The sequence below is a fragment of the Anaeromyxobacter sp. genome, assembly GCA_016718565.1.
GTDB lineage: Bacteria > Myxococcota > Myxococcia > Myxococcales > Anaeromyxobacteraceae > JADKCZ01.
Genome location: JADKCZ010000002.1, coordinates 566,888 through 624,558, shown reverse-complemented (window position 1 = coordinate 624,558; position 57,671 = coordinate 566,888). Strand labels below are relative to the sequence as shown.

The 57,671-nt window shown below is 76.6% G+C and carries 42 protein-coding genes (2 of these 42 running past the window's edge); 28 read left to right on the top strand and 14 right to left on the bottom strand.

What is annotated here, in order from left to right:
* The 4 genes in view from IPO09_09570 to IPO09_09555 are tightly spaced (each overlapping or abutting the next) and all read left to right on the top strand, a layout consistent with a single transcriptional unit that may run on beyond the window.
* Positions 1-1,262: the 3' portion of a hypothetical protein gene (locus IPO09_09570; protein MBK9517585.1), read on the top strand. The gene continues 433 nt to the left of window position 1, outside the view; 1,262 of the gene's 1,695 nt are visible here — the last part of the coding sequence; its start codon lies off the left edge, out of view; it ends in the stop codon at positions 1,260-1,262.
* The gene (locus tag IPO09_09565) at positions 1,259-1,771 is read left to right on the top strand and encodes an RNA polymerase sigma factor (protein MBK9517584.1); all 513 of its coding nucleotides are present in this window, start codon (positions 1,259-1,261) and stop codon (positions 1,769-1,771) included. The genes IPO09_09570 and IPO09_09565 overlap by 4 nt, the downstream gene beginning before the upstream one ends.
* A complete protein-coding gene (locus IPO09_09560; protein ID MBK9517583.1) occupies positions 1,752-2,564 on the top strand; it encodes a hypothetical protein in 813 nt (270 codons plus the stop codon). Before IPO09_09565 ends, IPO09_09560 begins: the two co-directional genes overlap by 20 nt.
* Positions 2,561-4,123, top strand: coding sequence for a hypothetical protein (locus IPO09_09555; protein MBK9517582.1), 1,563 nt, complete (start codon positions 2,561-2,563; stop codon positions 4,121-4,123). The genes IPO09_09560 and IPO09_09555 overlap by 4 nt, the downstream gene beginning before the upstream one ends.
* 43 nt (positions 4,124-4,166) lie before the next feature.
* Here the strand turns inward: IPO09_09555 and IPO09_09550 are convergent, their stop codons facing one another.
* The 6 genes from IPO09_09550 to IPO09_09525 all read right to left on the bottom strand — a co-directional run bounded on the left by IPO09_09550 (position 4,167) and on the right by IPO09_09525 (position 13,033).
* On the bottom strand, positions 4,167-6,317 hold the full coding sequence (locus IPO09_09550; protein ID MBK9517581.1) for a hypothetical protein: 2,151 nt from the start codon (positions 6,315-6,317) through the stop codon (positions 4,167-4,169).
* A 55-nt stretch (positions 6,318-6,372) separates the two neighbouring features.
* Positions 6,373-8,532, bottom strand: a complete 2,160-nt coding sequence (locus IPO09_09545; protein MBK9517580.1) for a hypothetical protein — start codon at positions 8,530-8,532, stop codon at positions 6,373-6,375.
* A gap of 15 nt (positions 8,533-8,547) precedes the next feature.
* Positions 8,548-9,498, bottom strand: a complete 951-nt coding sequence (locus IPO09_09540; protein MBK9517579.1) for a hypothetical protein — start codon at positions 9,496-9,498, stop codon at positions 8,548-8,550.
* 269 nt (positions 9,499-9,767) lie between these two features.
* On the bottom strand, positions 9,768-10,739 hold the full coding sequence (locus tag IPO09_09535; GenBank protein MBK9517578.1) for a hypothetical protein: 972 nt from the start codon (positions 10,737-10,739) through the stop codon (positions 9,768-9,770).
* A 258-nt stretch (positions 10,740-10,997) separates the two neighbouring features.
* Entirely contained in the window at positions 10,998-11,924 is a 927-nt protein-coding gene (locus IPO09_09530) for a PilZ domain-containing protein (GenBank protein ID MBK9517577.1), read from the bottom strand.
* Positions 11,921-13,033, bottom strand: a complete 1,113-nt coding sequence (locus IPO09_09525) for a PilT/PilU family type 4a pilus ATPase (GenBank protein MBK9517576.1) — start codon at positions 13,031-13,033, stop codon at positions 11,921-11,923. The genes IPO09_09530 and IPO09_09525 overlap by 4 nt, the downstream gene beginning before the upstream one ends.
* Positions 13,034-13,493: 460 nt before the next feature.
* On the opposite strand from IPO09_09525, the gene IPO09_09520 reads away from it, so the two are divergent.
* A complete protein-coding gene (locus IPO09_09520; protein MBK9517575.1) occupies positions 13,494-14,399 on the top strand; it encodes a MoxR family ATPase in 906 nt (301 codons plus the stop codon).
* Between the two features lie 12 nt (positions 14,400-14,411).
* Positions 14,412-15,839, top strand: a complete 1,428-nt coding sequence (locus IPO09_09515; GenBank protein ID MBK9517574.1) for a hypothetical protein — start codon at positions 14,412-14,414, stop codon at positions 15,837-15,839.
* Positions 15,840-15,887: 48 nt separating this feature from the next.
* Here IPO09_09515 and IPO09_09510 read toward each other — a convergent pair whose 3' ends face one another.
* On the bottom strand, positions 15,888-17,360 hold the full coding sequence (locus tag IPO09_09510; protein MBK9517573.1) for a diguanylate cyclase: 1,473 nt from the start codon (positions 17,358-17,360) through the stop codon (positions 15,888-15,890).
* Positions 17,361-17,421: 61 nt separating this feature from the next.
* Between IPO09_09510 and pgeF the strand changes: the two genes are divergently transcribed.
* The 3 genes from pgeF to IPO09_09495 are packed head-to-tail and all read left to right on the top strand — an operon-like array spanning position 17,422 to position 20,277.
* Positions 17,422-18,177 carry a peptidoglycan editing factor PgeF gene (gene pgeF, locus IPO09_09505; protein MBK9517572.1) on the top strand — a complete coding sequence of 252 codons (756 nt, stop codon included), beginning with the start codon at positions 17,422-17,424 and terminating at the stop codon, positions 18,175-18,177.
* A gap of 22 nt (positions 18,178-18,199) precedes the next feature.
* Positions 18,200-19,093 (top strand): tetratricopeptide repeat protein, encoded by an 894-nt coding sequence (locus IPO09_09500; GenBank protein MBK9517571.1) that lies wholly within the window; start codon positions 18,200-18,202, stop codon positions 19,091-19,093.
* Complete coding sequence (locus tag IPO09_09495) at positions 19,090-20,277, top strand: LysM peptidoglycan-binding domain-containing protein (GenBank protein ID MBK9517570.1); 1,188 nt, start codon at positions 19,090-19,092, stop codon at positions 20,275-20,277. Before IPO09_09500 ends, IPO09_09495 begins: the two co-directional genes overlap by 4 nt.
* Here the strand turns inward: IPO09_09495 and IPO09_09490 are convergent.
* Complete coding sequence (locus tag IPO09_09490; GenBank protein ID MBK9517569.1) at positions 20,274-21,449, bottom strand: hypothetical protein; 1,176 nt, start codon at positions 21,447-21,449, stop codon at positions 20,274-20,276. The two genes, IPO09_09495 and IPO09_09490, sit on opposite strands and share 4 nt — an antisense overlap.
* A gap of 36 nt (positions 21,450-21,485) precedes the next feature.
* Positions 21,486-22,202 (bottom strand): hypothetical protein, encoded by a 717-nt coding sequence (locus IPO09_09485; protein MBK9517568.1) that lies wholly within the window; start codon positions 22,200-22,202, stop codon positions 21,486-21,488.
* Positions 22,203-22,427: 225 nt separating this feature from the next.
* On the opposite strand from IPO09_09485, the gene IPO09_09480 reads away from it, so the two are divergent.
* The 6 genes from IPO09_09480 to IPO09_09455 all read left to right on the top strand — a co-directional run bounded on the left by IPO09_09480 (position 22,428) and on the right by IPO09_09455 (position 30,433).
* Positions 22,428-23,108 carry an ABC transporter ATP-binding protein gene (locus tag IPO09_09480; GenBank protein MBK9517567.1) on the top strand — a complete coding sequence of 227 codons (681 nt, stop codon included), beginning with the start codon at positions 22,428-22,430 and terminating at the stop codon, positions 23,106-23,108.
* On the top strand, positions 23,105-25,627 hold the full coding sequence (locus IPO09_09475; GenBank protein MBK9517566.1) for an FtsX-like permease family protein: 2,523 nt from the start codon (positions 23,105-23,107) through the stop codon (positions 25,625-25,627). Before IPO09_09480 ends, IPO09_09475 begins: the two co-directional genes overlap by 4 nt.
* Entirely contained in the window at positions 25,617-27,002 is a 1,386-nt protein-coding gene (locus IPO09_09470) for a carotenoid 1,2-hydratase (GenBank protein ID MBK9517565.1), read from the top strand. Before IPO09_09475 ends, IPO09_09470 begins: the two co-directional genes overlap by 11 nt.
* 200 nt (positions 27,003-27,202) lie before the next feature.
* Complete coding sequence (locus tag IPO09_09465; protein MBK9517564.1) at positions 27,203-28,408, top strand: HDOD domain-containing protein; 1,206 nt, start codon at positions 27,203-27,205, stop codon at positions 28,406-28,408.
* A 117-nt stretch (positions 28,409-28,525) separates the two neighbouring features.
* Positions 28,526-29,602 carry an HDOD domain-containing protein gene (locus tag IPO09_09460; protein ID MBK9517563.1) on the top strand — a complete coding sequence of 359 codons (1,077 nt, stop codon included), beginning with the start codon at positions 28,526-28,528 and terminating at the stop codon, positions 29,600-29,602.
* 3 nt (positions 29,603-29,605) lie between these two features.
* Positions 29,606-30,433 (top strand): formate dehydrogenase accessory protein FdhE, encoded by an 828-nt coding sequence (locus IPO09_09455; GenBank protein ID MBK9517562.1) that lies wholly within the window; start codon positions 29,606-29,608, stop codon positions 30,431-30,433.
* 155 nt (positions 30,434-30,588) lie between these two features.
* Here the strand turns inward: IPO09_09455 and IPO09_09450 are convergent, their stop codons facing one another.
* Positions 30,589-31,314, bottom strand: a complete 726-nt coding sequence (locus IPO09_09450; GenBank protein MBK9517561.1) for a hypothetical protein — start codon at positions 31,312-31,314, stop codon at positions 30,589-30,591.
* A complete protein-coding gene (locus tag IPO09_09445; GenBank protein ID MBK9517560.1) occupies positions 31,315-32,103 on the bottom strand; it encodes a DUF1295 domain-containing protein in 789 nt (262 codons plus the stop codon). It abuts the gene before it with no gap.
* Between the two features lie 153 nt (positions 32,104-32,256).
* Between IPO09_09445 and IPO09_09440 the strand changes: the two genes are divergently transcribed.
* From IPO09_09440 to IPO09_09405, 8 genes are all read left to right on the top strand, one after another.
* Positions 32,257-32,736: a DUF2062 domain-containing protein gene (locus IPO09_09440; protein MBK9517559.1), complete on the top strand. Its 480-nt coding sequence runs from the start codon at positions 32,257-32,259 to the stop codon at positions 32,734-32,736.
* A 4-nt stretch (positions 32,737-32,740) separates the two neighbouring features.
* A complete protein-coding gene (locus tag IPO09_09435; GenBank protein MBK9517558.1) occupies positions 32,741-33,790 on the top strand; it encodes a class I SAM-dependent methyltransferase in 1,050 nt (349 codons plus the stop codon).
* A gap of 29 nt (positions 33,791-33,819) precedes the next feature.
* Positions 33,820-34,368 carry a chalcone isomerase family protein gene (locus IPO09_09430; protein ID MBK9517557.1) on the top strand — a complete coding sequence of 183 codons (549 nt, stop codon included), beginning with the start codon at positions 33,820-33,822 and terminating at the stop codon, positions 34,366-34,368.
* A 99-nt stretch (positions 34,369-34,467) separates the two neighbouring features.
* Positions 34,468-36,414 (top strand): PAS domain S-box protein, encoded by a 1,947-nt coding sequence (locus IPO09_09425; protein MBK9517556.1) that lies wholly within the window; start codon positions 34,468-34,470, stop codon positions 36,412-36,414.
* A gap of 101 nt (positions 36,415-36,515) precedes the next feature.
* Entirely contained in the window at positions 36,516-38,567 is a 2,052-nt protein-coding gene (locus tag IPO09_09420) for a PAS domain S-box protein (protein MBK9517555.1), read from the top strand.
* A 169-nt stretch (positions 38,568-38,736) separates the two neighbouring features.
* A complete protein-coding gene (locus tag IPO09_09415; protein MBK9517554.1) occupies positions 38,737-44,664 on the top strand; it encodes an Ig-like domain-containing protein in 5,928 nt (1,975 codons plus the stop codon).
* Positions 44,661-46,967 (top strand): transglycosylase domain-containing protein, encoded by a 2,307-nt coding sequence (locus IPO09_09410; GenBank protein MBK9517553.1) that lies wholly within the window; start codon positions 44,661-44,663, stop codon positions 46,965-46,967. Before IPO09_09415 ends, IPO09_09410 begins: the two co-directional genes overlap by 4 nt.
* 813 nt (positions 46,968-47,780) lie before the next feature.
* Entirely contained in the window at positions 47,781-50,336 is a 2,556-nt protein-coding gene (locus tag IPO09_09405; GenBank protein ID MBK9517552.1) for a chemotaxis protein, read from the top strand.
* Between the two features lie 28 nt (positions 50,337-50,364).
* Here the strand turns inward: IPO09_09405 and IPO09_09400 are convergent, their stop codons facing one another.
* Complete coding sequence (locus tag IPO09_09400; protein ID MBK9517551.1) at positions 50,365-51,156, bottom strand: phosphodiester glycosidase family protein; 792 nt, start codon at positions 51,154-51,156, stop codon at positions 50,365-50,367.
* 116 nt (positions 51,157-51,272) lie between these two features.
* Here IPO09_09400 and IPO09_09395 point away from each other — a divergent pair, with 116 nt between their 5' ends.
* Genes IPO09_09395 through IPO09_09385 form a run of 3 tightly spaced genes read left to right on the top strand, consistent with a single transcriptional unit; the run spans position 51,273 to position 54,570 of the window.
* Entirely contained in the window at positions 51,273-52,916 is a 1,644-nt protein-coding gene (locus IPO09_09395) for an alpha-D-glucose phosphate-specific phosphoglucomutase (protein ID MBK9517550.1), read from the top strand.
* A gap of 3 nt (positions 52,917-52,919) precedes the next feature.
* Positions 52,920-53,711 carry an aldo/keto reductase gene (locus IPO09_09390; GenBank protein ID MBK9517549.1) on the top strand — a complete coding sequence of 264 codons (792 nt, stop codon included), beginning with the start codon at positions 52,920-52,922 and terminating at the stop codon, positions 53,709-53,711.
* The gene (locus IPO09_09385) at positions 53,704-54,570 is read left to right on the top strand and encodes an NAD-dependent epimerase/dehydratase family protein (GenBank protein ID MBK9517548.1); all 867 of its coding nucleotides are present in this window, start codon (positions 53,704-53,706) and stop codon (positions 54,568-54,570) included. The genes IPO09_09390 and IPO09_09385 overlap by 8 nt, the downstream gene beginning before the upstream one ends.
* Before the next feature lie 22 nt (positions 54,571-54,592).
* Here IPO09_09385 and IPO09_09380 read toward each other — a convergent pair whose 3' ends face one another.
* Positions 54,593-55,033 (bottom strand): HIT family protein, encoded by a 441-nt coding sequence (locus IPO09_09380; protein ID MBK9517547.1) that lies wholly within the window; start codon positions 55,031-55,033, stop codon positions 54,593-54,595.
* Between the two features lie 169 nt (positions 55,034-55,202).
* On the opposite strand from IPO09_09380, the gene IPO09_09375 reads away from it, so the two are divergent.
* Positions 55,203-55,427, top strand: coding sequence for a hypothetical protein (locus IPO09_09375; GenBank protein ID MBK9517546.1), 225 nt, complete (start codon positions 55,203-55,205; stop codon positions 55,425-55,427).
* A gap of 97 nt (positions 55,428-55,524) precedes the next feature.
* Complete coding sequence (locus IPO09_09370; protein MBK9517545.1) at positions 55,525-57,378, top strand: M2 family metallopeptidase; 1,854 nt, start codon at positions 55,525-55,527, stop codon at positions 57,376-57,378.
* A 2-nt stretch (positions 57,379-57,380) separates the two neighbouring features.
* On the opposite strand, the gene IPO09_09365 is transcribed toward IPO09_09370, so the two are convergent.
* Positions 57,381-57,671 carry the final stretch of a hypothetical protein gene (locus IPO09_09365; protein MBK9517544.1) on the bottom strand. The gene runs 690 nt beyond the window's last position, so the window shows 291 of its 981 coding nt (coding positions 691-981); its start codon lies beyond the right edge, outside the window; its stop codon occupies positions 57,381-57,383.

Here is a 57,671-nt window from a genome sequence, read left to right as displayed (position 1 = left end):
GCGAGAGCGGCGGCGGCTCCTGGTGCCAGGAGGTCGAGAACCGGCAGGACTGGGCCGAGGCCTCGCGGCTCCCCGTCACCGACTGGAGCCGCTGCGTCACCACCGCCGAGGTGCTCGCCTGCGACCGGCTCCAGCGCACGGCCACCTGCCAGCGGTACGTCGAGCGCTTCGAGGCGGCCACCTCCTGCCGGCCGGCTCCCTCCTCGGCCTGCGGCCCCGTGGCGGGCCCCGCGCCGACCTCCTCCCCGTTCGCCACCGCCCACCGCCTCGCCTCCGGCAGCCTGCTGGCGGCGCCGGTCTCGACCCGCTCCTGGTTCCTCGACCTGGTCTCCGGCGTCTGGCTGCCCACCGGGGGGCTGACCTTCCCGAGGTCCGCCGACGCCGCCAGCGTCCTGCTCCCCTCGGGCCAGCTCCTGGTGACCGGTGGCTCCTCCGACGACGGGGCCTCGCGGAGCGCCGAGCTCCTCGACCCTGCCACCGGCGGTTGGACCCTCACCGGCTCGATGGCGGCGCCGAGGAGCGGCCACACTGCGACCGTGCTCTCCTCGGGGCAGGTCCTCGTGATCGGTGGCCGGAGCGGCCTCTCTCCAGCGGGGACCTGGAGCGCCGAGCTCTACGATCCGGCGGAGCGGAGCTGGGCCACATTCGATCTCCAGGTGAGCGGTCCGCCGCTCGCCGGCCACACGGCGCTGGCGCTCCCAGGGCCAGGCGCCCCGGTCCTCGTGGTGAGCGGGAGCGGGCCGGAGGCCTTCCTCTGCTCCCCGGCGACGGGGTGCCGCCCGACGGCGCCGATGGGCGCGCCGCATCCGGAGGGGACCTTCACGCTGCTCGACTCGGGGAAGGTGCTGGCCCTGGGAGGCCGGTACGGCGACCGGTGCGGCGCGGAGCTGTTCGATCCGGCGCTGGAGACCTGGACCACCAGGGACCCCATGCCGCAGGGCCGGGCCGACCACGCGGCGGTGGTGCTGCCGGGCGGCGACGTGCTCGTCGCCGGCGGCGCGGCGCAGGTGGGTGGGGTCGAGGCCTGGCTCTCCACCGCGGATCGCTACGACCCCGCGCAGGATCGCTGGAGCGCCGGCGGCGGGCTCGGCACCGCGCGGACCGCCTTCACGCTGCTCCCGGAGCCCGGCGGCTCCGTGCTCGTCCTCGGCGGGCGCGACGCCGCGGGTGACGCGGCGCCGGCCGAGCGGCTCTGCCCACCCGCCGCGGGCCCGGCGTCGCCGCCCACCGCGGCGTCGCGGGCTCGGCGGTCGCCGCCATGACCACCGAGGAGGTCAGCGCGCTCTACGAGCGCTTCGGCTACTCCGTCTACCGCCGGTGCCTGCGGATCCTGCGCGAGCCGGCGAGGGCGGAGGACGCCTTGCAGGACGTCTTCGTGCGGGTGCTCCGGTACGGGAGCGGGTACCGCGGGGGCTCGGTGCTCTCCTGGCTCCTGCGCATCGCCGACCGCGCCGCCCTGGATCGACTCCACCGGGACGGAGGGCGGTCCCCGGCGGACCCCGAGAAGGCGAAGGCCCCCGAGCTCCCCACCGGGCTGCTCCAGGAGCCGGAGGCGGCCCGCCTCGTGTCCGAGCTGCTCGCGGGGCTGCCACGCCCGCTCCAGGAGGTGGCGCTCCTCACCTACCTGGACGGCCTCACGGCCGCCGAGATCGCCACGGAGCTCGGGTGCTCGTCCATGACCGTGAAGCGGCGCCTCCGGGCGCTGCACGAGCAGGCGCGCGCCCTCGTCGGCGAGAGAGCGGAGGTCCACGATGTCGAAGAGCAGGCCTGAGACCCCATCCCAGGGCGGCCACCCCGGGGCCTTCGCCCTGGAGCAGGCGGCCTTCGAGCCGGAGGCGGCGGACGCGTCGACCCGGAGCCACCTCGAGGGCTGCGACGCTTGCCGCGCCGCGGTCGCGGGGCTCGTCGCGGAGCGCGGCAGCTTCCTCGCCGAGCGGCCGGCGCACCGCTTCGTGGCCGGCGTCGCCGCTCGGGCCGAGGAGGAGGCCCGCCAGGCCCGCCCGGCCTGGCTCGACCGCCTGCTCGACCTCTTCCGGAGTCCCCGCTGGCTCCTGGTCCCGGCGGCGGCCGTCGCCGCGGTCCTCCTCGTCGTGGCCATCCCGACGCGCGAGCCGGTGGAGGACGGCGTCCGGTACAAGGGCGGCGGCGCCCTCCGGCTCTTCCACGCCCGCGGGGGCGGGGAGGCCCGGCCGCTGGAGCCCGGCGTGAGCCTGCGCCCCGGGGACCTCCTGCGCTTCGGCGTGCTCTCGGCCCGCGGGAGGTTCGCCTTCGTCGCCAGCGTGGACGACGCGGGGCGCTTCACCCGCTACCACCCGGCCGGCGACGGTGCCGCCGCGCCGCTGGGGCAGCAGGGCGCCCTGCAGCTCCTGCCGGGCTCGATCGTGCTGGACGAGACCACGGGGCGGGAGTGGATCGTGCTCCTCCTCGCGGAGCGGCGCCTCGACGAGCCGGCCGTCCGGGAGGCGCTCCTCTCGGCCTGGCGGGCCCGGGCGGGCGACCGGCTCGGCCCCATCGGGCTCGACGCCGAGGTGGACGTGGTGCCCATCACCAAGGCCGCGCCGTGATCCTGCCCGCCCTCCCCCTCGCCCTGCTCCTGGCCGCCACCGGCGGACCGGGCGAGGAGGTGCGGCTGGCGGTGGTCGCCGGCAACAACCGCGGCCTCGAGGGCGAGCAGCGGCTCGAGTTCGCCGAGCTCGACGCGCGGCGGGTCCACGCCGTGCTGACCCAGCTCGGCGGGGTCGCGCCGGGGAACGCGGTGCTGGTGCTCGGCGGGGGGCCGGAGGAGCTGGTGCGGGCCGTGGGCGGGATGGTGGCGCAGGCCGAGGCGCTCGCGGCGGGGGCCCCGGTGACCGCCCTGCTCTACGTCTCGGCCCACGCCGACGAGGAGGCGCTCCACCTCGGCGGGAAGCGGCTGCCGCTCGAGACCCTGCGGGGCCTGGTGGAGCGGGCGCCGGCGCGGCTGCGCATCAGCGTGATCGACGGCTGCCGCGTGCCGGTGCAGGCCGGCTACAAGGGCGGGCGCCCGGGGCCCGAGATCCCGGTGGCCGTGGACCGGAGCACGCGCGTGGCGGGGGAGGTGTTCATCTCCGCGGCGGGCCCCGGCGAGCTGGCCCAGGAGTGGACGGAGCTGCGGGGCTCCCTCTTCACCCACCACCTCCTCGTCGGGCTCCGCGGCGCCGCCGACGCCGACCGGAACGGCCGGGTGACGCTCGGCGAGGCGTACACCTTCGCCTACCGGACCACGCTCGCCCGGGCCGCGGAGTCGGGGCTGGTGCCGCAGCGCCCCAGCTTCGACCTCAGGCTGGAGGGGTTCGGCGACTGGGTCTTCACCCGGGTGGGCGGCGGCGGGGCGGAGATCGCGCTCGCCGAGGCGCTGGACGGGCGGTTCTGGATCACCGACCAGCGGGGCGACGTGGTCGCCGAGCTGGACAAGCGGGCCGGCGAGCCGCTCCACCTCGCCCTCGGGCTCGGCCGCTACCGCGTCATCCGGCTGGGCGCGGAGTGGGTCGAGGCCGCCGATCTCAACCTGGCGCTCGGCGGGAGCCGGCGGGTCGACCCTGGCCTCCTCGTGCGGGTCCGGGCCGAGCGAGCCCTCGCCAAGGGCGGGTCTGCCCTGGTGCTCAGGCCCTGGAGCCTCGTCCTCGGGTGGGGGGTGACGGGCGGGAGCACGCCGGGGATGTCGCTCCAGCAGGCCGGCGAGGCCGGGCTGGAGCGGGCGGTCGGTGACTGGCGAGTCCGGGCGCTTGTGGGTGGAGGCTGGAGCACCACGACGGCTGAGCGCGCCACCCTGGAGCAGACCGAGCTGCGCCTGCCCCTGTCGGTCACGCGGAGCTTCCCCGTGAGCCTGGCCCGCGTCGGGCTGGGGCTCGAGCTCCGGCCGAGGCTCCTCTGGCAGGAGGCGACGCGCCAGGTGGACACCGGCGGGCTCGCCCCGCCGATCCCCGGGCAGCGGGCCTTCCTCCTCGGGGTCGGCCCGCTGGCCGCGGTCTCCTATCCGCTCGGCGACCGGTTCACGGCGGCGCTCGAGGGCTGGGTCGGGTACGAGTGGGCGCCGGACGGGCAGGGGGAGGTCCAGGGGCGCTCGAGCGCGCAGGTGCGGGCCCTGGTGGGCTGGGCGCTCTGAGCGCGGGGCGAGGGCCGGGCGGTGGCGCGGGCCGCCGCCCCTCCTACGGCAGGCTCCCCTCGAAGGGGACGGCCATCACGTAGGGCCTGGTGGCCTCCCCGCTGGTGACGGTCACCTTGCCGCCACCGGGCCCGGCCACGCCGGTCACCTGGACGTCGAAGCCGTTCCGCCGCAGCGTCACCGGCACGGCCGGCCCGGCCTCGAGGGGTGCGTACTCGAAGCGCTGGAACTTCTGGTGGAGCGGGGTCCAGTCCGGCCCGGTGAAGTCGAAGCCGCTCCACGGGCTGGCCGGCTCGTTGGAGAAGAGGAGGGCCCCGGTCCAGAGCGCATAGGCCAGGTGGAAGGGGATCCCCGAGACGTCCTCGAGCCCTCGCAGGGCGACCACCTGGTCGAAGAAGCGCTCGTCGAAGGCCGGCCCGAGCCGATCCGAGAGGAAGAGGAGGAAGGAGTCCGCCGCCGCCAGCTTGACCGGCGTGGCCGCGACCCCGCTGTCCTCGCCGTTCTCCCTCCACGGGGTCATCTGCAGCGACGGGTAGCCGCCGAAGCCGCCACCGGGGTCCGCGCGGGTGAAGAGCGCCGGCGCGGACAGGGCGCGGAGCGCGGCGACGTGGTCCCCCGAGCCCGCCAGCGTCGCGGCGAGCCCCATGCGAGCGTGGGTGATCTCCGTGCTGCGAAGGTAGCTGTTGCCGAGCGGCCCCGCGAAGCGCCACCAGTCCACCATGCGCTGGAGGGTGCGGGCCATCTCGCGCTCCACCACCGCCCAGGACTGGCCCCGGTCGAGCGGCCGGCCGGCCGCGTCCTCCATGCCGAAGGGCGGGTGCAGGTGGACCATGTCGGCCTGGTTGGACTGGAGGTTGGCCCCGCCGTGGCAGTCGGGGGCGGTGTCGGCCGGGCCGGTGAGGTCGTAGGTGTTGGCCACGCTCCGCGCCAGGGGGCCGAGCGCGCTCGTGAAGAACAGGATGAACCTGCCGTTCGCGTCCACGTCCGGCAGGGGGCCCGAGCGGCTCGTGATCGCCGCCTGGACGGCGTCCCACCGCGCGCCGAGGGCCTGCCAGTCCAACGAGGTGAACCCGCTCGCGTCCTGGTCGTCCACGTAGAGCAGGGCGTTCGCCGTCACGAGCGCGAGCGACGCCGGCCTCCGGATGGCCGGCATCCTGGTCTCGAGGTTCAGGTCATAGGTCGGCCGGTCGAAGGTGCAGAAGGACCTCGTCGCCTCGGCCTGGGCCAGGCTCCGGGAGGCCAGCGCCTCCGGGGAGGTGACCGGGTTCAGGGAGCCGCCGCTGGGCAGTCCGGCGCTCCGCGCTCCGGCCGCCGCCGGTCCCGTGCCGGCCGCCTGCAGCGTCGCGCCGGCACCGTCCCGGCCGTCCACGTTGAGCAGGATCACCGCCAGCCGCTTCCCGGCTGGCACGTCGAGGTCGAGCGTCCCGGCGGCGAGGTCCGAGGGCTGGTGGAGCGTCCAGGGCGCCCCGATCACCGGGATGGCCCGCACCGAGCGGTTGGCCCCGCCTTCGGCGAGCCAGCCCTGGAGCGGGACCGACGGGTCGGTGGCCCAGGCCTCCACCTCGACCACCCCGAAGTCCGGCAGGCGGCCGGCCTCGAGGGAGAAGGTGGCGTGGGTGGCGGTCGTGAGCACCGGGCCTCCCACGACGCGCGGTGGCCGGTGGTCCGGCGGGCCAGGCGGGCCGAGGTCCCGCAGCGTCGCGGCGTAGATCGCCGCGCCGGCGACCGGGTTCCACTCGACCTCCAGCCGGCCGGACACCAGCTGCGCCCGGCCCTCGGGCTGCGCCAGGGTCCGGGCCGGGTCGGGGGTGCAGGTCCAGCCCGTCAGGCCGCCGCCCAGGTCGCCGGTCACCATCACCGCCCATACGGTGTTCTCGCCCGACCACGCCGCGACGCCGGGGAAGGCGAGGAGGCAGAGCCGCTCGCCGCCCTTGCAGGTCGCCGTCGTCCGCTGGGTGCTGGTGAAGACCTCGAGCAGCGTATCGGACGGGCGCGCGGGGTCGATGACGGCCGCGAGGACCAGCCCGCTGGTGACGCCGGCGTCGTAGGACCCGCAGCTGAGCGTGAGGCTCGAGACCGGCTGGCCGGGGTCGGGGGCCGGGCCGGAGGTCCTGGCGCAGCCCGCGCCCACGGCGCAGAGGAGGCCGAGCGCGCCGAGCGAGAGGCCCGAGAGGAAGCCAATCTGCGTCTTCATCGCGACCTCCCCGGGGTCAGGAAAGGAAATGCAGGCGTCTCGGCCGGCGCTCCTCCTACGGCAGGCTTCCCTCGAAGGGGACGGCCATCACGTAGGGTCTGGTGGCCTCCCCGCTGGTCACGGTCACGCGGCCTCCGCCGGGCCCGGCCACGCCGGTCACGTGGACGTCGAAGCCGTTCCGCCGGAGGGTCACCGGCACGATCGGACCGGCCTCGAGGGGGGCGTATTCGAAGCGCTGGAACTTCTGGTGGAGCGGGGTCCAGTCCGGCCCGGTGAAGTCGAAGCCGCTCCACGGGCTGGCCGGCTCGTTGGAGAAGAGGAGGGCCCCGGCCCAGAGCGCGTAGGCCATGTGGAACGGTATCCCCGAGACCTCCTCGAGCCCGCGCAGGGCGACCACCTGGTCGAAGAAGCGCTCGTCGAAGGCCGGCCCGAGCCGATCCGAGAGGAAGAGGAGGAAGGAGTCCGCGGCCGCCACCTTGACCGGCTTGGCCTGGTAGGTGCCATCCTCGTCCCACGGGTACATCTGCAGCGAGGGATACCCGCCGAAGCCGCCACCGGGCCCGGCGCGGGTGAAGAGCGCCGGTGCGGACAGGGCGCGGAGCGCTGGGACGTGGTCGCCCGAGCCCGCCAGGGTCGCGGCGAGCCCCATCCGAGCGTGGGTGATCTCCGTGTTGCGAAGGTACTCGTTGCCGAGCGGTCCGGCGAAGCGCCACCAGTCCAGCATGCGCTGGAGGGTGCGGGCCATCTCGCGCTCGACCACCGCCCAGGATTGGTCCCGGTCGAGGGGACGGCCGGCCTCGTCCTCCATGCCAAAGGGCGGGTGCAGGTGGACCATGTCGGCGTGGTTGGACTGGGTGTTGGGCCCGCCGCGGCAGTCGGGGGCGGTGTCGGCCTGGTGCGTCAGGTCGTAGACGTTGGCCACGCTCCGCGCCAGGGGGCCGAGCGCGCTGGTGAAGAACAGGATGAACCTGCCGTTCGCGTCCACGTCCGGCAAGGGGCCCGAGCGGCTCGTGACCGCCGCCTGGACGGCGTCCCACCGCGCTCCGAGCGCCTGCCAGTCCGACGAGGTGAACCCGCTCGCGTCCTGGTCGTCCACGTAGAGCAGGGCGTTCGCCGTCACGAGCGCGAGCGACGCCGGTCTCCGGACGGCCGGATTCCCGGTTTGCAGGTCGTAGTCCGGCCGGTCGAAGGTGCAGAAGGTCCGCGTCGCCTCGGCCTGGGCCAGGTCCCGCGGGGTCAGCGCCTCCGGGGAGGTGACCGGGGCCCGAGCGACGCCGTGGGGCAGGCCTGCGCCCCGCGTCCCGACCGCCGGCGCGGCGCCAGCCGCGGGCGCCGCCGGGCCGGTCCCCGCCGCCTGCAGCGTCGCGCCGGCGCCGTCCCGGCCGTCCACGTTGAGCAGGATCACCGCCAGCCGCTTCCCGGCCGGCACGTCGAGGTCGAGCGTCCCGGCGGCGAGCTCCGAGGGCTGGCGCAGCGTCCAGGGCGCCCCGATCACCGGGATGGCCCGCACCGAGCGGTTGGCCCCGCCTTCGTCGAGCCAGCCCCTGAGCGGGACCGAGGCGTCGGTGGCCCAGGCCTCCACCTCGACCACCCCGAAGTCCGGCGGGCGGCCGGCCTCGAGGGAGAAGGTGGCGTGGGTGGCGCCGGTGAGCACCCGGTCGCCCACGACGCGCGGTGGCCTGTAGTCCGGCGGGCCGGGCGGACCGAGATCTCGCAGCGTCACGGCGTAGGTCGCCGCGCCGGCGACGGGGGTCCACTCGACCTCGAGCCGGCCGGACACCAGCAGTGCCCGGCCCTCGGGCTGCGCCAGGGCCCGGGCCATGTCGGGGGTGCAGGTCCAGCCGGTCAGGCCGCCGCCCAGGTCGCCGGTCACCATCACCGGCGACGGCGTGTTCTCGTTCGTCCTCGCCGCGATGCCCGGGAAGGCGAGGAGGCAGAGCCGCTCGCCGCCCCTGCAGGTCACCGGCGTCCGCTGCGTGCTGGTGAAGACCTCGAGCAGCGTGTCGGACGGACGCGCGGGGTCGATGACGGCCGCCAGGACCAGCCCGCTGGTGAGGCCGGCGTCGTAGGACCCGCAGCTGAGGGTGAGGCTCGAGACCGGCTGGCCGGGGCCGGGGGCCGGGTCGGAGGTCCTGGCGCAGCCCGCGCCCGCGGCGCAGAGGAGGCCGAGCGCGCCGAGCGAGAGCCCCGAGAGGAAGCCAGCCTGCGCCTGCATCGCGACCTCCCCGGGCTAAGGCACGGTGACGCAGGTGTTCTGGTTCGAGCCGTTGGCGGTGCAGAGCAGGACCGGCAGCGCCGTCCAGGACCCGCCGGGCGGCCGGGTCGCGGCGGTCGCGCCGCCCGAGAGCGCCACGCCCTCGCTCGACTTGTACTCGCCGGTCAGGGTGTCGAGGCCGCCGCCGAGCTTCCAGACGAACTCCGGCGCCTGGCCGCTCCGGAGGAGGCCGGTGTGGAGGAGCGGCCGGCCGGCGCCGGCGTGCTCGGAGAGGACGAAGGTGAAGATGCCGTCCCCGGCGGCGGCGTCCCCCTTCCGGCCGTCGTCCAGGAGCTGGACGAGCCCCCAGGACCAGGCGTCGGACTTGATCCAGACGGCCGAGGTGTCCCAGTCGCCAGGGTCGAGGCGGGAGAGATCGAGGGTGAGCCGGAGGTCGGTCGCCCCGAACGCGGGCAGCGTCATGCCTCGCGCCGTCACGTCCCTCGTGCTCAGGAGGGCGATGGAGAAGCTGCCGAGGGGGCCGGCCCAGAGCCAGCCGTTGCCGAAGCCGCCCTCCGGGATGGGCCGCTCATAGGCCACGTCGATCAGGCCGTACTCGAAGTAGCCGAGGAAGGAGGCGACCTCCTCCGGTGTGGCGGGCGCCTTGACGAAGATGGTCGCGCCGAGGACGTGATCGCCGGCCACGGCGCCCGCGCCTTCGTGGCCCCCCTCCGTCCAGGGGCCGTCGTCGAAGAGCGCGGGGTACGGGCCGGGCCAGACCGAGTCCTTGACCGCGATCCTGGTGGTCGGGTCGTAGACGAACGAGCCCTTCCAGGCCAGCTCGGCCCCTGCGAACACGCGGTTGGCCGTGTCGTCGACGGCGATGCTGACGGCGGCGTAGCCGGTGGGTTTGACGCCGGCCGGCTGACCGGCTTCGGAGCAGGCGGCGACGGCGAGGAGCAGCCCTGCCAACGAGGCTCGCGTCATGTTCGGTCCCTCCGCTGGAGTGGGACTCGGGCTCAGCGTTGATGCTAGGGGGCTCGTGAGATCCAGGTCATGCCCCTGAAGCGGCGCCCCGTCCCTGTGGCCGTGGCCGACAGGCCCCGAATCCTGGCGCCAAAATGCCGCACGCCCGGGCCACGGGATGGCGCCCGGGGGCGCCGCCGAGACCTGGCCCTGGGGCAGCCCCTACCAGACGGTGCGCACCGACCGGGTGGTGGACGACTCGCGCACCCGGGCGGCGCGCCGCCGCCGCGTCACTCGTTGAGCTGCTGGTAGACGCCCGAGACGACGTCGTCGGCGGTGCCCCACAGGCCGTCGGCGCCCTTCCCGTCGTAGGTGACGGCGCCCACCTGGTTGCCGGCGGCGTCGAGGGTGAAGACGGCCAGGGACGACTGGACGTCGTCGGCGGTCAGCCAGGCCGAGTCGACGCCCCGGCCCGTGAAGCGGCGCAGCTGGGTCATCCGGCCGGCCGCGTCGTGGGCCGGCTCGTAGTAGTAGCTGATGGGGTCGTCGGCGGTGAACCAGGCCGCGTCGGGGCCGTCGTCCCGGTAGATCATGCGGCCCAGCCGGCCGTCGGCGCCGTAGGTGTGATCGGCGTAGAACACCACCAGGTCGTCCGCCGTGTCGAGCTGGCCGTCGGCGCCGGGGGTGGTGGCCACCTGCCTCGAGACCTCCCCGAAGGCGTCGTTCTCGATGAGGTTCACCTGGCTCATCACGTCGTCCGGGGTGAACCAGACGAGGTCGGCGCCGACGCCGAAGAACTCCATCCGGAGGAGCCGGCCGGCGCCGTCGTACCGGTAGCGCAGGTAGATCGAGACCACGTCGTCGGCGGTGCGCCACAGGCCGTCGGGTCCGGCCGCGTAGAAGATCCGCTCGGCGGCCTGCACCTGGCGGATGGTCACGGTCCAGACCTGCCGCGTGCCGTCCTCGGCGGTGACCGTGAAGGCCACCGGGCCGGCGCTGAAGTCCACCGTGGCGCCGGAGGCCGGGCTCACGGTGGCACCGGGCGACAGCGAGAGGGTGGGCACGAGGTGCCCGAGGCGCGCGCTGGTGGAGACCTCGGCGGTCACGGCGTGGCCGGTGGCGTCCAGCGTGGCCGGGCCGGTCTGGAGGGCCAGCGTGAAGGCCGTCAGGTCGGTGCCGGACCGCGGCGGGTCATCGGTGCCTCCGCAGGCCGAGGAGGCGAGGAGCAGCAGGGCCGCCAGGGAGTTCGTCCACGCGCGCATGAGGTCCCCTCTCCGGCGGCGAAGGCCGCTCGGGGCCCTCCCTGGGCGGAAGGGCCATCGAAGGGAACGCTGGCACGTTCGATCGGGCCCATCAACGGGGAGTGCGGGGTGGCCGGGCGGGGGGTGTGCGGGGGCGCGCGGGGGGGGGCGGGGCGAGAGCTGGGGTCGGGTGGCGGGACGGTACGGGCGGCGGTTCCTCCGGAGGGGCGGAGGGCCGGGACTGCGGGGCGGATCCGGGCGCCGCTGAAGCGGCGCCGGTTATCTCGGCGCGTACACGATCGGCTGCCGGGCCATGACGAACCGGTCGATGGCGTCGGAGGCCCAGCCGGGCAGGCCCATCAGCTTCACGCCGCAGCCGGTGGGCTGGCGGCCGGTGGTGGCGTTCTTCTCGCGCACGAAGGCCACCTCGCCCTCCAGGTCGATCTTGCGGCCGTCGGCCAGCCCCAGCCGGACCTGCAGGCGGGTGCCCACCACGGGCGGCAGGGCGGTGGCGATGAAGACCCCGCCGGAGTCGATGTGCCGGGTCGACCCCACGTAGAAGTTGTGCTCCGACACCAGGCTGACGTTGACCTCGACCCGGGCCGGCGCCGGCCGGGAGCGGGGCTCGTCGACCAGCTCCTCGTCGATGAGCGTCATCAGGTCCACCGCCGGCGCCGGGGCGGTGCGCAGCGGCGGCTGGTTGCCCGCCTCGGAGAGCGCCGGCGAGGCCTGGGCCGCGGGGGGCGGCGAGGGCCGGCCGGCCTGGGCCGGTGGCGCCGGCGGGCGCGCCGCCTGGCCGGCCAGCTGGGCCAGCGCCGCGGCGGCCGGGGTGCGCTCCACCACCAGCAGCGGGCGGGCCAGCGCCTCGGCGCGGGAGAGGGCCCGCTCGGCGCCCGCCACCGCGGCCAGCGGCTCCACGATCTCGCGGGCCGGCCCGATCATGACCACCCGCACGCCCACCCGGGCGGCCCCGGCGGCGGCGGTGAGGGCGCCACCCCAGGCGGCGTCCGGTGAGGCCGGCAGCATGAGCACCACCACGTGCGGCGCCACCACGCGCAGGAACGTCTCCAGGTCGGCGGGACCGGGCACGCAGTACATCGCGTGGCCAGCCCGATCGAGGTGGAGGTGCAGCGCGGTCGTGACGTCGGCGTCCGAGCCAACCACCAGGACGCGCGACGCCACCGGAGTGGCGCCGGCCGGGCTCACGCGCTGCGGCCCCCCGTCTCCATCATGATGCGCCGCTCCAGGTCGGCGCGGTTGGTGGCGTTGCCCAGGGCGGTGTCGAGCGAGATCTTCTTCTGGTCGTGCAGCCGGTAGAGGAACTGGTCGAAGCTGTGCATGCCCAGGTCGGTGCCGGCGTTCTCCATGTAGCTGCGCAGGTCGTCGATCTTGGCCCCGTTGCGGATCAGCTCGCGCACCGTGGAGGTGGCCAGCAGCGCCTCCACCGCCGGGATCAGCCCGGCCGCGTCGGCCCGCATGAGCAGCCGCAGCGCCACCACGGCCTGGAGGTTGTCGGCCAGGCGGGCCCGCACCGTGTCCTGCTCGTCGGAGGGGAAGAGCCCCACCAGCCGGCCCACCGCCCGCGGCACGTCCGGGGTGTGCAGCGAGGTGATGACCAGGTGGCCGGTCTCGGCCGCCTTGAGGCAGATGTCGGCGGACTCGCGGTCGCGCAGCTCGCCCACCATGATGATGTCCGGGTCCTGCCGCAGGGCGGCGCGCAGGGCGTCGGAGTAGCTGGCGGTGTCCGAGCCCACCTCGCGCTGGATGACCAGCCCCTTGCCGCCCGGGAAGAGGAACTCGATGGGGTCCTCCACCGTGATGACGTGCAGCCGCTCCGCCTGGATGATGTGGTTGATGATGGCGGCGATGGTGGTGGACTTGCCGTTGCCGGTGGCCCCGGTGACGATGATCAGGCCGCGGCGGGCCTCGGCGATGGTGCGGATGACCGGCGGCAGGTTGAGCGGGTCGAAGTCGGGGATGGCGAACGGGATGGTCCGCATCACCGCGCCCCAGGTGCCGCGCTGCTTGAAGATGCTGGCGCGGAAGCGCGAGACCCCGGTGAGCGAGTAGCTCCGGTCCGCCTCGCGGAAGTCGAGCGGGGTGTAGCCGGAGCCGGGCGCCTGCAGCACGAAGTTGGCGATGGCCTCGGTGTCGGCGTGGGTCAGCGGCGGGTACTTGGCCGCCAGCAGCTCCCCGAACACCCGGTACGTGGGTGGGTAGCCGACCTCGAAGTGGACGTCGCTCGCCTGGCGCTTCACCGCCAGCTGCAGGAGCGAGTGGAACATGTCTTCGCTGAGTGGGCCCTGGCCTTCCATAGGTGCGCGGAGTCTAGCCCGGGACGGGGGGGCCGGGAAAAGCGAAAGGCCGCTCGGTCTCCCGGCGGCCTCCCAGCTTCGGCGCTCTCGCGCCCGCTGCTCTCGTTCTGTCCCGCCGGGGCCACGGGGGCCTTCGGTCGGGTGGGGGGAGTCGACGCTCCGGACTGCCATCGACTTAGACGTACGACGGGAGGTTGACCTACGACTCGCGCTGGTGTTGCTGAGCCTCGTCATCGCGAGGTCTGCGTCCGGCCTCCGGCGGGAACTGCAGCGACCTCAATACAAGGCTCGTGCCGGAGGTGAGGGGAGGGGCCTGGTGAGAGAATCCGGCTGGTTGGGCTGGCCGGCGGAGGCCGCAGGGTGGGGTCCCGCGACCACAGGGTGCGAACCGACCCGCGGAGGCCGCACCCTGCGGCGAATGGCCTCCCCCTTTCCCGCCGAGTTCCTTATAAGTGGCGGCATGTTCGAGTCCGTCGAGGTGGTGACGCGGGAGCTGGGGACGGCCGGGTACCTGGCCTCCCGGGAGATCGCCACGGCCGTCTTCCTGGCCGACCGCATGGAGAAGCCGCTGCTGGTGGAGGGGCCGGCCGGCGTCGGCAAGACCGAGCTCGGGCTGGCCTTCGCCCGCGCCTCCGGCCGCGAGCTGGTCCGGCTGCAGTGCTACGAGGGGCTCGACGAGGCCAAGGCGCTCTACGAGTGGGAGTACTCGAAGCAGCTGCTCTACACCCAGCTGCTCCGCGACCGGCTCGGCCCCGCGGTGGCGGGCGCCGCCACCCTGGCCGAGGCGGCCGACCTCATCGCGGCCGAGGGCGACTTCTTCTTCAGCGAGCGGTTCCTGCTGCCCCGGCCCATCCTGCAGGTGATCCGGAGCCCCCGCCCCACGCTGCTGCTGGTGGACGAGGTGGACAAGGCCGACCCGGAGCTGGAGGCCTTCCTGCTGGAGGTCCTCTCCGACTGGGCGGTGACGGTGCCGGAGCTGGGCACCCTGCGGGCCAAGGTGGTGCCGCGGGTGGTGCTCACCTCCAACGCCAGCCGCGAGCTGTCCGACGCCCTCAGGCGCCGCTGCCTGCACCTGCACCTCGACTTCCCCGGGCAGGAGCGGGAGCTGGCGGTGGTGCGGGCCCGGGTGCCGGAGGCCGGCGAGGCGCTGGCCCGCCAGGTGGTGGCGGCGGCGGCCCGGCTGCGGGCCATGGACCTGCGCAAGGCGCCGTCCATCTCCGAGACCATCGACTGGGCCCGGGCCCTGCTGGTGCTGGGCGCCGGCGCGCTCGACGCCGAGTCCCTGGCGGCCACGCTCGACGTGGTCCTGAAGCACCAGGCCGACGCCGAGCGGGTGCGGGCCCGGGTGGCCGAGGTCCTGGGGTAGGATCCCGGCGCCATGAGCGTCGCCCGCATCCTCATCGTCGAGCCGGACGGCCCCTTCGCGCTGTCGCTGGCCTCCTTCCTCAGGGAGGACGGCCACCTCACCGAGGTGGCCGGCAGCGCCGGCGAGGCGGAGCTGGCCCTGGCGGCGCGCCCGCCGGCCCTCCTGCTGGTGCGGGCCGAGCTGCCCGACCTCTCCGGCTTCTCGCTGTGCGCCCGCCTGCGCCACGGCGCGGCCACGGTGGGCCTGCCGCTGATCCTCTACAGCGGCGAGACCGCCCCGGCCTCCCTGGCGGAGCACGCCCGCACCCCCTACGCGGCCAGCGCCTACCTGGCGCTGCCGCTCGACACCGGGGCGCTCAGGGGCCTGGTCCGGCGCCTGCTCGAGGAGGCCGAGCCGGGCGAGCTGGACGAGGCGGACCTGGAGGAGGTGGCGGCCCCGGCCGCGCCGCCGCGCTCCGCCGGTCCCCCGAGCCTGCCGCGGCGCGTCCGGCGGGACGCCCTCACCGAGGCCGACCGGCTCTTCGCGGCCCGTGCCTTCCAGTCGGTCGGCGAGCGGCGCGAGGAGCTGGCGGCCGAGGCCGAGCGGCTGCGCCCGCCGCCGCGGCGCGAGCTGCTGGCCACGCCGGAGGGCCGGGTGGCGCTGCTGCGCGAGGAGCTGCGCTGGCGCGAGGCGCAGCTGGCCCGCCTGGCCGAGCTCTGGGAGGTGCGCGAGCGCGAGGTGGCCGGCAGCGACGAGCGGGTCCACGCCGCCGCGGTGGAGGCGCAGCGGGCCCGGCTGGAGGCGGAGGAGCGGCAGGGCCAGGTGGTCGAGCTGCGGGCCAGGCTGGAGGTCCGGGAGGCGGCCCACGGCGCGTCGGTGGACGGCCTGCTGCTGGAGAAGGCGCGCGAGGAGAAGGACCTCATCGAGGTGGTGGCCTCCACCGAGAAGCGGCTGCACGAGCAGGCGGCCCTGCACCGGGCGGCGCTGGCGCGGGAGGCGGCCCTGGCGCGGCAGCTGGGCGAGGCCACCGAGCGGGTGGCCGGCCTGGAGGAGGAGGTGGCGGCGCGCGACGCCCTGCTGCGCCAGGCCCGGCGCGAGCAGGAGCGGCGCTCGGCCGAGCACTCCCAGGAGCGCCAGGCCGCCATGGTGCAGGAGTCGGCGCTGCAGGCCGGGCTGGACCGCGCCCGCTCCGACACCGAGGAGCTGTCGGCCATGCTGGCCCGCGCCACCGGCGAGCGCGACCAGGCGCTGGTCAGGGCCGCGGCGCTGGTGGCCGAGCTGGCCGCCGCGACGGTGGCGGGTGCCGCGCCGGTGGTGGCCGCCGAGCCGCTGGAGCGTGCCGACCCGGTGGCGGGTGCCGGGCCGGTGGCGGGGGCCGAGGCGTCCGTGACTGAGCCCGCCGAGGCGGCCGTGCCGGCGCCCGCCGAGCCCGCCGAGCCCGCCGAGCCCCGGGCCAGCTGAGCTCCGGCCATACGAGCTCCGGCCATACGAGCAGGCCGGCCGCCCGCCCTACGGCGCTCCGGTGCCCTGCAGGTCGCGCCGCCGCTCCGGCGCGGTCCGCATCCCGGGCTGGTGCAGCCGCACCGCGTCGCGTCCGGCCTGCTTGGCCGCGAACAGGGCCGCGTCCGCCGAGTCCACCAGCGAGGCCAGGTCGCGGGCGTCGCCGGGGAAGCAGGCCCCACCCACCGACACCGTGATCCGCCCGCCCGGCGCCGCCTCGAAGCCCGACCCGGCCACCGCCGCCCGGAGCCGCTCACCGGTCTCGGCGGCCTCGCCCGGGCCGGTGCGCGGCAGCACCACCGCGAACTCCTCGCCGCCGTAGCGCGCCACCAGATCCACGGCCCGCACCTCGCGCCCGAGCAGGGCCGCCACCTCGCGCAGCGCGGCGTCGCCGGCGGCGTGCCCGGCGGCCTCGTTGAGCTCGCGGAAGCGGTCCACGTCCACCAGCAGCAGGGCGAAGGGCTCGCCGAAGCGGGCGGCCCGCTCGTGCTCCAGCTCCAGGCGGGCGAAGAGCTGCCGGCGGTTCTGCACGCCGGTGAGGGTGTCGGTCTGGGAGAGCCGCACCATGGCCTGGTGCAGCCTGGCGCCCTCCACCGCGGTGGCCACCTGCAGGGCGGCCGACTCGATGAGGCGGCGCTCGGGCTCGCCGAAGCCGCCGGCGCGCCCGTAGAGCATGACCCCGGCGCAGCCCTCGCCCTGCAGCAGGGGCGCCGCCAGCACCGAGCCCGGGGCCGGCGAGGCCCAGGGCAGCGCGGCGGCGGCCTCCTCCCCCTCGGCCACCAGCACGCGCCGCTCGGCGGCGGCCCGCCCGGCCAGCCCGGCCGCCAGGGCCAGCCGCGTGCCGGCGATGGCGCCGTCCAGCCCGGCCACGCCGCGGACCACCCACTCCTGGGTCACCTCGTCGGCCAGCAGCAGGGCGAAGGAGGTGCCGGGCAGGCGGGCGGCCACCAGCTCGGCCAGGCGCCGGGCCAGGGTCTCGAGGTCCATGGCCGCCGCCAGCGCGCCGGCCAGCCGGTGGAGCAGCTCCAGCTCCTGCACCCGCGCCTCCAGCTGGGACTTGAGCGCCAGCTCGCGCTGCAGGGCCGCCAGCGAGGCCTCGTCGTCGAGGCGGCGGGCGTGCAGGTCGGTGATGGCGGCCATGGTGGAGTTGAAGGTCCGGGCCAGGTCGCCGAGCTCGTCGGCGTCGTCGGCCGGGAGGCGGTGGAGGAAGTCGCCCTGGCGGGCCCGCCGCAGCGAGGCGGACAGCCGCTGCAGCCGCTGCTCCAGCAGCACCCGCACCGCCACCGCGTGGATCAGCGCCATCAGCGCCGCGAACAGCAGGACGCCCAGGATGGCCAGGCGGAAGGCGGGCTCCAGCCCGGGGGCCTCCACCTGGGCCTCGTGGCGGAGCCAGAGGACGCCGGCGAGGGCGACGACGATGCTGGGGAGTCCGACCGCCACGAGCAGCTTGCGGCCGATGGAGCGCTGGATGGAGCGGAGCATGGTCCTCGAGCGTGGCGCGGCAGCCTATCAAGGCGCCTGCCATCCGCGCTATGCGTGGCCGGTGGAGATCCTCGAGAGCCGCCTGCTGGCCGGCCTGCCCCACGGCTTCACCACCCGCGCCGGGGGCGCCTCGCCCCCGCCCTGGGACGCCCTCAACCTGGGTGACCTGGTGGGCGACGACCCCGCGGCGGTGGCCGAGAACTGGCGCCGGCTGGAGGCGGCCACCGGGCTGGCCTTCGCGCGGGTGCGGCAGGTGCACGGGGTGGCGGTGGCCCGCGCCGAGGCCCCCTCGGCTCCCTGCCAGGAGGCCGACGCGGTGGTGTCGGTCCGGCCGGGCCTGGCGGCCTGCGTGGCGGTGGCGGACTGCGTGCCGCTGCTGCTGGCCGCGCCGCACGGCGCCGCGGTGGCGGCGGTCCACGCCGGCTGGCGCGGCAGCCTGGAGCGGGCCGCGGCGGCGGGGGTGCGGGCCCTGGCGGGAGCGGCCGGCGTCCCGGCCGGCCGGCTGCGGGCCGTGGTGGGGCCCTCCATCGGGCCGTGCTGCTACGAGGTGTCGCCCGAGCTGGCGGCCCGCTTCGAGGCCGCCTTCGGGCCCGCCGTGGTGGTCCGCGCGGGCGGGGCGGCGCCGCGCCTCGACCTGTGGGCCGCCAACCTTTCGGCGCTGCGGGAGGCCGGGGTGGTGGAGGTCGAGGTCCTCGGCCGGTGCACCGCGTGCGAGCGCCAGGCCTTCTTCTCCCACCGCCGGGACGCCGGCCGGACCGGGCGGATGGTGGCCTTCGCCGCGCCGCCGCCGATATCGGCGCGGGGTGCCGTTCCTTGACCCGGCCCCGATCTCACCTAGAATTTTCCGAGCCTTGAGCCCCTTCCCCCCAGAGGCCGCGCTCGTCGCGGCGCTCCTCGTCGCCGGCTGCGCCGGCGCGGACGCGCAGGCTCGCGGCGAGGTCGAGGTGCTGCGCGCCGAGCTGGGCCAGGTGCGGCAGGAGAACCAGGCCCTGCAGCGCACGCTGGAGGGCCTGGCCGCCCGGGTGGACCTCTTGACGGCGCGCCTCGGCCGCGGCGCCGAGCCGGCCGCGGCGCGGCCGGCCGGCGCTGGCCTCCCGGAGCCCGCCACCCTGGTGCCGCAGGGGCTCGAGGTCGTGAAGATGGGGCCGCCGCCGGCCGAGCGCCAGGCGCCCGCCGGGCTCGCCGTCATCAAGGTGGAGCCGTCCCGGGCCGAGCGCCCGGCCCGGCGCCCGCCACCGGTGCCCACCGCGGTGCCCATCCAGGAGCCGGATCCGTCCCGCCTGGAGGCGCTGGGGCGCCGCGGCGGCCGCGAGCTCTCGGCCGAGGCCGAGGCCGAGCTCAAGGCGGCCCGGCGCGCCGCCGGGCTGGACCGCGCCCACGCCCTGGAAGACTTCGTCGGCCGCTACCCGCACCACCCGCAGGCCGCCGCGGCGCTGGTCGAGGCCGGCGACGCCTACGCCGAGTCCGGGCGGGACGCCGCCGCCTGCACGCTGGCCCGCCGCGCCCTCGAGGAGTACCCGGCCGGCCGCGCCATCGGCGACGCCATGGAGCGCCTGGCCACCTGCGAGGCGCGCGCGGGCGACGCCGACGCCGAGAAGAAGGTCCTCACCCGCCTCGTCACGCAGTTCCCCGGCACGCCGGCCGCCCGTCGGGCAGGCGACCGGCTGGCAGCCATCTCCGGAGGCACCGACGGCGACTCGCCGGCCGGCACCCCGGAAAGGAGTGGTCCATGAAGCGCACCACCAGCCTCCTCCTCGCAGCGCTCCTCCCGGTCATGGCCTCGTCGCAGCCGGCGGCGCCGCCGCCGGCGGAGGGCTCGGCCACCGCGCCGGATGGGGGGAGGGCCGCCGTGCCGCCGCCCGACGCCTACACCATCCGCCCCGGCGACACCCTGTGGGACCTGTCGGGCCGGTTCCTGAACAACCCCTGGTACTGGCCCAAGGTCTGGGCCTTCAACCCGGAGATCACCAACCCGCACTGGATCGAGCCGGGCAACGTGCTGCGGTTCTACCCGTCGGCCGAGGAGGCGCCGGTGCGGGTCGACGCGGCGCCGCCCGGCATCGCCGTGTCCGACGAGCCCGACGAGCCCGCGCTCGAGGCGCCCAGGGAGCTGGAGGACTTCTCCCGCGCCGACATGGGGACGCCGCAGCCGCTCGACGAGGCCGAGGAGGTGGCGGTGGCGGGGCCGTACAAGGTGGGCTTCGTGGCCCCCCGCACCGTGGTGGCCCGCCGCGACGCCTTCGTCACGCCGCGCGAGGTGGAGGCCTCGGGCAGCCTGGTGGCCGCCTTCGAGGAGAAGCTGCTGCTCTCCACCGAGGACCGGGCCTACGCCCGCTTCCAGAAGGCCGCCGAGGTGGTGCCCGGCGAGACCTACGTGGTCTATCGCACCGAGCGGAAGATCACCCACCCGGTCACCAACGAGGTGCTCGGCTGGCAGTCGAAGATCCTGGGCACGGCCCGGGCCGTCAAGGTGGACCAGAAGGCCGTGACGGTGCTGATCGGCGCGACCTACGAGCCCATCGAGCGCGGCGACCTGCTCGGCCCGTGGACCGACCGCTTCCTCCGGCCGGTGGCGCAGCGCCCCAACACCCGCGACCTGGCCGGCCACATCGTGGCGGCCAAGGTGGACATCCTCACCATGCTGGGCGAGCAGCACGTGGTCTTCGTCGACAAGGGCAAGGCCGACGGGGTCGAGGAGGGCAACGTCTTCCGGGTGGTGCGCAGCGGCGACCTCTACGACCTCGAGCTCGGGGTCATCCCGGCCGACGCCGGCCTGCCGAACGAGGTCATCGGCGACCTGATGGTCATCGACGTGAAGGAGACGGTCTGCACCGCGCTGGTCACCCGCAGCCTGCGCGAGCTGGCGGTGGGCGACCGGGTCGAGATGCGGGTGGCCGGCGGCGCCGGCGGGAACTAGCGGGCCGCGCGGGCCGCGGCGGCGCCGCCCGGCGCATAGAGCGGGGCGGCCGCCTCGGCCCAGAGCCGCTGCATGGCCACCGAGCCAGGGCCGTCGGGGTGCAGCCCGTCGTGCAGCTGCCCGGGCCGCGCCTTGAACCAGGCGTAGAGGTCCGGGCCGGGCAGGAGCCGCTGGCCCCGCACCACCTCGTCCACCACCTCGTTCTTCACGGCCACGTAGTCCTGGCCGTACTTGGTCTGGTACGGGATGTTCGACAGCAGCGGGATCTTCCCGGCCGCCCGGATCTTGCCCACCACGCCCAGCAGCGCCGCCCGCAGCCTGGGCAGGTCGGCGTCGTTGGAGCCGATGGTGACCGCCACCACCCTGGCCTCCGGGTAGAGGGCCAGCACCTCGTCCACCCGGTCGATGGCCTCCCAGCTGCGCAGGCGCGGCAGGCCGGCGTTGACCATGACCGGGAAGTAGCCGGGGCGGGCGGCGGCCACCGCGCGGGCGAAGCTGGGCTGGTGGTCCGGGGCCCGGTCGTAGACTCCCGCGGCGATCGAGTCGCCCAGGAAGACCCAGACGTCGTCGCCGCCCCGCGACAGGTCGTGCACCTCGAGCTCGTCGAGGAAGAGCCCCCACTCGTTCACCCTGGCCGGCAGGCGGGTGACGACCAGCCGGACCCAGCGCTGCCCCTCGAACCCGATGGCGTGGGCGCGGGTGCGGGCCGGGTTGTCCCGCACCTCGAGGGCGGTGCGCCAGGCGCCGTCCGCGCCGTCGCTGGAGTCGGCGCTGGTCTCCAGCCGGTAGTCCACCGGGGCGCCGTAGAACTGCTCGAAGAGGTCGTGGTTGTGCGAGGAGGTCCAGGCCACCAGCACGCGGGTCAGGCCGGGGGGCAGCTTCACCGCCGCCCAGGCCGGACGCTCCGGCGAGGGTCGGCCGCCGCCCCAGGCGTCGGTCCGGTAGGCGCCGTCCACCAGCGCCTCGGCGCCGCGGGAGGAGGCGGCCACCGGGCAGCCGCGCGACACGAGCGGGGTCGGGACCAGCGCGCCGGCCGGGGTGGGGCCCGCCCCGACCACCGGCCAGCAGGCGGCTGGCCGCGGCGCGAGCAGGGCGCCGAGCGAGAGGGCGGTGAGGGCCGCGGCGAGGGGCAGGGCGGTGAGCGCGCCGGCGCGAGGCGGGGAGGGATCCATGGGGGCGCACTCTAGCGCGCCGCCCCGCGGCCCCGGCTACAGGAACGGCTGGGCCTCGGGGGCGCGCACGATGAGCCGCTCCAGGTCGGCGCGGGGCGCGGGCCGGGTCGGCGGGGTGGCGCCGGCGGCCCGTTCCTCGCCGGGGCCGGCGGCCCTGGCGCCCGGCTGGCCCTGGCGCTTCTGCTGGGAGGCGCGCAGCTCCATCTGCGTGGCCGCGGCGGCGGCCGCCAGGTCGGCGGCGGAGGGGTCGGAGGGCGCCAGCGCCGCGGCGCGGACCCGGCGGGCGATGGCGATGGTCTCGTCGGGGGTGCGCCCGGCGCGCGACTGCAGCGGCACCTCGCCGCCCACCGCGTAGCTGCGCCCGTCCGGCCCGACCTGGTAGCTGAAGGTGGCGGCGCCGGTGAGCTCGCCGCCGGCCGCCTGGTGCGCCGCCTCGTGCTGCCGCACATGGGCGTCGCGCTGGCGCAGCTCGGTGACCTGCCGCTGCTGCTCGGTGGTCAGCTTGGCGCCGCCGGCGACCTGGCCACCCGCGGCCGCGGCGCCCTCCTCTGGTGCCGCGGCGCCAGCCTCGGCCCCCTCGCCCTGACCGCGCTCCACCGCCTCGACGGCGCGCAGCTGGCGGCGCGCCTCCGGAGACAGCGAGACGCGGTCGGCGGGGAGCAGCGCCTCCTCGGTGGCACGCTCCACGGGCGTCCTCGTCGAGAAGTACTCGACGACCCGTCGCGGCGCGGTGATGGAGAGGACGCTGAGCACGGAGGCCTGGACTCCCTGGCTGCTGGAGGAATCATACACCTGCAGCGCGGCCGCGCGGGAGCCGCGCCCGACCTGCGGGGAGGTGCTGGAGCGGGGTGCCAGGGGACCCGGGACGATCATCTCCACTCAATGTAGGACGGGAGCGGTCCGGGTGCGCCGACCCGAGGGGGGCGCGTCGACGCCCCTTGCCGCCGGGCCTCGCAGGCGGCATCTGTTGGGCGCTCCATGCCGCCCACGCTCGCGTTCCTCGAGGTGTCCCGGACCTTTCGGACCCCCGGCGGGGCGCCGCGCGAGGTGCTGCGGGGCGTGAGCGCCGAGGTGGCGCCGGGCGAGGTGGTGGCGGTGACGGGCCGGAGCGGCTCCGGAAAGTCCACCCTGCTGCACCTGGCCGCCGGCATCGACGAGCCCGACGCCGGCGCGGTGTCGCTCATGGGCCACCCCCTGGCCGACCTGTCCGACCGGGCCCGCACGCTGCTGCGGCGCGACCACGTGGGGGTGGTCTTCCAGTTCTTCCACCTGCTCGGCCACCTCACCGCGCTCGAGAACGTGCTGGTGCCGGCGCTGGTGGCCGGGGATCCGCCGCCGGCCGCCGAGGCGCGGGCCCGGGGGCTGCTGGCGCGCGCCGGTCTGGAGGGGCGCGAGGAGGACGCGGTGGCGCGGCTGTCGGGCGGCGAGATGCAGCGGGTGGCGCTGTGCCGCGCGCTGCTGCGGCGACCGGCGCTGCTGCTGGCCGACGAGCCCACCGGCAACCTGGACGACGCCGCCGGCGAGCAGGTGGCGGCCCTGCTCTTCGGCCTGGCGCGTGAGGAGGGGAGCGCGCTCCTGGTGGTGACCCACAGCGCAGACCTGGCGGCCCGGGCGGACCGGACCTGGCACCTGCACGCCGGGCGGCTGGAGCGCCGGTGAGGCGCTACCTGGCGCGCGCCGTGCTGAAGGAGGTGCGGGCCGCCCCGGCGCTGCAGGCGCTGGCGGTGGGCGGGGTGGCGCTGGGCGTGGCGGCGGTGCTCTCCATCCAGCTGCTCAACGGCAGCGCCCTGGGCGCCTTCGACGGCACGGTGCGCGCCGTCTCGGGCGACGCCGACCTCTCGGTGCTGGGCGTGGCCGGCCACCTGCCCGAGGAGCTGCTGCCGGAGGTGCTGGAGACGCCCGGGGTGGCCTCGGCGGTGCCGCTCTACCGGGTGGAGGTGGCGCTGGACGGTCGGGCCGGGGCGCTGGAGGTGGTGGGGGTGGACCTGCTGGCCCCGCTGCGGCTCCCCTGGTCGCAGCCGCAGGGCGCGCTGGCCGAGGCGCTGGGCACGCCCGGCTGGGTGGCGGTGACGCCGGCCCTGGCCGCCGAGCAGGGCTGGCGAGTGGGCGACGCGGTGGCGGTCACCAGCGGCTCGCGCCGCGCCACCCTGCGCATCGGCGCGCTGGTGGACTTCCAGCGGCTGGCCCCGCTGGCCTCCCGGCGGCTGGCGGTGATGGACCTGGCCCAGGTGCAAGGGCTGCTCGGCGCCCCGGGCCGGCTCCACCAGGTGGACGTGCGGGCGGCCCCCGGCGGCGACGTGGCGGCGCTGTCGGCGCGCCTCTCGGCCCGGCTGGGCGATCGCGCCCGCGTCTCCTCGCCGGAGCAGCGCACCGTGGAGGCGGCCGGGCTGCTGGCCGCCTTCCGGCTCAACCTGACCGCCCTCTCGCTGGTCTCGCTGCTGGTGGGGGGCTTCCTGGTGCACGCCTCGGCCCGCGCCTCGCTGGTGCGGCGGCGTGAGGAGCTGGGCATCCTGCGGACCCTGGGCGCCACCCGCGGGCAGGTGGTGCGGCTGGTGCTGGGCGAGGCGGCGCTGCTCGGCCTGTGCGGCACCGCCGCCGGGATCCCCCTGGGGTGGCTGGCGGCGCGCGGCAGCGTGGGGGCGGTGTCGGGCACGCTGCGCACCGTCTACCTGCTGGAGGGGATCGACGAGGTGCGGCTCGGCCCGGCGCTGGTGGGGCTGGCGCTGGCCACCGGGCTGGGCGGCGCGCTCCTCGGCGCGCTCCTGCCGGCGCTGGACGCCTCCCGCAAGGACCCCAAGGCGCTGCTGGCGCCCATCACGCTCTCCGCCGAGGGCGAGCGGCGCGCCCCCCGGCTGGCGCTCCTCGGGCTGGCGCTGCTGGTCGCCGCGGCCACGCTCCACCTGGCCATCGGCGCCTGGTGGCGCCCCTCGGGCTTCGCCCTGGCCTTCGGCATCCTGGCCGCCGCCCCGCTGGCGGCGCCGCTGGCGCTGCGCCACCTCTCCAGGCTGGCGCGGCCGCGCCGGCTGGGGGTGCGGCACGGCCTGCGCACGCTGTCGGCCCGGCTGCCGGCCACCGCGCTGGCGGCCGGGGCGCTGGCGGTGGCGGTGGCCATGCTGGCCGGGGTGACGGTGATGGTGGGCAGCTTCCGCGAGACGGTGGCGGGCTGGCTCGACCAGACCCTGCTGGCCGACGTCTACGTCACCAGCCCGTCCTGGCGGCGGGCCCGGGCCGAGGCCACCCTCGACCCGGCGCTGGTGGCGCGGCTGGCCGCCTGGCCGGGCGTGCGCGCCGTGGACCGCCTCCGGCAGGTGGAGGGGCTGGCGGCCGGGCGGCCGGTCTCCATCGCCGGGCTGGACGCCGCCGTGGCCGGCGCGGAGGGGCGGGTGCTGCTGGCCGGGGGCGATGCCCGCGCCGCCTTCGAGGCGCTGCGGACCCAGGGGGCGGTGCTGGTCTCCGAGCCGCTGGCCCGCCGCGCCGGGCTGGTCGCCGGCGCCGAGGTGACGGTGCGGACGCTGGCCGGCGACCGCCGCTTCCCGGTGGCCGGCGTCTACCGCGACTACGGCAACGAGCGGGGCGCCCTGCTGATGGACGAGCGCCCGTTCGCCCGCGCCTTCGGCGAGGGGCCCCCCTCCAACGTGGCCCTCTACCTGGCGCCGGGGGCCGACGTCGAGCAGGTGGTGGCCGACCTGCGCCGGGCCTTCGAGGGCACCCCGCTCCTGCTGCGCTCCAACCGCACCCTGCGGGCCGAGGTGCTGGCCATCTTCGAGGAGACCTTCGCGGTGACCCGGCTGCTGCAGGTGATGGGGCTGGTGATCGCGGTGGCCGGGGTGGCGCTCTCGCTCCTGGTGCTGGCGCGCGAGCGCTCCGCGGAGCTGGCCCTCTACCGGGCCCTGGGGGCCACGCGTGGGCAGGTCTTCCGGGTCTTCCTGGGGCGCGGGCTGGGGGTGGCGGTCTTCGGGCTGGCGCTCGGCCTGGTCGCGGGCGCCGGGCTGGCGGGCGTGCTGGTGCACCTGGTGAACCCGGCCTACTTCGGCTGGTCGCTGAGCCTGTCGTGGCCGGTGGGGGCGCTGGCCGCGCAGGCCGCCACCATCCTGGCCGCCGCCGCGCTGGCCAGCCTGGCCCCCGCCGCCCTGGCGGCGCGGGTGCGCGCCACGGAGCTCAGCCGCGATGCGCTCTAGACTCCTGGTGGGCGCGCTGCTGGGCGCGATCGCGGCGGCGACCGCCAGCTCGACCCCGACCCCGACCTCGACCTCGACCCCGACCTCGACCCCGGGTTCTGCACTCCCTCTCCCCTCAGGGGAGAGGGCCGGGGTGAGGGGAACCTCGAGCACGCGGTCGGCCCCCTCACCCCAACCCTCTCCCCCAGCAAGCTGGGGGAGAGGGAGCTCCGAGCGTCTGCTCCCTCTCCCCTCCGGGGAGAGGGCCGGGGTGAGGGGCGCTCCCGCGACCTTCCTCCCCGCCGATCCCGCCCACGCCTGGTCCTTCCCGCGCGATCACTTCGCCCGGCCCGGCTACCGCAACGAGTGGTGGTACTTCACCGGCACGCTCGCCGGGACGGCCGGCCAGCGCTTCGGCTTCCAGCTCACCTTCTTCAAGGTGGGGATCCTGCCGGCCCGACCGGCGCTCGACTCGGCGTGGGCGGCGCCGGGGGCGGTGATGGCCCACCTGGCGGTCACCGACGTGGGGGGCCGCCGCCACCGCTTCGCCGAGGTGGTGTGGCGCGAGGCGCCGCTGCTGGCCGGCTTCGGCGCGGCCCCCGGGCCGCGGGTGGCCTGGGCGCAGTCCCCGCCCGGCAGCCCCGGGCGCTGGACGCTCGACGTGGCGCCGGTCGGCGGCGCGATCCCGGCGCGCACGGGCGGGGCGGGCGGCGCGGCGCCGGAGCCCATCACCTGGCGGCTGGCGGCGCGCGACGACGCGGTGGGCGTGGCGCTCCGGCTGGAGCTGACGCCGGCGCGGCCCACCGTGCTGCAGGGGCCGAACGGCTACAGCCGCAAGGCGGCGGCCGACGGGTTCGCCAGCGAGTACTACAGCCAGACGCGCCTGGCGGCGACGGGCGTGGTCGAGCTCGACGGGGTGGCGGCGGAGGTGCGCGGCGAGGCCTGGATGGACCGGGAGGTGGGCTCCTCCCAGCTGGCGCCGTCGCAGGTGGGCTGGGACTGGTTCGCGCTGCGGCTGGCCGACGGCCGGGACCTGATGCTCTACCTGCTCAGGCGGGCCGACGGCGCGGTCGACTGGCGCAACGGCACGCTGGTGGCGCGCGACGGCACCAGCACGGCGCTGCCTCCGGAGGCCTGGTCGATCCGGCCCACCGGCCGCTGGCGCAGCGCCGCGTCGGGGGCGGACTACCCGTCCGGGTGGCGGCTCGAGGTCCCGTCGGCGGGGCTGTCGCTCCAGCTCGAGCCGGCGCTGGCGGCGGCGGAGAACCGCTCGCGGCTGGTCGAGGGGCTCTCCTACTGGGAGGGGCCGGTCATCGTCAGCGCCGGCGGCGAGGTGGTCGGCGAGGGGTACGCAGAGTTGACCGGCTACGGCGCGGGCGGCCGCCTGCCGCTGTAAGCAGGACCTTTGTCCCAAGGTCGTGGGCTAGAACGCCGGTCAACGGAACGTCCGTGTGGTCCGGCGCCGCAGCCGGCCCTGGCGGTGCGCCGCGCGGCCCGGTGGCGCCGCTGGTGCTACACTCCGCCGGTCCGCCGGCCGTCCTCACGCACCGTGGCGCGGCGGCGCTCAACCGGTGCAGTCTCAGGGAGCAGGGCACGATGGGCACGGCAGCACCGTTGGACCTGGACAAGGCGATCGTGGACCTGGTCTCCCGTGGGGCGGTCAAGGTCCCGCCGTACCCGGCCGTCGCCTTCCAGATCGAGAAGCTGATCCGGGGCGGCGACTACGGGCTCGACGAGCTGGCCAGGATGGTCTCCTCCGACCAGGTGCTGTCGGCCGACGTGCTGCGGGTCTCCAACTCGGCCATGTACTCGCGCGGCGCCGCCATCAACTCGGTGAAGTCGGCGGTGGGGCGCATCGGGGCCAAGGACGTGGCCCGGCTGGCCCTGGCCTTCGGCCTGGGCGCGCACGCCACCGCCGGCGGCAAGCTGGCCCCGCTGCGCCGCCAGGTCTGGCTCGACTCGCTGGCCAGCGCGGCGCTCTGCCAGGCCCTGGCCCGCGGCCGAAACCTGGCGCCCGACGAGGCCTTCTCCGCCGGGCTGCTGCACGACTTCGGCAAGGTGGTCGCCATCGCCTGCATCGAGGAGCTGATCCACCGCCGCGACGACGTGGCCGCCAGGCCGGTGGAGGAGTGGAACGCCCTGGTGGACCGCTACCACGTGGAGCTGGGCGTGGTGATGGCGGCCCGCTGGGACCTGCCGCCGGTGATGGCCGACGTCATCTCGCTGCACCACGCCGACGCCACCACCGCCGCGGCCGACCGCAGGCTGGTGGACCTGGTGGTGGCGGTGGACGAGGTGACCGCGATGCTGGGCGAGCGGACCCACCTGGAGCCGGAGGACCTGGGCGCCGCCGCCTTCCTGCAGGGGTCCGAGGGCGAGGTGGTGTCGAAGGCGCTCGGGCTGCTCCCCTCCTTCGTGGCCTCCTTCGAGACCGCCGACGCCTGGAAGAGCGCCGGGGCGAAGTCGCTGGTGGCGGCCGCCCAGCCGCCCCGCAAGAAGGACGGCGCGCCGGCCCCGCCGCCCTGGCCGGTGGTGCTCACGGTGGGCGGCAAGGCCTCCGCCTACCGCATCCTGGGCGTGGCCTCCACCCACTTCATGGTCAACGGGGCCGCCCCGGTGCCGGAGAACATGCTGCTGGAGATGAAGGTGCAGTGCGACCCGCCGCTGGCCGGCTACGCCTCGGTCAAGCTGGCCTGGCCCGACCAGGGCGGCTTCACCATGCTGGTGCAGCCCTACGCGCTGTCCGGCGCGGCGCTGGACCGCTGGAAGGCCATCGTGGCCGACGCCGCGGCCGAGGCCTGAGTGGCCGGCCTGGCCGCCGACGCGGGCGCCTGGAGCGCCGAGGTGGACCTCGACCAGGCCATCGACGACCTGGTGGCGCGCGACGCGGTGGACGTGCCGCCCTACCCGGCGGTGGCCATGCGCATCGAGCGGCTGGTGGGCGGCGGCGACTTCGGCCTCGACGAGCTGGCCCGGCTGGTGGCCTCCGATCAGGTGCTGGCGGCCGACGTCCTGCGCTGCGCCAACTCGGCCGCCTTCTCGCGCGGCGAGCCGGTGGCGGCGGTGCCGCAGGCGGTGGCCCGCATCGGCGCCGGGGAGCTCTCGCGCATCGCCTTCGCCTCGGCGCTGGGGGCGCGGGCCCTGGCGCGCGGCCCGCTGGCCCTGCTGCGCCGCCGCACCTGGCACGACGCGGTGGCGGCGGCGGTGCTGGCGCGGGAGCTGGCCCGGGCGCGCGGCCTGCCGCTCGACGAGTCCTTCGCCGCCGGGCTGCTGCACGACTTCGGCAAGGTGCTGGCCATCGAGTGCCTGGAGCGCATCGCCGCCGGCGCCCGGCAGCCGCGCCAGATGCCGGCGGCCTTCTGGGAGCTGGTGGTGGAGCACCACCACGTCCGGCTAGGCGCGGTGCTGGCGGCCCACTGGGCGCTGCCGCCGCTGCTCGCCGAGGCCATCACGCTGCACCACCAGGCGGACCTGACGGGCGCCAGCCACCCCGGCCTGGTGGCGGCGGTGGCGCTGTGCGACCGGATGGTGCGGCTGCTCGACGAGCGGAGCGCGGTGGGGCTGGAGGACGTCGGCGCCGTGCAGGCGCTCAGCGAGGCCGACACCGACGCGCTCATCCGCGGCATCGAGGTGGTGCCGGGCTTCGTGGCGGCCTTCGAGCGCGAGCCGGCGCCGCCGGACCGGGCCCTGCTGGCGCCCGCGCCGGCGCCGGTCGGCGCGGCGCCGCGCCGGCCGGTGCGCCTGCGGGTGGGCCAGGAGGACTACGCCGTGACCGGGTTCGCCCGCCACCAGCTGGTGGTGCAGGGGCGGCGCGCCCTGCCCGAGGGGGCGCTGCTGGAGGTGGAGCTGCAGGAGGCCGAGGTGGTGCGCTTCCACGCCCGCGTCCTCCACTGCTGGGAGGAGGGGCCCCGCTTCGGCGCGGTGCTCATGCCCTTCGCCCTGGGCGGGCCGGCGCTGCTGCGCTGGCAGGGGCTGACGGCGATCGCGGAGGGGTAGGGCGTGGACGAGACCCGTCGGCGCTGGCTGGCCGCCCACCCCTTCCTGGTCCCGCTGGCCCACCTCCAGGGGCTGCTGGAGCGCGCCGTCGCGGCCACCCCGGCGCCGGCCCTCGACCTGCCGGCCTTCGGGGCCCACGCGCCGGCCGCGGCCGCCGGCCTGCCGCTGCTGCGCGGGCCGACCCACGGCCCGCTCCTGCGCGCCGCCGGGGCGGAGCTGCTCGGCGACCTGCTCGCCCGCGTCGCGGCGGTGAGGCTGCCCGGCCCCATCGCCGCGGGCGCCTTTGAGCTGCGCGCCGCCCTGGCCACGCCCGGGGCGCGGGCGCTGGCGATCACCTGGCTCGTCGAGGGGGAGCCGGCGGCCCCGCCGCCTCCCCAGCCCGGGCTGCTCCGGTACCTCGGCTGGACCGCCTTCGGCCGCGCCCTGGCGCCGGCCGTGGCGGACTTCGCCGCGGCCCGCGACGAGCGGGCCTGGCGGCGCCCCATCTGTCCGACCTGCGGCGCCCTGCCGGTGATGGCCCACCTGGTGGACCACGAAGCCGGGCACGAGCGGCGCCTGGTCTGCGGCTGCTGCGCCGACCGCTGGAGCTTCGAGCGGCAGCGCTGCCCCTCCTGCGGCAACCAGGCTGCCGACCGGCTGGGGCTCCTCGAGTTCGAGGGGCCGGCGGCGCTGCGGCTCGACACCTGCGAGGCGTGCCGGGGCTACCTGAAGGTCTACACGGGCCGCGGGGAGGAGGCGCTCTTCCTGGCCGACTGGCCCACCCTGGTGCTCGACGCCATGGCCGCCGAGCGCGGCTACCTGCGGCGCGGGGCCTCGCTGTTCGAGCTGTAGCGGGGCCTCGGCCGCGAGGGAGCGCCCCGGCTCCCCAGGCAGGGGACCAGGGGTCGGGCCAGGGCAGCCCGAGCGCTCGCCGACTGACCGCCGGGCCTGGCGCGCCGGCGGGCCCGGTGGCGGCCACCGTGGCCCGGCGCTCGTCGGGCCTGGCCTCAGCGGCCGGCCGGCGCCCAGGGGCCGCGCAGCGCCACCGCGGTGAACCAGGCCAGCCAGAGGGGCCCGGAGATGGCCAGCAGCTTCGCGAAGGGGTCGCTCCAGAACTGCAGCGCCACCGGCAGGCTGGCCAGGCCGGCCAGCACCCCCAGGGCGCGCAGCCAGCGCGGCCAGCCGAGGCCCTCGCCGGCCCCGAGGTTGATGGCGAGCAGGCCCAGCCCGAGCACCAGGTTGAAGTGGGCGTCGAGGTGCAGGGTCACGGCCAGCAGCGCCAGCCCGACCGCCTGGCCCGCCTCGCCGGGGGGCAGGAAGCGGACCGCCACCGCGGGGCCGAAGCAGCCGGCGGCGTTGAGCAGCGCGCCGAAGGCGGCCAGCAGGGCGCCGGCGACCACCCAGCCCGGGGCGCGCGCCCGCGGCGCCGCGGCCAGCGCCAGCAGCACCAGGAAGGCGGCCAGCGCCACCAGCCCCACCACGAAGCTCCAGGAGGAGAGGATGGTGAGGAGCGGCTGGGCCTGGGAGCCGGCCAGCCAGGCGGCCACGTCGCCGGGGCGATAGGGGGAGGGGACGTCCCACAGGAAGGCCACGCCGAGCACGTTGCCGGCCACCGCGGTGAGACCGAGCGCCCTGGCGGCGCCGGCCAGGCCGGGCCAGGCGGTGGGCAGGAGGGCGCCCGCCGGGCCAGGCGCGGGGGCGGACAGGGGAGCTGCGGCAGCGCGGATGGTCACTCAGGCCTCCTGCTTCGGGAACCAGGGGAAGAAGGCGCTGGTGCGCCTCACGTACTCACGGTAGCCGGGCCGGCGCTGGCCGATGTCCTGCTCGAGCAGCGCCACGCCGGAGACCCGCACCAGGAGGAAGGTCATCAGGGCGGGCGCGGCCAGCGTCCAGGGGGCGCCGGCGGCCAGGCCCAGCAGGCCGAGGCCCCACCAGGCGCAGGCGTCGCCGAAGTAGTTGGGGTGGCGCGTGTAGCGCCACAGCCCGGTGTCGAGCACCCGGCCGCGGCTCCCGGGATCGCGCCGGAAGCGGCTGAGCTGCCAGTCGCCCACCGCCTCGAAGCCGAGGCCGATGGCCCACAGCGCCGCGCCGGCCGCGTCGAGCAGGCCGAGCGACGACGAGGGGGTGGCCACTGCCAGCTGGACCGGCAGCGAGATGGCCCAGGCCAGCAGCGCCTGCAGCAAGAAGACGGTGAAGAGGCTGACCCACCAGAAGCGCTGGCCGTGGCCGCGGCGCATGGCGGCGTAGCGCGGGTCCTCCCCGTGGCCGGCGTTGCGCGCCAGCAGGTGGATCGACAGCCGGAGCCCCCAGACCGCGACCAGCACCAGCGCCAGGGTGCGACGCGGGCCCGCGCCGCCGCCGCCGTCGGCCAGGGCCACGGTGACCCCCGACAGGACGAACGCCGAGCCCCAGAAGGGGTCCACGATGGAGGCGTTCCGGAGCTTCAGCGAGACGAGCCAAAGCAGCGAGAAGGCGGCTGAAAGCACGAGCAACGAGGTGAGGTGGGGAGCCCAGGACGCCATGCACGGATGTAGTGCCGCGCGGGTGACCGCGCCATCTTTGTCCATGTCACGTTCAGGTCTTGTCCAGTTCAGTCGGACCCGTTAAGTACTCGGGTGAAGCGGTGCTCCCAGCCTCCTTCGAGGTGAGGGGTCGAGGTCTAAGAAGAGGTTCACGTGCTCCGTCGCTGGTTCACCGTCCGCGTCCTCGAGCCGCTCAAGGCCCAGCTCACCCAGGGGGTCTCACCGGTTCGGCTGGCCGTGGCCCTGGCGCTCGGCCTCACCCTCGGCACCTTCCCGGTGCTGGGCACCACCACCGCCCTCTGTGCGCTGGCGGCCCTGGGACTGCGGCTCAACCAGCCCGCCATCCAGGTCGCCAACTACCTGGCCTACCCGCTGCAGCTGGCCGCCTACCTGCCGCTCTTCGCGGCCGGCGCCGCCCTCTTCGGCGCCCCGCCGGTCACCTTCACGCTGGCCGGGATCCAGGCCGAGCTGGCGGCCGACCTTCCCGCCACGGTGGCCCGCTACGCCGGCGCCAACCTGCGGGCCGTGGTCGCCTGGGCGCTGGCCGCGCCAGCCGCCTTCGGCCTGGCCTTCCTGGCGCTGCGCCCCATCCTGGCCCGCCTGCCGCTGCCGGCGCCTTCCCCCGAGAGGTGACCTCGTGAACGTCCTCGCCGCCGCCGAGCGCGGCCTGCTGCCCGACCTGGTGATCCGCGCCGGCATCCGCCGGCTCCTGCGACAGCGGCTCCGCGAGGAGGGGCGCGGCGACGAGGTGGCGCGCCACCTCCGCCTGATGGCCTGGGTGGAGACCTGCCGCCGCTCGGACATCGCCATCGAGACCGCCGCGGCCAACGCGCAGCACTACGAGGTGCCGCCGCCCTTCTTCGAGCAGGTGCTGGGCCCGCGGCTCAAGTACAGCTGCGGGCTCTGGGGCGACGGCGCCGAGGACCTGGCCACCAGCGACGAGGCCATGCTGCGGCTCACGGTGGAGCGGGCCGGGGTGCAGGACGGCATGCGCCTGCTGGATCTCGGCTGCGGCTGGGGCTCGCTCAGCCTCTACCTGGCCGAGCGCTTCCCGGCGGCGCGCATCACGGCGGTCTCCAACAGCCGGGACCAGCGCGCCTTCATCGAGGCCAGGGCCAGGGCCCGCGGGCTCGGCAACGTCAGCGTGATCACCGCCGACGCCCGCACCTTCGACACCGACCTGCGCTTCGACCGCGTCCTCTCGGTGGAGATGTTCGAGCACCTGCGCAACTACCAGGCCATGCTGGCCAAGGTGGCGTCCTGGCTGGTGCCCGGCGGCCGGCTCTTCGTGCACATCTTCACCCACCACCGCTACGCCTACCCGTACGAGGTGCGGGACGAGAGCGACTGGATGGCGGCCACCTTCTTCACCGGCGGCCAGATGCCCTCCGACGACCTGCTCCTCTACTTCCAGCGCGACCTCGCGGTGGTGGACCACTGGCGCGTCTCGGGCGACCACTACCGGCGCACCGCCGAGGCCTGGCTGGCCAACCTCGACACCCGCCGGGACCAGGTCCTCCCCATCCTGGCCGGGGCCTACGGGGCGGGCGCGGCGGCGCGGCGGCTGGCCATGTGGCGCATCTTCTTCATGTCCTGCGCGGAGCTGTGGGGGTTCCGCGGCGGCCAGGAGTGGCTGGTGAGCCACTACCTCTTCGAGAAGCCGGCGGCCCCGGGGCGGCCGTGCTGAGCCGCGCCGTCCGCGGGTGGGCCGCGGCGCTGGCCGTGGCCGTGGTGCTGGCGGCCCCCCCCGCCCGCGCCGGGGCCTCCACCCTCCGGGTGGACGAGGTGGCCTTCGACCGGGAGGTCGAGGTGGGGGGCCAGCGGCTCGGCCTGGCGGGCGCCGGGCTCTTCCGCTGGAAGTGGTTCGTCAAGGTCTACGCGGCGGCCCACTACCTGCCGGCGGGGCTGGCGCAGCCGGGGCCCGAGAGCGACGCGCCCCGCCGCCTCGAGTTCTCCTACCTGGTGGCCATCGAGCGCGACGGGTTCGGTCGGGCCGCGGACGAGCTGCTGGCGCGCCACCTCGCTCCGGCGGCGCTGGCGCCGCTGCGGAGCCGGCTGGAGCGGCTGCACGCGGCCTACGTGGACGTGGTCCCGGGCGATCGCTACGCCCTCACCTACGTGCCGGGGCGCGGCACCGAGCTGACCCACAACGGCAGGTCGCTCGCCCTGGTGGAGGGGGCGGACTTCGCCCGGGCCTACTTCGGGATCTGGCTGGGTCCGGCCCCCATCGACGACGGCCTGCGCCAGCGGCTGCTGGGACGCTGAGCGCCCGGCCCCGGGCGGGCGGGCGTCACCGGTCACCACGCGTACGCCGGGTGGTGGTACCGTGGCTCCCGCCGCGCCGCCCCGGGGAGGGGGGGCCGCATGATCCGCGACGCCGAGTGGCTCTTCCAGACCCTCTACGAGCACAGCCCCGAGGGCGTGCTGCTGTCGCGCATCGACGGCACCATCCTCCGGGCCAACCGGACCGCCTGCCAGCTGCTCGGCCGGACCGAGGCCGACCTCCGGGCGGCCGGGCGGGCCGACCTCGCCGAGCCCACGCCGGAGCTGGCGGCCCAGGTGGAGCAGCGCGCCCGCACCGGCTCGGCCGCCGGCCGGGCCTTGCTCCGGCGCGCCGACGGGACCTCGCTGCCGGTGGACTTCACCTCGGTGATCGTCCCCACCGCCGAGGCCCAGGTGCCGCTGGCCATCCTGATCTTCCGCGACGCCACCGCCGCCGAGGCCACGGCGCGCCTGCTCCAGGAGGCCGACCAGTCGGCCCGGGCGCTCCGGCTGCTCACCGCCTGCAACGAGGCGCTGGTGCGCGCCCCCGACGAGGCGGGGCTGCTGCAGGAGGTCTGCCGGGCCGCCGTGGAGGAGGGTGGGTTCCGGCTGGCCTGGGTCGGGCAGGTCGACGAGGAGGACGGGAGGCGGGTGCTGCCGGTGGCACGCCACGGGGTCGACGAGGGCTACGTGGACGCCCTGGTGCTCTCCACCGACGCCGCCGATCCGCGGGGGCGCGGTCCCACCGGGGTGGCGGCGCGGGAGCGGCGGGTGGTGGTGGACCAGGACCACGCCGCAGACCCCGACTTCACGCCCTGGCTGGACGAGGCCCGGCGGCGCGGCTATGCCGGCTCGGCCGCCGTGCCCATCGTGCACGAGGGGACCTGCCTGGGGGTGCTGTGCGTCTACGCCGGGGAGACCGGCGCCTTTCCGCCGCCGGTGGTGACCCTGCTCACCCGGCTGGCCGGTGACCTGGGGCGCGGGCTCACCGCCCTGCGGACGCGGGCGCTGCTCGAGGCGGTGCTCGACCACGCCCCGGTGGCCATCACGGTGCGGCGGCTCGATGGCCGGATCACCCTCCTCAACCGCAGGGCCGCCCGGATCCAGGGCGCGCCGGCCCCGGCCCTGCTGGGGCGCAACCTGGCCGACCTGGTCGACGCCGAGGGGCGCGCCCACATGCTGGAGGGCCAGGCCCGGGTGCTGGCCACCGGCGAGCCGACCACCTACCTCCTGCGGGGCCACACCGCCGCCGGACACTACGCCCTCGACGTGTCGCTGTTCCCGCTGCGCGAGGCCAACGGCCGCATCAGCTCGCTGGGCGCCGTGGGCGTGGACGTCCTGGAGCGCGAGCGGGTGGAGGAGCGGCTGCGCCTGTCGCGCGAGGTGCTGCGCGAGCTCTTCTCCCGCCTGGACCGGGCGCGCGAGGAGGAGAAGGCGCGCTTCGCCCGCGACCTGCACGACGAGATGGGGCAGCTCCTCACCGCCCTCAAGGTGGACCTGCTGGCCATGGAGCGCCGGCTGGAGACCATGCCCGGGATCGAGGCCGGCGAGCTGCTGGACCGGGTGGTGGGCGCCTCGGAGCTGGCCGGGCAGGCGGTGCAGGCGGTGCAGCGCATCGCGGCCGAGCTCAGGCCGGCCGCCCTCGACCGGCTGGGGCTGGACGCGGCCTTGCGGCAGGAGGCCCGCGCCTTCCAGGGGCGCACCGGCGTGACCTGCGAGGTGGAGGGCGCGGCCGGGCCCGCGGATCTCACGCCCGACCAGGCCACCGCCCTCTACCGGATCGCCCAGGAGGCGCTCACCAACGTGGCCAGGCACGCCGGCGCCACCCGGGTGCTGGTCACGATCGAGGCCGGGGAGGACGAGGTGACGGTGGTGGTGGAGGACGACGGCCGCGGGCTGGGCGCGGCCGCCGAGGGGCTCGGCCTGACCGGCATGCGCGAGCGGGCCGAGCGGCTGGGCGGCTCCCTCGCGGTTGGCCCCGGCGCGGGCCCCGGCACCAGGGTGCGGGTGCGCCTGCCGCGCCGGCTGGCCGGGCCGGCGCCGGCCTGACGACGGGCGACGACCTCGCCGGGGAAGGGTGATCACCCGACACGCGATTCCGGCGGAGGCCCGCTGTCGCGGCGCCAGCGCTGGGGGGAACATGCGGCCGCGTGAGAGACGCCCGCCCGCCGCCGCCGCCCCGTGGCCTCCAGGTCCTGCTGGTGCAGGCGCCCGGCGCGCTGCGCGACCGCCTGGCCGCCCTGCTCGCCGAGGTGGACGGGGTGGGGCAGGTCGACCTGGCCGCCTCGGTGGACGCGGCAGCCGATGCGCTGCTGGCGGGTGGTCACGGCGCGGTGGTGATCGACCTCTCAGGCGGGGGCCCCTGGCTGGCCACCCTGGGGCTGGTCGGGGCGCTGGCGCCCCAGGCGCTGGTGGTGGCGGTGGCCACCGAGGTGGAGCAGGAGCTCACCAGCCGGGCGCTGGCCCGGGGGGCGGTGGCGCTCTACCCGATCCCCTCCGGCTTGCCGGCCCTGGCGGCGCGGCTGGGCGAGGCCGCCGGGCGGCTCCGGGCCGAAGTGGCCGAGGCCGACGCCTGGAGCGAGCAGCGGGGCAGGGTGCCCGAGGTGGCCTGCGGCCGCGCCGAATGGTGCGGGGCCCTGGAGCGGCTGGGGGTGGGGCTCCTGTCCCTGGATCGCCACGGCGGGGTGGAGCAGGCCAGCGCCGCGGCGGCTCGGATGGTGGGGCGCCCGGCGGCGTGGCTGGTGGGGCTGCCCCTGGCCGCCCTGGCCGCCGCCGAGGACCAGCCCGAGGTGGCCAGGCTGGTCGCCGCCCTGGCGACTGGTGAGGCGGCGAGCGCGGAGGTGGCGCTGCGGCGGCCCGCCGGCGCCACCGCCTGGGTGCACCTGCGCGCCGTCGGCGCGCCAGCGCCCGGGGCCTCGGGGCGCTGGTTCACGGCGGTGGCGCTGGCCGCGTCGAGGGCGCCGCAGGTCCTGGCGCAGCGCGAGGAGGCCTTCGGCCAGCTGGCCGCCTCGCTGCGGCTCCGGACCGCGGCCCTCGAGGCGGCCGGCGAGGCGGTGGTGCTGGCGCGCGTCGACGGCGTCATCGAGTGGGTCAACCCGGCCTTCACGGCCCTGACCGGCTACCGGGCCGACCAGGCGGTGGGCCGGACCCCGGCCTTCCTGCAGTCGGGCGAGACGCCCGTCGAGCGCTACCGCGAGCTCTGGGCGACCATCACCAGCGGGCGGACCTGGCGCGGCGAGCTGGTCAACCGGCGCGCCGACGGCTCCCGCTACGTCGAGGCGCTCACCATCGCGCCGGTGGCCGGCCCGGACGGCGCGGCGGCGCACTTCGTGGCCGTCAAGCGCGACCTGACCACCGAGCGGCGCCTGCGGGACGAGCTGGACCGGGCGCAGCGGGTCGAGGCGCTGGGGCAGCTGGCCGGCTCGCTGGCCCACGATCTCAACAACGTGCTGGTGCCCATCCTGGCCGGGCTGGGTCCGCTGGCCGAGGCGCCGCTCGGGGCCGAGGCGCGCGAGGCGCTGGCCGAGGTCGAGGACGGCGCCAGGCGGGCGCAGGCGCTGGTCCGGCAGGTGCTGGACTTCGCCCGCGGCGAGGCCCCGACGCGGGAGCTGGTCGACACGGCCGGCCTCCTCGGGCGGGCGGTCCAGGCGGTGCGGGCGGCCCTCGGTCCGGGCGCCCTGCTGGAGGCCGCCTGGCCGGACCAGCTGTGGGCGGTGCGGGGCGACCCGGTGGCGCTCGAGCAGGTGCTCCTCAACCTCGGGGTGAACGCCCGGGATGCCGCCTGGCCCGGCCTGCCCGCGCAGGTGAGGCTGACCGCCCGGGACCTCCACCTGGACAGGTCGGAGGCGGCGCTGCTCGGCCTGGCGGCCGGCGCCTACGTGGAGCTTGCGGTGGCCGACGCCGGCACCGGCATCGCGCCGAACCTCCTCTGCAAGGTCTTCGAGCCGTTCTTCACCACCAAGCCGGTGGGGCGGGGCACCGGGCTGGGGCTGGCCACGGTGCGGCGAATCGTGCGGGCCCACGCCGGGGCCGTGACCGTGGAGAGCGACCTGGGGCGCGGCAGCACCTTCCGCGTGCTCCTGCCCGCCGCAGGATCCCTGGCTGCGGCCGAGATCGCGCCGTCGCCGCGCGCTGCAGACAGGGCCGCGCCGGGAAAGGGCGTCCTGCCTGCGGTGGCGGTCCTCTCCATGACCGGGGGGTAGGGGCGCGCCCCGACCGGGCCCCAGCCCGGCGTTGCCCTGCGTCCGGGCGTGTGTCCAGATCGGCCGCCAGCCGCGGCGCGGCAGACACACCGTCCGCAACCAGCCCGCCCACGGGCCCGCTCCGCCGCTGGCCCCGTCCTTGAAGGGGTGGGGATCACGGAGGAGCCCCATGCACCCTGTCGCCCCCCTCGCCCGCCCGGCGCGCCCGCGCGCCACCTCGGCCGGCGCTCCCGGTCGTCGCGCCCTGCTGGCCGCCACCGCCCTGCTGGCCCTGGCCGCCTGCGGCCGCGGCTGCGCCCCGAGGTCCGGCCAGGGAGGAGGCGCGGTGGCGCTCTCGCCCCTGCCGGAGCCGCCGCTCCTGTCGGTGGCGCAGGAGGCGCTGCCAGGTGACGGCGGCGCGCTGGCGGTGGTGGTGGCCCGCCCGCAGGGCCGGGTGGCGGGCGACGTCCGCCCCGCCGTGACCTTCTCCCGCCCGGTGGTGGCGCTCGGCACCGTGGAGGCCACCGCGGCGCCGCCTGGCTTCACCCTGGCGCCAGCCGTGCCCGGCGAGTGGCGCTGGCTCGGCTCGGCCACGGCCGAGTTCCAGCCGACGGCGCGCTTGCCGCCCGCCACCGCGTTCACCGTGACCGTGCCGGCGGGCGTGCGGTCCCTCGACGGCGCGGTGCTGGCGGAGCCCACCACCTTCTCCTTCGAGACCCAGCGCCCGGCCCTGCAGGAGGTCTCGCCCGCTCCCGGGTTCCGCTGGGCCACCGCCGACCAGGTGGTGGCGCTGCTCTTCGACCAGCCCGTGGCCGACCTGGCGGGCCACGCGCGGCTGCTGGTGGGCGGCCGCCCCTGGCCCTTCGGGGTGACGGCCGTGCCGGTGGCCGCGGCGCGAGCGGCCGAGGAGGCGCGGCGCGGCCGGCAGCGGCCCGGCCTGGCGGGCGCCGACGACGCCACCCGCCAGGTCCGCTACGACCTTCGGCCCACCCGCCCCCTGCCGCTCGACGCGGAGGTGGTGCTCGTGGTGGACGGCGCGCTGGCCGGGCAGGCCGGGCCCCTCACCATGGAGGCCGAGCACCGGAGCGCCTTCCGGACCTTCGGGGCGCTGGCCTTCGGCGGGCTGGCGGCCTGCCCGTGGGAGGAGGCCGGCTGCCACTGGGGCCCGCTCACCTTCACCACCAGCAACGAGGTGGACCTGGCCTCGCTGAAGGGGCGGGTGACGGTGCAGCCGCCGGTCGAGCTCCAGTGGGACGAGGCGGCCGCCTCGGCGCAGCGGGTCACGCTGCCGGGGCGCTTCCGGCCGGGCCGGCGGTACCAGGTGACGGTGGCGGCGGGCGTGAAGGACGTCTTCGGCCAGGCCCTGGCCGCCCCGTTCACCGCGGAGGTTGCCTTCCGCGACCTGGCGCCCGGCTTCGAGCTGCCGTCCGACCTGGTGCTGCTCGAGGCCTCCGGCGACGGCGGCCTGCCGGCCAGCGCGGTGAACCTGTCGGCGCTGCAGGTGAGGACGCTGCCCCTCACCCCCGGCGCCCTGGCGCGCGCCCTGGCCGCCGATCGGGCCGGCGGGCTCGACTTCTCCGCGGCGCCGCTGCGCTCGCTGGACGTGAGGACCGAGCGCAACGCCACCCGCTCCTTCCCGGTGCCGGTGCGGCAGCACCTGGCCGGCAGCGGCGCCACGCTCTTCGCGGTGGAGGTGGTGGCGCCGGAGGTGGTGGTGAAGGAGGCCTGGGAGGGCTGGCGCCGGCGCAGCGTGGTCCTGGGCCAGCTCACCGATCTCGCGGTCCACGCCAAGCTGGGCGCCACCTCGGGCCTGGCCTGGGTGACCCGCCTCTCCGACGGCGCGGCGGTGGCGGGCGCGCGGCTGGCGCTGTACGACCGGACCGGCGCCGAGCGCTGGAGCGGGGCCACCGACGCCGACGGGCTGGGGCGCCTCCCCGGGCTGGCCGAGCTCCTGCCGCCGGCGCGGGACCAGTACGACGGCGTGCCCTTCGCGCTGCTGGCGGCCCGCCTGGGCGACGACACCGGGGTGACCCTCTCCAGCTGGTCGGGTGGGTTCTCGCCCTGGGCCTTCGACCTGCCGGCCGGCTGGGACGGCAAGACCCCGCGCGAGCTCGGCGGGGTCTGGGCCGAGCGCGGCCTCTACCGCCCCGGCGAGACCGCCCACCTGAAGGGGCTGGTGCGCGCCCTCCGGCTGGGACGGCAGGCCGCGCCCGCCGCCGGCACGCCGGTGACCCTGAAGGTGGTGGCCGCGCGCGGGCAGGTGCTGCTGGAGAAGCAGGTGCCGCTCACCGCCTTCGGCACCTTCTCGGCCGAGGTGCCGCTGCCGGCCGACGCCCCGCTGGGCGGGGCCCAGGTGAGCGCCACGGTGCCGGTGGAGGGCGGGGTGCTCGGGTACCAGGCCTCGTTCCGGGTGGAGGCCTACCGGGCGCCGCAGTTCAAGGTGGACGTGGCGGCGCCGTCGCCCTCGCTCACCGCCGGGGATCCCCTGCGGGCCGAGGTGGTGGCTCGCTACCTGTTCGGCGGCGCCTTGCCCGGCGCGCCGGTCCGCTGGACGGTGGGGCGCGAGACCACCGACTTCGAGCCGCCGGGCCACGCCGGCTTCGCCTTCGGCCTGCTGAGCTGGTGGTGGGACGACGGCGAGCCGCAGCGCTCCTCCGACGTGGCCGGGGCGGGCGAGGGGCTGACCGGGCCGGGCGGGGCGCTGGCCATCGACGCCGGCCGGGTCGAGGCGCTGGCCAACCGGACCTGGACCTACACCCTGGAGGCCGAGGTGGAGGACGTCAGCCGGCAGCGGGTGGCGGCCCGCACCGCGGTGACCGTCCACCCGGCGGCCCTCTACGCCGGCGCGCGGCGCCCCGGGCGCGGCTTCGCCGAGGCGGGACGGGCCGACGGGGTGGAGGTGGTGGCGGTGGCGCCGGACGGGACGCGCCAGGCGGGCGCCAGGCTGGAGGTGCAGGTGAAGCGGCGCGAGTGGCGCTTCGTGAAGAAGAAGCTGGCCGGCGGCGAGTGGTCCAGCGTCAACGAGCTGGTCGAGGAGCCGCTGGCGGCCTGCGCCCTCACCAGCGCGGCCGAGCCGGTGACCTGCGCCTTCACCCCGGGCAAGCCGGGGCAGCACGTGGCGGAGGTGGCGGTGACCGACCAGGCCGGGCGGCGGCAGGTGACGCGGCTGCCCTTCTACGCCACCGGCAGCGGCTGGGTCTCCTGGCAGCGCGAGGACACCGACCGGCTGGAGCTGGTGGCCGACCGCGACCGCTACCAGCCTGGCGACACGGCGCGGCTGCTGGTGAAGAGCCCCTGGCCCGAGGCCGAGGCGCTGCTCACGGTGGAGCGCGAGGGGGTGCGCTCGGCCCGCCGCCTCAGGCTGACCGGCGCCGCCACCACCCTGGAGGTGCCGCTCGGCGAGGAGGACCTCCCCAACGTCTTCGTCTCGGTGGTGCTGGCGCGCGGGCGGGTGGCCGCGCCCGACCCCGCGGCCGAGGAGGCCGATCCCGGCCGCCCGGCCGTCAAGGTGGGGTACGTGCAGCTGCAGGTGGAGAAGCGCTCCAGGCGGCTCGCGGTGGCGCTCACGCCGGACGCGGCGGTGAAGCGCCCCCGCCAGCGGGTGCAGGTGGCGGTGGAGGTGAAGGACTGGCGCGGGCAGGGCGTGCCGGCCGAGGTGACCGTCTGGGCGGTGGACGAGGCGGTCCTGCGCCTCACCGGGTACCAGCCGCCGGACCCGGTGGAGCTGCTCCACCCGCCGCGGCCGCTCTCGGTGCGGGTGGGCGAGCCGCTGCTGCACCTGGTGGAGCGGCGCCGCTACGGCGAGAAGGGGCTCAGCAGCGGTGGCGGCGGCGGCGGGGACGGGGTGGGCAGCGGCTTCCGCTCCGAGTTCAAGACCACGGTGCTCTTCGCCCCGGAGGTGGTGACCGGGGCCGACGGCCGGGCCAGCGTGGCCTTCGACCTGCCGGACAACCTGACCACCTACCGGCTCATGGCGGTGGCGGTGACCCGCGGCGACCTGGCCGGCGGGGCCACCGCCTCGGTGCGGGTCGAGCAGCCGCTGCTGGCGCTGCCGGCGCTGCCGAGGCTGGCGCGGGTGGGCGATCGGTTCGAGGCGGGCGTGGTGGTGCACGCCCCGGGCGTGGCGGTGAAGGAGGTGGAGGTCCGGGCCGAGGCCGAGGGGCTCACGCTCACCGGCCCGGCCGCGCAGCGGGTGGCGCTGGTGGCCGGCCGCGCCGAGGTGCGCTTCGGCTTCCGGGCCGAGCGCCCCGGGCAGGCGGTGCTGCGGTTCCGGGTGGAGGGCGGCGGGGAGCGGGACGGCCTGGAGCAGCGGCTGCCGGTGCTGCTCCCGGTGGCGCTGGAGGCGGTGGCGGTGGCGGGCGAGACGCGCGACCTCCGGCGCGAGGGGCTGCTGCCGCCCGGCGGGATCCGCGCCGACGTGGGCGGGCTCACCGTGACGCTGGCCTCCACGGCCCTGGGCGGCTTCGCCGAGAACCTGCGGCAGCTGGTGGAGTACCCGCACGGCTGCCTGGAGCAGCTGGCGTCGCGGCTGGTGCCGTTCGTGGCGGTCCGCGAGGTGGCGGGGCGCTTCAAGCTGCCGCTGGCGCCCGGCGCGCCGCCGGCCTGGCTCGACGAGGGGGCCGGCGACCGGCTCGGCAGCCGGGATCCGGACGAGATCGTGAAGCGGACGGTGCGGGCCATCGAGGCGCTGCAGGGGCCCGACGGCGGCTACCGGTACTGGAGCAGCTCGACCTGCTCCTCGGAGTACGCCTCCTCGTACGCGGTGCTGGCGCTGGGCCGCGCCGCCGAGGTGGGCTACCCGGTGGACCCGGCGTCGCTGGCGCGCGGGCAGCGCTACCTGGCCGAGACGGTGGCGGCCGGCCGCTGCACCCGCTGCGGCTTCGGCTGCACCCCGCCGGGCGACGCCGTGCGGGTGGCGGCGCTGCACGCCCTGGCGCGCACCCGGGCGCCGCGCGCCAGCGGCTACGCCGAGCTGTACGCCCGGCGCGCCGCGCTCCCGCTCTTCGCCAGGGCGCAGCTGGCCGACGCCATGTTCGTCGGCGGCGGCGACCGCCCCCAGGCGCGCGCGCTGCTGCAGGAGCTCCTGAACCTGGCCAAGGAGGCGCCGACCGAGGTCCACCTCGAGGAGCAGGACCCGCGTTCCTACGCCTCGCTCTGGTCCTCCGACGTGCGCTCCTCGGCGCTGCTGCTGCATACCCTGGTCGACGTCTCGCCGGAGCACCCCTGGGTCGGCAAGCTGGCCGCCTACCTGGCGCGGGCGCGCGGGCCGGACGGCCGCTTCGCCACCACCCAGGAGGCGGCCCACGCCCTCATGGCGCTCACCGAGGTGGTGCGCGTCAAGGAGCGCGAGGTGCCGGCCTTCACCGGGCGGGTCACCCTGGGAGGCAAGGAGGTGGCGTCGGCGCCGTTCCAGGGGCGGACCACCGAGGTGACGGCGGTGACGGTGCCGGCCGCGGCGCTGCCGGCGGCGGGTGGCGCCGGCGCGGCGGCCCTGCCGCTCGACTTCCGGCGCGACGGCACGGCCGGGGTCCTGTACTACGGGGCGCTGCTGCGCTACGCCCCGCAGGTCATGCCGGTGGCGCCGCTGGAGCGCGGCCTCTTCGTGCAGCGCTGGTTCGAGCCCTACGGGGGCGGCGGGCAGGTGCGGGCGGCCCGCGCCGGCGACCTGGTGCGGGTGCGGGTGCGGGTGGCCTCGTCGCAGGAGCGCCGCTTCCTGGCGGTCACCGTGCCGCTGCCGGCCGGGCTGGAGATCGTGGACACCACGCTGGCCTCGACCGCGCTGCTGCGGCGCAGCGCCAGGGAGGAGGGGCCCGGCGAGGGGTACGACGGCTCGGCGGACGGCGCCGCCGGCGCCGCGCTGGGCGAGGAGAGGGCCGGGGAGGGGGCCTGGGCCACCACCTTCTGGTCGCCCTTCGACCACGAGGAGCGGCGCGACGACCAGCTGGTGCTGTTCGCCGACCGGCTGCCGCCCGGGGTGCACCTCACCAGCTTCGTGGCGCGGGCCACCACGCCCGGCGAGTGGACGCTGGCGCCGGCCCAGGCCGAGCAGATGTACGCCCCGGAGGTCTTCGGGCGGTCGGACGGCGGCACCTTCACCGTGGTGGTGGAGGGGAGGTGACCGCCGCCCGCCTGGCCCTCGCCCTCCTCGGCGCGGCGCTGCTCTCGGCCTCGGCCTTCGTGCTGGCCCCGCTGCCGGCCGGGCTGCTGGAGCGGAGGCCGGTGGCGGCGGTGCGCTTCACCGATCGCGAGGGCGGCCTGCTGCGCGAGGTGGCCTCCCGCGCCGACGGGCGAGCCGTGCCGCTCCCGCCGGACGAGCCGGTGCCGCCGCTGGTGCAGGCCGCCTTCGTGGCCTCGGAGGACGCCCGCTTCGGCCGCCACCCGGGCGTCGATCCCCTGGCCCTGGCCCGCGCGGCCTGGCAGGACCTGCGCGCCCGCCGTGTCGTCTCCGGGGGCTCGACCCTGGCCATGCAGCTGGCCCGGGCGCTGGTGCCGCGGCCGCGCACCCTCCTGGGCAAGGTCCAGGAGGCGCTCTGGGCGCTGCGGCTGCAGGCCCACCTCGACGACCAGGCCGTGCTGCGCGCCTACCTCGACCGCGTGCCGCTGGGGCCGGACCTCTTCGGGGTGGAGTCGGCCGCGGGGCGCTACTTCGCCCGCCCGGCCCGCACGCTCTCGGCCGGGCAGGCGGCGCTGCTGGCGGCGCTGGCCAGGGCCCCTTCGCGGCTCGACCCGTGGCGCCGGCCGGAGGCGCTGGCGGCGCCGCGGCGGGCCGTGCTGGCCCGCATGGCGCGGCTGGGCCACCTCACGGCCGAGGAGGCGCGGCTGGCCGGGGCGGCCCCGCTCGACCTCACGCCGCCGACCCGCGCCTTCGCCGCGCCCCACCTGGTGGAGGCGCTGGTCGGGTCGCTCGGAGCCCTCGGCCTGGAGCGGGCCACCCGGGTGGAGACCACCCTCGACCCGTCGCTGCAGGCCGACGTCGAGGCCATCCTGGCCGGCGAGCTCCAGGCCGACGAGCGGCTGCCCAACGCCGCCGCGCTGGTGGTGGACAACCAGAGCGGCGAGGTGCTGGCCTACGCCGGGTCGGCGGCCTTCCACGACGGGGCGGCCGGCGGCCAGAACGACGGGGTGCGGGCGCGCCGCCAGCCCGGCTCGGCGCTCAAGCCCTTCGCCTACGGGCTGGGGCTGGCGCGAGGCTTCACCCCGGCCACGCTGCTGCCCGACGTCGAGGTGGCCTTCGGCACGCCGGTGGGCGCCTGGATGCCTCGCAACTACGACCGGCGCGAGCACGGGCCGGTGCGGCTGCGGGCCGCGCTGCAGAACAGCTACAACGTGCCGGCGGTCCACCTGGTGGAGGCGCTGGGGGTGGATCAGCTGCTCCAGACCCTGCGCGCCGCCGGCTTCACCTCGCTGGAGGGCGACGCCGCCCGCTACGGCGCGGGGCTGGTGCTGGGCAACGGAGACGTCACGCTGCGCGAGCTGGCCCGCGGCTACCGGGGGCTGGCCCGCGGCGGCCTGCTCGAGCCGCTGCGCGAGGTGCGGGCCGCCTGGGACGCCGCCGGCCGCCCGCTGGCGCCCGCCGCCGAGCTGGCGCCGCGCCGCTTCCTCCCGGCGCCGGCCGTGGCGCTGCTCACCGACGTGCTCTCCGACGAGGCGGCCCGGGCCCCGGCCTTCGGCCTCGACAACGCGCTGCGGCTCCCCTTCCGCGTGGCGGCCAAGACCGGCACCTCGCGCGCCTCGGTGGACAACTGGACGGTGGGCTACACCGCCGAGCGGACGGTGGCGGTCTGGGTGGGCAGCTTCGACGGCCGCCCCATGCGCCAGGTCTCCGGCATCGCCGGGGCCGGCCCCATCTTCGCCCGGGTGCTGGCGCGGGCCATGCGGGGCCTGCCCGCGGCGCCGCTGGTGGACCGGCGGGCCTTCCAGCCGGCCCGCGTCTGCCCGCTCTCCGGCCGGCTGGCCGGACCCGCCTGCCCGGGAGGGCTCGAGGAGGTCTTCCTGCCCGGCAGCGCGCCCACGGCGCCCTGCGACATGCACCTCCTGGCCGGCGGGCGCGGCCGGGAGCGGCCGGTGCTCGATCTGGGGCCGCGCTACCGGGCCTGGGCGAAGGCGGAGGGGCTCCAGACCGAGGAGGTGGTGGACGCCGGCCCGGAGCGGCTCGCCATCCTGCTGCCGGCCGACGGCGACGAGTACCTGGTCGAGGCCGGCCTGCCGGACGGGGCGCAGGCCATCCCGGTGCGCCTGCTGGTGCCGCGGGGCACCGCGCGCGTCACGCTGCGCGCCGGCGCCGAGGTGCTGGAGCTGGCGCCGCCCTTCACCGGCCGGCTCCAGGCGAGGCCCGGGGCGCAGCGGCTGGAGGTCTGGCTGCCGGGTGGCCTGGCCCCGGCGGCGGTGAGCCGCTTCACGGTGCGGGGCGGCGGGGCCTGAGGGGCCCGGTCCTCCTGGCCCCGCCTCCTCACCCTGGCCCCCTCACCCCATCCCTCTCCCCCAGCAAGCTGGGGGAGAGGGGGCTCCGACCGCCTGCTCCCTCTCGCTTCACGGGTGAGGGGCTCCGACCGCCTGCTCCCTCTCGCTTCACGGGTGAGAGGGCTCCGACCGCCTGCTCCCTCTCGCTTCACGGGTGAGAGGGCTCCGACCGCCTGCTCCCTCTCGCTTCACGGGTGAGAGGGCTCCGACCGCCTGCTCCCTCTCGCTTCACGGGTGAGAGGGCTCCGACCGCCTGCTCCCTCTCGCTTCAAGGGTGAGAGGGCTCCCCGCCCGCCCCCTCTCGCTTCACGGGTGAGAGGGCTCCGACCGCCTGCTCCCTCTCGCTTCACGGGTGAGAGGCTCCGACCGCCTGCTCCCTCTCGCTTCACGGGTGAGAGGGCTCCGACCGCCTGCTCCCTCACGCTTCACGGGTGAGAGGGCTCCGACCGCCTGCTCCCTCACGCTTCACGGGTGAGAGGGCTCCGACCGCCTGCTCCCTCTCGCTTCACGGGTGAGAGGGCTCCGATCGTCTGCTCCCTCTCCCCTCCGGGGAGAGGGCCGGGGTGAGGGGTTCCAGCGCTCACCTGGTCAGCTCCCTCTCCCCTCCGGGGAGGTCCCCCCGCCCGGGTTCCGGCCGCCCTGGGTCCAGGGCGCACCTCGCCTCCGCCTCGACCACCCCCTGGAAAGGCCCGAACCAGGGGTGTTCCCCGCCCCGCGGGCATGGCGCGCTTCCTGCGACGGCAGCCTGGCTGGACCCGCGGCCCGAGGACACCGATGCGCGCCTTCCTGGAACGGCTCCCCCTCACCAGCGCGCTGCGCGCCCTGGCCGCGCTGGCCGTCGGCGGCCTGGTGCTGGTCTTCCTCCTCACCTGGCTGCCGCTGCGCGCCACCCAGGTGAACGGCCCGATCTACCAGCAGATCCTCGAGCGCAAGGAGCTCCTGGCCGACGCCGCCCCGCCGCGCCTCTTCATCGTGCAGGGCTGGCTGGTGACCCTGCGCCTCTCGCAGGAGTACGACGCCGCCAAGCGGACCGCGCTGCTGGTCGAGCTCGAGCACGAGCGGAAGCACTTCGAGGACGCCTCGGCCGACTGGTCCAAGGTCGAGCTGGCGCCGGCCGAGCGGTCGGCGCTGGAGGCGGTGTTGCGCCCGGCCGCCGAGGTGTTCACCGGGGCCGCGGCCCTCGCCAAGGCGGTGGAGGACGGCGACGCCTTCCAGGCGCTCGAGGCCATGGACAATGCCAAGCTGGCCTTCGCCGCGCACCAGGCGGCCGTGGACGGCCTGGAGCAGGTGCTGCACGCCAGCGCCGCCGCGCTCGAGCGGCAGGCCGACCGGCGGGTGGGCGCCGGCATGGTCCTGCTGGCGCTGGGCGTGCTCCTGCTGGGCGGCGCGGTGGGGCTGGCCGCCCTCACCATCTCCCGCACCGTGGGCCGCGCCATCCAGCGGCTGCGCACCACCCTGGGCGCGGTGGCCGACGGCGTGCGCCACGGCCGCCTGGACGTGCGCGGCGACCTGGAGGGCAACCACCCCGACTTCCGCCCCCTGGTGAGCGGCCTCAACGACACGATGGACGCCTTCGAGCTGCCGCTGCGGGCCACGGTGGCCTACGTGACCCGCATCGGCCAGGGCGACATCCCGCCCCGCAACGAGGTGCCGGCCCAGGGCGACTTCGACCTGCTGCGCACCAGCCTGAACCAGTGCATCGACGCGGTGGAGGCCCTGCTGGCCGACACCACCCGCCTGGCCGAGGCCGGCCAGGCCGGCCGCCTCTCCGAGCGGGCCGACCCCTCGCGCCACCAGGGCGACTTCCGCCGCGTGGTGGAGGGGGTCAACGGCACCCTCGACGCGGTCATCGGGCCGCTCACCGTGGCGGCCGGCTGCGTGGAGCAGCTCTCGCGCGGGCAGGTGCCGCAGAGGATCACCGCCGAGTACGCCGGCGACTTCGACACCCTGAAGCGCAACCTCAACCAGTGCATCGAGGCGGTGAACGCGCTGGTGGCCGACGCCGACACCCTGGCCCAGGCCGGGGTGGAGGGCCGGCTCACCACCCGCGCCGACGCGACGCGCCACCAGGGAGACTTCCGCCGGGTGGTCGAGGGGGTGAACCGGACGCTGGACGCCGTCATCGGGCCGCTCACCGTGGCGGCCCGCTACGTCGAGGACCTCTCGCGCGGCGCCATCCCGCCCCTCATCACCGACGCCTACCAGGGCGACTTCGCCCGCCTGCGCGACAGCCTCAACGGCTGCATCGGCGCGGTGAAGGGCATGGCGGACGACGTGCAGCTGCTCTCCGAGGCGGCGGTGGCCGGGCAGCTGCAGGTGCGGGCCGACGTGACCCGCCACCGCGGCGAGTTCGCCCGCATCGTGGACGGCGTCAACGCCACGCTGGACGCCGTGGTGGCCCCCATCGACGAGGCCGCCACCACCCTGGAGGCGCTGGCGCGCCGCGACCTCAGGGCCCGCGTCAAGGGCGCCTACACGGGGGATCACGCCCGCATCAAGCAGGCCGTCAACGGCACGGCCGAGGCGCTCCACCGCGCCCTGGTGCAGGTGGCCGAGGCGGTGGACCAGGTGTCCGGGGCCTCCGGCCAGATCGCCGCCTCCTCGCAGGCCGTGGCCACCGGCGCCTCCCAGCAGGCGGCGGCGCTCGAGGAGACCACCAGCAGCATCGCGGCGGTGGCGGGCATCACCCGCCAGGCCACCGGCAGCGCCGGGCTGGCCAACGGGCTGGCCCAGGCCGCCCGCACCTCCGCCGAGGAGGGGGCGCGCGCCGTGGAGCAGATGGAGGGCGCCATGCACAAGATCCGCGCCAGCGCCGAGGGCACCTCGCAGATCATCCGGGACATCAACGAGATCGCCTTCCAGACCAACCTGCTGGCGCTCAACGCCGCGGTGGAGGCGGCCCGGGCCGGCGACGCGGGCCGCGGCTTCGCGGTGGTGGCCGAGGAGGTCCGCAGCCTGGCGCTCCGCTCCAAGGAGGCCGCCATGAAGACCGAGGGGCTGATCCGCGAGTCGGTGCGCCAGGCCGGCGAGGGCGAGGCCACCTCGCGCCAGGTGGCCGGCAAGCTCGGCGAGATCGTCACCGGCGTCGCCAAGGTCTCGACCCTGGTGTCGGAGATCGCCGCCGCGGCCAGGGAGCAGACGGGCGGCATCGACCAGGTGAGCCGGGCCGTCACCGAGATGGACAAGGTCACCCAGCAGAACGCCGCCTCGGCGGAGGAGTCGTCGTCGGCCGCCGCCGAGCTGTCGGCCCAGGCCGAGGAGCTGGCGGCGCTGGTGGGGGACTTCCAGCTGGACCGGGAGGCCGGTCAGCCGGGCCGACGCGGCGCCTGAGCGCGGCCGCCCGGCGCGCCGCCCTCCCTCAGCGCCGGATCACCGCCAGCACGTTGGGCACCGGCAGGTGGCCCACCGCCGCCTCCAGCCCGTGCTCCGAGGCGCCCACCCGCGTCAGCTCGGTGCCGCCGCCGCGCACGTAGAGCTGCGCCTCCGGCCCGCCCTCCACGTACATGGCCTGCCGGAGGTCGATGGGGGCCGCCAGCAGCGCCGCCACCAGCAGGTGCACCGGCCAGGGGGAGCGGGCGTGGATGAAGAGCAGCCGCCCGGCCCCGTCCACCCCCACCGCGGCGGTGGAGAAGCGGCGCGCCGAGGGGGCCCAGACCCCCTTGCGCTCGCAGGAGACCATGCGGATGGACTGGACCAGCCCGGCGTAGGTCCGGGCGGCCTCCTCGAGGGGCTCGCAGTCGAGGTCCACCAGCTTGACCGGCGCGACCCCGGGGGCCAGGGGATCGAAGGCCAGCACGGCCCGGTCCTTGCCGACGCGGGTGTGGTTGACGTGGCCGCGCGAGCGCATCAGCCCGGTGGCGGTGCGCCAGTCGGCCTGGTAGAGGCTGGCGTTGATGGCCGCCGATGCGCCGGCCCGGAAGGCCCAGTCGCGCACCGTGCGCGGGCGCTCCTCCCCCGGGGCCGAGGCGTTGAGCAGGGTGAGCCGGAAGCGGGCCGGGTCGATGCGCACCACCGCGATGAGGCCGTCGCCGGAGTCGGTGGGCGGCCCCGGCAGCAGGGCCAGCTCGAGGCCGGGCTCGAGCGCCGCGAACGGGGAGGGGAGGGCGGCCTGGGTCGCGGCGAGGCCCGCCGGCGCCTGGGTGGCGGCCAGGGTGGCCGGCCCGACGGGCGCGGCCAGGGCGGCGGCGATGGCGAGGGCCGGGAGCACCCGCCGATGGTACCCCGGGAGGACGGCCGCGCGCTGCGGCTTGGCTGTAGGATGCCCGGATGGCCCACCCCCTCGCCGGAAAGCCGGCCCCCGCGGACGTCCTGGTCGATCTCGCCGAGCTGCTCCGCCGCTACGAGTCGGAGACCCCCGACCCCGCCAACCCCGCCGAGCGGGTCTCCTTCGGCACCTCCGGGCACCGCGGCTCCTCGCTCAGGCGCTCCTTCAACGAGGGCCACATTCTGGCGGTGGCGCAGGCCACCGCCGAGTACCGCGCCCAGCAGGGCATCGACGGCCCCCTCTTCCTGGGCGCCGACACCCACGCCCTCTCGGCGCCGGCCGAGCGCACCACCCTGGAGGTGCTGGCCGCCAACGGGGTGGAGGTGGTGGTCTCGGAGGGCGGGGCGCCGGTGCCCACCCCGGTCATCTCGCACGCCATCCTCACCTACAACCTGGGGCGCCAGAGCGGCCTGGCCGACGGCATCGTCATCACCCCCAGCCACAACCCGCCGGAGGACGGCGGCATCAAGTACAACCCGCCCAACGGCGGCCCGGCCGACACCGACGTGACCGGCTGGATCGAGCGGCGCGCCAACGAGCTGCTGGCCGGCCGGAACGCCGGGGTGAAGCGCCTGCCCTGGGCGCGGGCGCTGAAGGCGCCCACCACCCACGCGCGCGACTACGTGCGCCCCTACGTGAAGGACCTGGCCAGCGTGCTCGACCTGGGGGCGCTGCGCCAGGCCGGGCTCCGGCTGGGCGCCGATCCGCTGGGCGGGGCCAACGCCCACTACTGGCCGGTCATCGCCGACCTGCTGGGGCTCGACATCACCGTCACCAACCCGGTGGTGGACCCGCGCTTCGCCTTCATGCCGCTCGACCACGACGGCCGCATCCGCATGGACTGCTCCTCGCCCTACGCCATGGCGAACCTGGTGCAGCTCAAGGACCAGTTCGACCTGGCCTTCGGCAACGACGCCGACTCGGATCGGCACGGCATCGTCACCCCGTCGATGGGCCTCCTGAACCCCAACCACTTCCTGGCGGTGGCCATCGAGTACCTCTTCACCCACCGACCGGGCTGGCCCAAGAACGCCGGCGTCGGCAAGACCCTGGTCTCCTCGGCGCTCATCGACCGGGTGGCGGCCCGGCTGGGCCGGCGCCTGGTGGAGGTGCCGGTGGGCTTCAAGTGGTTCGTGGACGGGCTGCTCGGCGGCACCCTCGGCTTCGGCGGCGAGGAGAGCGCCGGCGCCTCCTTCCTGCGCGGCGACGGCACCGCCTGGACCACCGACAAGGACGGCATCATCATGGACCTGCTGGCGGCCGAGATCACCGCGGTCATGGGCGAGGACCCGGGCCGCCGCTACCAGGCGCTGGTGGCCGCCCTGGGGGCGCCGGTCTACGCCCGGGTGGACGCCGCCGCCACGCCGGCGCAGAAGGCCATCCTGAAGCGGCTCTCGCCCGAGGCGGTCACCGCCACCACCCTGGCCGGCGAGCCCATCACCGCCACGCTGACGCGCGCCCCCGGCAACGGCGCCGACCTGGGCGGCCTCAAGGTGACCGCCGCCAACGGCTGGTTCGCGGCCCGCCCCTCCGGCACCGAGGACGTCTACAAGATCTACGCCGAGTCCTTCCGGGACGAGGCCCACCTGGCCCGCATCCAGGAGGAGGCCCGGGCCATGGTCTCGGCCGCCTTCCTGAAGGGCTGAGCCATGGGCGCCCCCGAGGACTTCACCCACCGCGACGTCCCGGCCCTGGGCCAGCGCGGCCTGTTCCGGCTCGGGCTGGCCCCCAGCTTCGGCATCGACGAGGCCGGCATCGAGGAGGGGCTGGAGCGGATCCAGTACGTCTTCTGGAACGTGCGGGCCACCCGCATGACGCCGCCGCTCAAGCGGGCGCTGGCACGCGACCGGGCCCGCTACGTGGTGGCCGGCGGGCCCACCGTGGCCCTCTTCCCCTGGCAGCTCGGCCGGTACGTCGACCGGGCCCGCCTGGTGCTCGGCACCGACTACCTCGACGTGCTGCAGCTCTACTGGCTGGGGAAGATGTCCCGCTGGAGCGAGGGCATGGTGGAGGCGCTGGTCCGGCTGCGCGAGTCGGGCGCGGTGCGGGCCCTGGCGGTCAGCATCCACGACCGACCGCGGGCCGGGCGGCTGGCCGAGGACTCGCCGCTCGACGCGCTCATGCTCCGCTACAACGCGGCCCACCCCGGCGCCGAGCGCGACGTCTTCCCGCACCTGGCGCGCCGCCGCCCGGCCGTCATCGCCTACACCGCCACCTCCTGGCGCAAGCTCCTCAGGGCCCCGGCCGGCTGGACCGGCCCGGTCATGACGGCCGGCGACTGCTACCGCTTCTGCCTCTCCTCGCCGCACGTGGACGTGGTGCTGACCGGCCCGAAGGACACGGCGCAGCTCCGCCAGAACCTGGCCGCGCTGGACCAGGGGCCGCTCTCCCTGGAGGAGCAGCGCTGGATGCGGGAGCTCGGGAGCCGGGTGCATGGCTAGCGCCGCGCCCCACCCCAGGCACGTCCTGGTGGCCGGCTGCGGCTGGCTCGGCACGGCGGTGGCCCGGGCCCTGGTGGCCCGCGGAGATCGCGTCACCGGCCTGCGCCGCGATCCGGCCCGCGCCGCGGCCCTGGCGCCCCTCGGCATCGAGCCGCTGGCGCTCGACCTCTCCGCCGCCGGCGCAGCCGGCCGCCTGCCCCGGGTGGACGCCGTGGTGGCCTGCCAGTCCTCCTCGGCCGACACCCCGGAGGCCTACCGCTCGGCCTACCTCACCTCCACCCGCGCGCTCCTGGAGGCGGCCGGCGCGCGCGGCGGCGGCGCCTTCGTCTACACCGGCTCCACCGGCGTCTTCGGCCAGCGCGACGGCTCCGACGTGGACGAGGCCACCCCGCCCGCGCCGGCCAGCCCCACCGCCGAGGTGCTGGTGGAGGCCGAGCGGCTGGTGCTGGGCGCGCCCGCGGCCCTGGGCGTGCCGGCGCGGCTGGTGCGCCTCTCCGGCCTCTACGGGCCGGGGCGCTCCGGCACCATCGAGCGGGTGCGGCGCGGGGCGCTGGCGCTCGGCCCTGGGGACGGGGCCTTCATGAACTTCTGCCACCAGGCGGACGCGGTGGCCTTCGTGCTGGCGGCGCTGGACGGCGGGGCGCCCGGCGCCACCTACCACGGCAGCGACGCCGCCCCCCCGACCCGGCGCGAGGTGGTCACCTGGCTGGCCGGGCGGCTCGGCATCCCGCCGCCGAGCGGGGCCGCCGCCCCTCCCGGCCCCGACCGGCGCATCCTGTCCGCGCGCACCCGCGCCGCGCTGGGGATCACCCTGCGGTACCCCACCTTCCGCGACGGGTTCGATTCGTTGCTGCCGTGAGGCCGAGCGGGAGCCGCGCCGGTCAGCCGGCGGCCAGCGCGTCGCCCACCAGCCGCGCCGCCGCGGCCAGCTCCCCCTCCGGCCGCTGGTCCTCGGGCCTCCCCTCGAACGCCCCGCGCCCGCGCAGCCGGTCGGGGGTGGCGGCGTAGCGCGGCACCAGATGCAGGTGGCAGTGGTGCAGCACGTCGCCAATGGCGAACAGGTAGACGTGCTCGGCCCCCAGCGCCGCCCGCTGGGCCAGCATGACCCGCCGGACCAGGGGCCCGAGCCCGGCGGCGGCCGCCTCGTCGAGGTCGTAGAGGGCGCGGCAGTGACGCTCCGCCGTCAGCACCAGCCAGCCGGGGATCGGGGAGGGGCCGTCCAGGGCGTGCAGGGCGAAGCCGTCCCGGCGCAGCAGCACCCCTCCGGGTACTGCGCGGGCGCCGGAGACCACGTCACAACCGCTGCAGGTCGCCACTCCCATGGCTGGGCCCCCTCTACGCGAACGCCTTCGACATGGTCTATAACCCAGTGGCCGCAAGGGCCTGGCCCGTGTCCCCCGAACGGGGGATTTTCTCATGCGCCGGTCAAAGGCAGTTTCACCGGAACTTCTTGCGGAATCCTCGACCCTCGGCGGTCGCCCGGGAGCACCCGTGACCTTCCATCCGAACCCGTCCCCGCTCTCGCAGCTCATCCGCTCCGAGACCGTGGTCTCCGGTCACCGCAACCTCTACTGCTTCCACTACGACAACTGCCTCGACGTGGCCGTGAAGTGCGACTGGGACTCCTGGTCCTGCGAGAAGTGCCAGCTCTTCCGCGTCGAGGAGGAGCCGCGCGACCACGCCAACTCCTTCGCCAACGATCGGCGCGGCGCCTAGCCAGGCGTCGCACCGGCCTCCCCGGCTGCCTCCGCCGAACCTGCGGCGCCCGGCGAACCGGCCGCGGCCCCAGCCCCGCCTCCCCCGGAGTCCCCACATGACCCTCGCGCTCCTCCTGGCCGCGGCCCTCGCCGCGGCGCCGGCCTCGTCCGCCCCGAACCCGGCCCCGCCCGATCTCGCCGCGCCGCCCGCTGCGGCCGCCCGCCAGCCCCCGCGCCCCACCGCCGCCGAGGCCCGCGCCTTCGCGCTGGGCGCCGACGCCGAGCTCAAGCGGCTCTCGGTGCGGCGCGAGACGGCCTCCTGGATCCAGGCCACCTTCATCACCGACGACACCGAGCGGAACGCCGCGGCCATGGGCGAGGACCTGGCGGCCTTCCTCTCCGGCGCCTCGGCCGCCGCGGCCCGCTTCGACGGGGTGGAGGTGGACGCCGACACCCGCCGCATGCTGCTGCTGCTCAAGGTGAACCAGACCCTGCCGGCCCCGGCCGACGCGGCCCGGCGCGCCGAGCTCTCCACCCTGGCCACCCGGCTGGAGGGGATGTACGGCAAGGGGAAGTGGTGCGGCGCCGACGGGAAGGGGCGCTGCCGCGACCTCGGCGAGCTGGAGGCGGTGCTGAAGCAGAGCCGGAGCTGGGACCAGCTCGAGGAGGCCTGGACCGGCTGGCACGCCACCTCGCGCGAGATGCGGCCGCTCTACGCGCGGCTGGTGGAGCTGGGCAACGAGGGGGCTCGCGAGCTGGGCGTGCGCGACCTGGGCGACCTGTGGCGCTCGGCCTACGACCTGACGCCGGCCGAGTTCGAGGCCGACACCGACCGGCTGTGGGGCGAGGTGCGGCCGCTCTACGAGCAGCTCCACTGCTACGTGCGGGCCGAGCTGCAGCGGCGCCACGGCAGGCAGAAGGTCCGCGACGGCCAGCCCATCCCGGCCCACCTGCTCGGCAACATGTGGGCGCAGAGCTGGGAGAACCTCTACCCGGACCTGACGCCCTACCGCGGCCAGCCCTCGCTCGACGTGGACGGGGCGCTCCGGCGCCAGCGGTGGGACGCCACCCGCACCGTCAAGCTGGGCGAGGACTTCTTCTCCTCGCTGGGCTTCGCGCCGCTGCCGGCCACCTTCTGGGAGCGCTCCCAGCTGGTGAAGCCGCGCGACCGCGAGGTGGTCTGCCACGCCTCGGCCTGGGACGTGACCTACTCGGGCGACCTGCGCATCAAGATGTGCATCAAGCCGGACGAGGACGACCTCATCACGGTGCACCACGAGCTGGGGCACAACTACTACCAGCGCGCCTACGTCCACCTGCCGGTGCTGTTCCAGAACGGCGCCAACGACGGCTTCCACGAGGCCATCGGCGACGCCATCGCCCTCTCCATCACCCCCGGCTACCTCAAGAAGGTGGGGTTGCTGGCCCGGCTGCCCAGGGACGAGAAGGGGACCGTCAACGTGCAGCTCAAGCTGGCGCTGGCCAAGGTGGCCTTCCTGCCCTTCGGCAAGCTCATCGACCAGTGGCGCTGGGACGTCTTCTCCGGCAAGACCCCGCCGGAGCGCTACAACCAGGACTGGTGGGCGCTCAAGGCGAGGTACCAGGGGGTGGCGCCGCCGCTGCCTCGCAGCGAGGCCGACTTCGACCCGGGCGCCAAGTACCACGTGGCCGCCAACGTGCCCTACACCCGCTACTTCCTGGCGCACCTCTACCAGTTCCAGTTCCACAAGGCGCTGTGCCAGGCGGCCGGGTGGAAGGGGCCGCTGCACCAGTGCTCCATCTACGGCTCGAAGGCGGCCGGGGCCAAGCTCGAGGCCATGCTGGCGCTGGGCGCCTCGCGCCCCTGGCCGGAGGCCTACCAGGTCCTCACCGGCACCCGGCGCGCCGACGCCTCGGCGCTGCTGGAGTACTTCGCCCCGCTGCGGGCCTGGCTGGCGAAGGAGAACGCCGGCCGCACCTGCGGCTGGTAGAGCTACGGCGCCACGTCGATCTTGAACGGTCCGGCCACCACCTGGCCGCCGCGCAGGTCGCGCGCCACCACCCAGAGCAGCGCCGCGGTGGTGCCCGGCGGCACCTCCAGGTGCTCGAGCAGGGTGTCGGTGCTGGGCGCCGCCGCCTGGCCGGCGGCCGGGGGCGGCGGCGCGCCGCGCTCCTCGGTGAAGCGGCCCGCGGTGGTGAAGAAGGAGAGCGAGACGTTCTCGGTCACCGTCCGGTCGGCCGCGGGGTAGGACTCGAAGGAGCCGGGCGTCACCGCCGCCACCAG

Bases quoted from the DNA above. Each gene is read 5' to 3' on its own strand.
- IPO09_09565 (MBK9517584.1), top strand. From the start codon at position 1,259: ATGACCACCGAGGAGGTCAGCGCGCTCTACGAGCGCTTCGGCTACTCC.
- IPO09_09560 (MBK9517583.1), top strand. From the start codon at position 1,752: ATGTCGAAGAGCAGGCCTGAGACCCCATCCCAGGGCGGCCACCCCGGG.
- IPO09_09550 (MBK9517581.1), bottom strand. From the start codon at position 6,317: ATGAAGACGCAGATTGGCTTCCTCTCGGGCCTCTCGCTCGGCGCGCTC.
- IPO09_09545 (MBK9517580.1), bottom strand. From the start codon at position 8,532: ATGCAGGCGCAGGCTGGCTTCCTCTCGGGGCTCTCGCTCGGCGCGCTC.
- IPO09_09540 (MBK9517579.1), bottom strand. From the start codon at position 9,498: ATGACGCGAGCCTCGTTGGCAGGGCTGCTCCTCGCCGTCGCCGCCTGC.
- IPO09_09535 (MBK9517578.1), bottom strand. From the start codon at position 10,739: ATGCGCGCGTGGACGAACTCCCTGGCGGCCCTGCTGCTCCTCGCCTCC.
- IPO09_09525 (MBK9517576.1), bottom strand. From the start codon at position 13,033: ATGGAAGGCCAGGGCCCACTCAGCGAAGACATGTTCCACTCGCTCCTG.
- IPO09_09520 (MBK9517575.1), top strand. From the start codon at position 13,494: ATGTTCGAGTCCGTCGAGGTGGTGACGCGGGAGCTGGGGACGGCCGGG.
- IPO09_09515 (MBK9517574.1), top strand. From the start codon at position 14,412: ATGAGCGTCGCCCGCATCCTCATCGTCGAGCCGGACGGCCCCTTCGCG.
- IPO09_09510 (MBK9517573.1), bottom strand. From the start codon at position 17,360: ATGCTCCGCTCCATCCAGCGCTCCATCGGCCGCAAGCTGCTCGTGGCG.
- IPO09_09495 (MBK9517570.1), top strand. From the start codon at position 19,090: ATGAAGCGCACCACCAGCCTCCTCCTCGCAGCGCTCCTCCCGGTCATG.
- IPO09_09490 (MBK9517569.1), bottom strand. From the start codon at position 21,449: ATGGATCCCTCCCCGCCTCGCGCCGGCGCGCTCACCGCCCTGCCCCTC.
- IPO09_09480 (MBK9517567.1), top strand. From the start codon at position 22,428: ATGCCGCCCACGCTCGCGTTCCTCGAGGTGTCCCGGACCTTTCGGACC.
- IPO09_09470 (MBK9517565.1), top strand. From the start codon at position 25,617: ATGCGCTCTAGACTCCTGGTGGGCGCGCTGCTGGGCGCGATCGCGGCG.
- IPO09_09465 (MBK9517564.1), top strand. From the start codon at position 27,203: ATGGGCACGGCAGCACCGTTGGACCTGGACAAGGCGATCGTGGACCTG.
- IPO09_09460 (MBK9517563.1), top strand. From the start codon at position 28,526: ATGCGCATCGAGCGGCTGGTGGGCGGCGGCGACTTCGGCCTCGACGAG.
- IPO09_09445 (MBK9517560.1), bottom strand. From the start codon at position 32,103: ATGGCGTCCTGGGCTCCCCACCTCACCTCGTTGCTCGTGCTTTCAGCC.
- IPO09_09425 (MBK9517556.1), top strand. From the start codon at position 34,468: ATGATCCGCGACGCCGAGTGGCTCTTCCAGACCCTCTACGAGCACAGC.
- IPO09_09415 (MBK9517554.1), top strand. From the start codon at position 38,737: ATGCACCCTGTCGCCCCCCTCGCCCGCCCGGCGCGCCCGCGCGCCACC.
- IPO09_09405 (MBK9517552.1), top strand. From the start codon at position 47,781: ATGCGCGCCTTCCTGGAACGGCTCCCCCTCACCAGCGCGCTGCGCGCC.
- IPO09_09395 (MBK9517550.1), top strand. From the start codon at position 51,273: ATGGCCCACCCCCTCGCCGGAAAGCCGGCCCCCGCGGACGTCCTGGTC.
- IPO09_09390 (MBK9517549.1), top strand. From the start codon at position 52,920: ATGGGCGCCCCCGAGGACTTCACCCACCGCGACGTCCCGGCCCTGGGC.
- IPO09_09385 (MBK9517548.1), top strand. From the start codon at position 53,704: ATGGCTAGCGCCGCGCCCCACCCCAGGCACGTCCTGGTGGCCGGCTGC.
- IPO09_09380 (MBK9517547.1), bottom strand. From the start codon at position 55,033: ATGGGAGTGGCGACCTGCAGCGGTTGTGACGTGGTCTCCGGCGCCCGC.
- IPO09_09370 (MBK9517545.1), top strand. From the start codon at position 55,525: ATGACCCTCGCGCTCCTCCTGGCCGCGGCCCTCGCCGCGGCGCCGGCC.